Origin of the sequence: Streptococcus sp. CCUG 71758 (assembly GCF_011714815.1) — a bacterium.
In the GTDB taxonomy this organism is placed as follows: Bacteria; Bacillota; Bacilli; order Lactobacillales; family Streptococcaceae; genus Streptococcus; species Streptococcus halitosis.
In genome coordinates this window covers 519,043-576,296 of record NZ_RXXO01000002.1, presented here as the reverse complement: position 1 = coordinate 576,296, position 57,254 = coordinate 519,043, and the positions used below count along the sequence as shown (strand labels likewise).

Sequence of the window (57,254 nt, the reverse complement as noted above, 5' to 3'; positions counted from 1 at the left end):
TAGCTGGTTTTGATTTTTGGATTGTTTCGTTGAAAGCTTTGAAGTTTTCAACCAATTTTTCAGCTTCAAATGATACTTTACCGATGATTGCTTGAACGTTACCTGCACGGTCAGCACGATAAGTGATTTTACCACCTTTAGACTCTTCAACTGCTTTAGCAACATCCATTGTTACAGTACCAGTTTTAGGGTTTGGCATCAAGTTACGTGGTCCAAGGACACGTCCAAGACGTCCAACAAGAGCCATCATATCAGGTGTAGCGATAACTACGTCGAAGTCCAACCAACCGTCGTTGATTTTCGCAACAAGGTCATCTTCACCAACAAAGTCTGCACCAGCAGCTTTTGCTTCTTCAGCTTTTGCACCACGTGCGAAAACAAGAACGCGTGAAGTTTTACCAGTACCGTTTGGCAATACCATTGCGCCACGGATTTGTTGGTCAGCTTTTTTAACGTCAATGTTCAAGTTGTAAGCAACTTCTACAGTTGCGTCAAATTTTGCAAAGTTAGTTTCTTTTGCAAGTGCTACAGCTTCTTCTACACTGTATGCTTTTGTGCTGTCGATTTTCTCAAGAGCAGCACGAAGTTGTTTGCTTTTTTTAGCCATTTTCTATTCTCCTTGTAAGTGGTTCAATCGATTTTCATCTCCCACGTCACTTCTCGAAATGATGAAGTCTTGCGGGTTTTCAGTCTATTATTTTCCTTTTCTACTTCGTTCAGTTCCTTTGCTGTACCCAAGTACAAGCGTCAGTCACTTGCCTAGTATGAAAAGCAACTAATAGACTGCTGTGAGATTTTCTACTGTGTTATTGATTAGTCAACAACAGTGAATCCCATAGAACGAGCAGTACCTTCGATCATACGCATTGCAGACTCAATGTTTGCTGCGTTCAAATCTGGCATCTTAGTTTCTGCAATTTCTTGTACTTGTGCACGAGTAACTGTAGCAACTTTAGTTTTGTTAGGTGTACCTGATCCTTTTTCAACACCTGCAGCTTTTTTCAAAAGAACAGCAGCTGGTGGTGTTTTTGTAACGAAAGTAAATGATTTGTCTTCGTATACTGAGATAACAACTGGAATAATCATACCAGCTTGGTCAGCTGTACGAGCGTTGAACTCTTTTGTGAATCCCATGATGTTGATACCAGCTTGACCAAGAGCAGGTCCAACTGGTGGAGCTGGTGTAGCTTTACCAGCAGGGATTTGCAATTTTACAAGTTTTTCGACTTTTTTAGCCATTTTTAAATCCTCCTTTGTGGTTTTGGCGGTAATTAGAGATTTTTACCTCCCACAAGTACACTTTACGCATACCTTTCTATTATACACTATTTATCTAAAAATGCAAGAGAAAAATTTCTTTTTTAATCGACGTAATCTCCGCCTTCAAAGCCGTAGTACTCTTCCAAACTGAGACCACTTGCAGCAATTTCTTTGGCCTCTTTTCCGACGTAGCGAAGATGCCATTCTTCCGCCATATAGCCAGTCTCTTTCTCCTTGCCTTTGAGATAGCGAACGACAAAACCATAGTCAGCTGCATGATCTAAGAGCCACTGGGCTGCTTTTTCTTCTGTTACCAATTCTCCATTAGTCCCAATCAAATCAAAAGCAAGACCTGTTTGGTGTTCACTGTATCCAGGGCGAGCTGAGTAGCGATCTGCTGCTTCCTTACCGTCTTGATTCACATAGTCTTGATAAAGTTTGGTTTGAGTTTCATAACTTCTAAAACCACTGTAATGATCGCTGATTGGGAATCCCGCCTCTTGCATAGCTTTGATGAGTTTGACCAACTCTGCCTTGGCTGTTGGATTTTCTCCTGGATTATAGTCTTTTGACAAAGGATAGTGCTTATTAGCTACGACGATTTCATCGTATTTCCCTTGTATACTATAGTGGTCTCCCTTATTGACAACTTCTGCCTTCTTCTGACTAGAAGCTTGAGATTTGCTTCCTACAGTTCCTTCAGATTGGCTAGTTTGTTCCGTTTTTTGAGTATTTTCTTCATTTTTAGGTTGTTCTTGAGAACATGCTGCTAGGGTTACTGCTAGCAAACCGGATAAAACGATATATCTTTTTTTCATTTTTTTCTTCCTCTCTTAGGCCAAGTGCTTCTCTAATTCATCGGATACGACTTTAATCATTTGTTCCAACTCACGGGATTGCACTTGGCAATCTTCTGCCGCCATTTCTTCCCAGGGCACCCACCAGACTGGACCACGACCATTCAATCCATGACCCCTCATATCACCTGCTCTTCGCGGAAAAAGATGCCAATGAGCGTGGGCATCGCCATTTCCTAGGAGTTCAATATTCATCTTTTCAGCCTCAAATGCTTTGGCAACAGCTTCTTGGACCAAACTCATTTCCTCTAGAAAACGAAGTTTTACAGAAGTCTCCATATGGTGGAGTTCTGTGACATGCTCCTTTGCTAGAAACAAGGTATAGCCCTTAAAGTATTGATGGTCTCCAATAACGACATAGCCTGTTTCTAGTTCTTTTACAAAGTAGGGATTTTCCCCTGCCTTGATCCATTCAATTCTTTGACAAATCAAGCACATATTAGTCTACCAATGCACTCTTGAGATAGGCATCGACCATACTCTCAGTCGCCATGACCGAATCAATGTGTGTTCGTTCGTAAGAGTGACTGGATTCAATACCAGCTCCAAGGAGTGCATGTTTGACCTCGGCTCCTGCTGACATAGCTGCCGAAGCATCCGAACCGTAAAATGGATAAATGTCGAGCTTAAATGGAATATCTTGCTCCTTTGCCAAAGTCACTAAATGTTGACGGAAGTCGTAGTGATAGGGACCTGAAGCGTCCTTGACACAGATAGACACTGTATATTCGTCTGTTTGCTGGTCATCGCCCATGGCTCCCATATCTACAGCTAGATATTCTACTACCTGAGCTGGAATATTGGAGTTGGCACCATGGCCCACCTCTTCGAAGACTGAAAAAGCAAAATGAGTTGTTACTGGTAATGCTATCCCCTCTTCCTTATAAACACGAAGAAGATTAAGCAAAATCGCTGCGCTGACCTTGTCATCCAAATGACGGGACTTGATAAAACCAGTCTCTGTCACGACAGTTCGCGGGTCAAAACTGATAAAATCGCCGACCTCGATGCCCAAGGCGCGGATTTCTTTTTCATTGGTTACTTTTGCATCCAAACGCACTTCCATATTGTCCTGCGTACGTTCAGCAGTTCCTGCATCTTTGTAGACATGGCAAGAAGTTTGGTGGATGAGGATGGTTCCAGATACCTTTTTACCTGTGCTAGCCACATGAACCGTACAGTTTTCCCCCTCAATCATGTTCCAAGGAAAACCACCGATACGATCTAATTTGAGACGACCATCCGGTTTGACAGCACGGACAATAGCACCCAGCGTATCCACATGGGCTGTCACATAGCGTTGTTGCTCATCATTTTGACCTTTAATGGTCACATTGACACCGCCCTTAGCTGTGCGAACAGGCTGGTAACCAAACTCTTCTAAAGTATGGACCAAGTAGTCTGAAATCTCACGAGTGAAACCCGTTGGTGATGCAATAGCGGTTAGTTCTTTGATATAGTTTATAGTCTGATTCATTTCTTCACCTCTTTCCTACCATTATAACATTTTTCTAGTCAGACTCCTTCTCAAAAGGAGAAAAACTATGTTTAGTTGCTTTCACTATAGATCCATGTTATAATACAAATACTTTGATTATGAAAGGAAATTCTATGGAAACTCTTGTCAAAACTTCACTAGCCCTTGTGGCTTCACTTGTCCTCCTACTCGGATGTTCCAAACAAGCATCAACACCTGCTAGCAGCAGTAGCAAAGAAGACACAACAACTCAGTCAAGCGAGACCAAACAAAGCAGTCAACAATCATCTGAAAAGAAAGATGAGACAGAAACTCACACATTTGTCCACAATAGCAAACCTGGGATTCATTCTACCTTGACTTATACTGTGAAGGGAGATGACGTTGTAAAACAAACTGTTCATAATGTACTTGACCCTGAAAAACTTAATAATACCGCGGAAGGTATTAAGGAAATTGTTGACGATACTTATAAAGGTTATGAAGGGGTCAAAGGGGTTACACAAAAAGTTGAAATTCAAGACGAAAAAGTTATCCAAAACATCGAGGTTGACATGACTGTCGCGAGTCTTGACGAATTGAAAAAAGCAATGCCGAACGAATATTCTGGTATTGGAAACCGTGTAAGCTTTGCTGCCTCGAAAAAAATGCTTAAAGAAGCTGGTTATACTGAACAAACCAACTAATGAGTCGTGCTCATACAAAAAATTCTTGGTCGATGACCAAGAATTTTTTTATTCCATCTCAAAAACATCACTCTCTTGTTTGTTTGGTAGAACCAATGAAAGCAAGATTCCGATAATAGCTGGCACTAGCCATGGAAGAGAGGCAGCTGCAAACGGAAGAGCATTGACGAGATTTGCTAGAAACTCAATCTTAAAAGAACTTCCAAGGACGCTTGCAAGAGCAATCGCTGTAACAAGCCCAATAGTTAACTGCATGCCCGGTTTTGATAGGGCGATAAACTTATTAACAATCACGATCATCACAATGGCGATGGTGATTGGGTACAAGATTACCAGTACTGGCACTGAGTACTTAATGATTGCATCAAGACCAAGATTTGCAATAGCAAACCCAATCAAGGTAAAGGCAGTGGCATAGACCTTGTAGCTGATTTGTGGGAAACGTCCGTTAAAGAACTCTGCTGTCGACACAATCAATCCAACTGTCGTTGTGAAGCAGGTTACAGTTACCATAACAGCAAGGAAGAGTTGAGCTGTTGAACCAAAGATTTCCTGAGTTGCTTGTGACAAGATATAAACACCTGGTGTTCCACCCTTCATCACTTCTGCTGGTACTGGGAAGTGATTTCCAAGGAATCCTAAACCGATGTACAGAGCGCTAAAGGCAAGAGCTACAACGATACCAACCACCCAAATAGTTGAAATGTATTCTTTCTTACTTGAGAATCCAAGTTGTTTCAAGGTTTGAACAGCAATGACACTGAAAGCCACTGAGGCAAGAGCATCCAAGGTATTATACCCTTCTAGGAAACCTGTCCCAAAAGCAGAGGATTGATAGGCTTCTGAGGTCGCTTGAGGACTTGTTCCACCATACTTGAAGGCACCTAGTAGAACCAAGATAACGATCAACAAAGCAAAGACTGGTGTCAAGATACGTCCGATCCGATCCAAAATCTTTGATGGATTGAGTGAAATCAAATAAGCCGCTGCAAAATATAGTACGGTAAAGACAATCAATCCAAGTCCTTTATTCGCATCTGATAAAAGGGGGCTAATCCCGACTTCGTAAGCTGTTGTGGCTGTACGTGGAATGGCAAAGAAGGGACCAATCGATAAATAGAGGACTGCGAGATAAAGCGTCGCAAACCAAGGTGAGATTTTCTTAGAAATCTCATAAATGTATCCCTTAGGATTGAGAGTTCCAATAATGAGAGTCAAAACGGCGATACCGACGCCTGAAAAGACAAAACCTGCAATGGCAGGAATAAAATGTTCTCCAGATAGGGCACCTAGAGAAGGCGGAAAAATCAAGTTCCCCGCACCAAAAAATATTCCAAACAGGAGCAAACCTGTTAGGGCACCTTTTTTAGCCATAAAGAATCTCCTTCATATTTCTAAAATACTGACCTAGTATATCACGAATAAGAGTGTGAAAAAAGCATCACGAAGTAAATATTGAATGTTTTCAATATTTTTAAAAATAAGAATTATCTAAAAACAAAATTCTCCTACCTAGTACACACCAAGTAGGAGAAATGCAAAATTTTAAAGATTTTCAAAGGCCGTCATGCCACCTTGAACATTGATGACCTTATATCCATGCTCCTCTAAGAACTGGCAAGCACGAGCTGATCTCATCCCAGATTTACAAATAACATAATGTAACTGCTCCTTGTCCAACTGCTCATAAGTATCAGCCAGTTGACTAAGTGGTAAGTTGTGTGCACCTTCTAAATGAAGCATCCTGAACTCTTCTATTTCTCTCACGTCCACTAGAGAAAGCTGACCATTTTGGTAAAGCTGGTAAAATTCATCGAAGGCTATTTCTTTCATTCTTTTTCTCCTAATACTCTTCGAAAATCAAATTCAAACCACGTCAGCGTTGCCTTACCGTAGTTATGGTTACTGACTTCGTCAGTTCTATCCACAACCTCAAAACAGTGTTTTGAGCTGACTTCGTCAGTTTTATCTGCAACCTCAAAACAGTGTTTTGAGCTGACTTCGTCAGTTTTATCTGCAACCTCAAAGCTGTACTTTGAGCAGCCTGCGGCTAGCTTCCTAGTTTGCTCTTTGATTTTCATTGACTATAAAATCGTTTTAATTCTTCTTTGCAATTCTGGCACCACTTCTGACTCAAACCAAGGATTTTTAGCCATCCAGATTTGATTTCGTGGTGAGGGATGAACTAGTGGGAAATAGGTCGGCAAGTAGTTCTGGTAATGTTTTACCCTTTCTGTCACCTTGCCACTGATTTTCTCCTGTAAATAATAGGCTTGGGCATATTGTCCAATCAAAAGGGTCAATTCAATATTTGGGCATTCCTTTAGGAGTTGTGGGTGCCATTTTTCGGCAAAGCCTTTACGGGGCGGAAGGTCGCCTGATTTTCCATGTCCTGGGAAATAAAAGTCCATGGGAATAACTGCAAACAACCCTGAATTGTAAAAGGTATCTTCATCAACACCTAGCCACTCACGCAGACGATCACCACTCTTATCCTTCCAATAAATTCCAGCTTCTTGCGTTTTAAAGCCCGGAGCTTGACCGACAATATTGATACGAGCAGTTGTTGGCGCCGCAAAGAGAGGTTCGATTCCGCGTTCTGTATAGCTGGTATTCTGTGGATCCGCCATAATGGCTTGCTTGATTCTTTCGATTTGAGACATCTGTTTTCCCTCCAAAAAGAAGTCTAAGCATAAAATCTCAGACTTCTATCGTTTTATTTGATTAATTCATAGATAGCTTCTGCATAGATTGCTGCTGCTCGGAAGAGATCGTCTAAGGCGATGAATTCATTGGCTTGGTGCATGGTATCAATAGAATCTGGGAACATAGCACCGTAGGCAACACCACGTTCTAGCAAACGGCCGAAGGTTCCACCACCAATGACTTGCTCGTGACCTTTAAGACCAGTTTGTTTTTCATAGACATTCAACAAGGTTTGAACGAGTGGATCTTCCATTGGCACATAGTGAGGTGTATGACCATGGGCAGAGAGGCTAACAGAAGCAACTGGCAAGTTTTCAAGGATTGACTTGATTTGCTCTGGGCTTGTTCCTTTTGGATAACGGAAGTTGAGGGCAATGGTATTGTCAGCACTTGCTTCGTCAAAGCGGAAGACACCCGCATTCATAGAAAGGGCACCCATTTTTTCATCCACATGAGCAACCTTGAGATTTTCACCCTCATGGTCATTCAAGAGAATCTTACCAGCAATGTCGAGGTAGTCTTTGGCTGGTCCAGCAAAGTCAAATTGGCTGAGGAAGAATGCTAGGTAAGTAGCCCCATTGACACCTGAAGCAGGCATAGCACCATGGGCAGATTTACCAATCACAGTCACCTTGTACTGACCGTTTTCTTCTTGGAGTTCTCCTCTAAGTTTGTGCTCTGCAACAAAGGCATCTAGTTTAGCTTGCAAGTCAGCTAAGACACCTGAAACGACTGCTGTTGCTGATTCAGGTACCATGTTTTCACGCAAACCACCTGTAAAGCTGTGAAGACGAGCAGCACCTGCATTTTCACCTGCAAAGTGAAGGTATTCTGTGATATTTCCTTTTTCACCATTGATGATAGGGAATTCAGCGTCTGGAGAGAAGCCAAAGTCTGGTTTTGCAAGTCCTACATGTTCAAAGTAGTAGTCCATATCTGCCCAGCCTGATTCTTCGTCTGTTCCGACAATAAAACGAACTTTCTTAGAAGTTGGAAGACCCAATTCTTTGATGATTTTCAAACCATAGTAACAAGCTGTTGTAGGTCCCTTGTCATCTGAAGCTCCGCGCGCATAAAGGCGACCATCTTTGATAGTTGGTGTATAAGGGTCCGTGTCCCAACCGCTACCAGCTGGCACCACGTCCATGTGAGCAAAGATTCCGAGAACTTCTTCTCCTTCACCAAACTCAAAATGTCCTGCGTAGTTATCAACATTTTTAGTTGGATAGCCATCGCGGTCTGCGATTTCAAGGAATTTCTCCAAAGCTTTTACTGGACCAGGTCCAAAGGGATGCTGCGCATCTGCCTTGCTATCATCACGTTCTGAGTTGATTTCCAAAAGGCTAAACAAGTCAACCAAGAGGTCTTCTTTGCGTTTTTCTACTTCTGCTGTAAAATCAATTGCTGTCATTTTTTCTTCCTTCTATCTTTTCTCTATGATTTCATCTACTGGCAAGCGGTAGCTTGGTTCTAATTTCTCGTCTGTGTAACCCACTGTAATCAAGAGTTCTGGGCGGAAGCGGTCTTCGATGTCCAAAACCTCATTGGCTTTTGATTTGTCAAAACCAAGGATAATATTGGAACCGATTCCCTGGTCTGTCAGAGCCAGAACCAAGTTCATGGCAACCAAACCAGCATTGAGGGCTAGGTAGTCACTAATCTGTTGCTCATTGTAACGTGCATATTCAGCAGGCAAATTCTTCATGAAATATTGAAGTTGCTCTTCTGAGAAGTTCTTTGCTCCACCGACACGGGCAATCTTGCGGGCACGTTTAGCAAGGTCTGTATCTGTAAACAAGGCAATGGTTACAGGTGCTGATGACACCTGCTCAAAGTTCGAACCGTATGCCAATTTTGCCAATTCAGCATTTTTCTCACGAACGACTACAAACTTCCATGGCTGGCTGTTATGGGCACTTGGGGCTAAGGTTGCGATTTCAATAGCCGTACGTACATCTTTGGGATCCACCGGCTTATCAGTGAAATGCTTGGTTGCATGACGTTTTTTATTTAATTCAAGAAATTTCATAATCGATTTCCTTTTCTAATTCTACTGCTTCCATTCTACCATATTTTGAAAGAGCTTGCAGAGATTTTTCATAGAGTTAGTACTTCTTTCAAACTCTCTGCTATTAATTTGGAGCTATTTAAGTAGGTATCGCTTTAGATTTGAGCAAGCAAAAAGCAGGTGATCAAACACCTACTTTCTCATATTATTGACCAGATGTGTATGGAGCAACTGCTTTATAAGCCGCTTCCAGCGCTTTCTTCATTGTGTCACGTCCAGTTTTCAACTGTTGAACAAATAGAGTACGAGTTTGTTCTGGCACTACTGTATCATCAGAACCAATACTTGAAAGGCTTTCGTTAAATGACTCTCTTACAGTCTCCATAGACTTAAGCGCTGGTTCAACTTGGGCGTTATATGCTTCTTTTCCACTCTCTGGAATTTTTTCTCCAATTTCAACTGCATGCTTTTTATAATTGTCAACTAGTTTACCAAAAACTTTCTTCACATCTCCAACAGTTTTAGCATTGTCAATTTCTTCATCAGTGATCAAAACAACCTCATTATTTTCTGTCTTTGAACTAGACGTTGTTGATGAGGTCTCTGAAGAAGTTTGCTCTACAGAACTTGAATTTTTAGTTGAAGAATCAGACGTTGTTTTCCCTGAACATGCTGCTAAAACAACAACAGATAAAAGAGCCATACTGGCTGTAATAATTTTCTTCATAATGTTCTCCTTTTTATTAAGAATTAAGTCCATTCTATAACAAAATAATTTCAATGTCAAACTTTAGCTAAACCATCTTTTCTAAGCAATTCGACTACAAACCTCACTTCCAAATAAGAGCGTCCATTTTATTTCTAACTTTACAAAAAATCAAAATAATCCTTCACATCCTCTACATACCCATGCTTTTCAATTAAACTAGCTAAGAGTTCTAGATTGTGCCCCCGATAGTTGTCATCTCGGCGTAGTTCTTCATACATTTCGATAAAAGGAAGGTCCTTGGACTTGGCCAATTCTAACTCCGCTTCATAATCATAAGAAACTTTTCGGAATAGAATATTTACCAATTCCCCATCTTCTACTTCTATCACGGCATACTGGGCACGGTGATTTTTTAACTTTTCCCAATCAAAATAGGGCATGCCAATCGTACCTGGATTGATGATTTGTTGCCCTTGACTACCGTAACGAAGCAACTGCTTGTGGACATGACCATAGACTGCCACGTCCGTTTCCTCGTCTAGGAGTTGGTCAAATTTATCTGTGTTATTCCCAACAGACAAGTCACCACCATAATTCTTATTTGGCAAATTATGAGAAAGAGAAAAGTGCAGTCCATCAACTTCTTTCTTTTCTAGCATAGGTAAACTTCGTAGCCAGACAATCGTTTCAGGATCCATTCGCTCCATTAAAAACTGGGTCATACGCATGAGCTGGATTTCCTGTGGGTCTTCTAAGCCATATTGCCCATCTAAAGCCTCTAAGACACAATCATCCCAATTGCCTCGAACACTTGCTGTGATAGGAAGTTCCTTTAACAGAGCGACCAAGTCATTTGCACCTGGACCAGGTAGAAAAATATCTCCCAGAAGCCAATATTCACTGGCTCCTTGAGTTTTAGCATCTGCAATCACTGCTTCTAGTGCAGTCACATTGCCATGAATATCTGATAAAATTGCGATTTTATGGTTCATGATGGTTTTCCTTTTTCTATTTCATCTAGCCAATTGTGAAACTCCCAACGAAGAGGAGCTTCCTTGCCTATTCTTTGCCTCAAATGTTCTTGATATTGAAGATAGAAAGCGTAATCTCCCCAACTACTCCACACTTGAGAAGGTTTTGGGATACACAACTGTTTGTTCGCCCTCTCTAACACGATGTTATCTATCGGTACGTGTAAAAAAGGAAAAACGGAGTCTAGGGTTACAGCTTCAAGCATATAGAGATACTTGAAAGTCATATTAATCCACTTTTGAGCATGACCGTAAGTGAATCGAATCCCATTTGAGCGATAGCAATCTATCAAAACATCACAAGTCCTATGATGCCAACTATCAAAATCAGTTTGACACAGCTTGTCCCGATTCAAGAGATTTAAAATCGCTTCTTTGATACACTTAGAAGCTCGATTTCTCATCTCCAAGCGCTGTTCATCTGACATGCCATGAAATCGCAAGGTTCGATTAAAATCTAGATAGGCTCGAGTAGTTGCAGCTAAAAATAAATCTTTTGAATTCCCAAAGTAAGCAAATCGTAAAAAAAGGAGTATATCTCTGTCAATCTCAATCCTATTCATTTCTTCTACTTTCTATCTAGATACTTATTCCAATTCTTTTAATGGTTCTGCCACTTGAGCCAATTCCACTTCTTCCTGAGGGTTCAACTTTCTCTGCACAGCTTCTGCGACTACCCTCGGCACACCAACTTCGACAATTTCATCCACACTGGCTTCCTTGATTTTAGTGAGAGACTTGAAATGCTTCATGAGATTCTGCTTACGTTTAGGTCCCAATCCTTCAATTCCATCCAGTTGTGATGAAAAGGAATTTTTGGAGCGCAGTTGACGGTGGAAGGTGATGGCAAAACGGTGCACCTCATCCTGAATGCGTTGGAGGAGGAAAAATTCCTGAGAATTGCGAGACAACTCCACCACCTCAAGCGGATCTCCAAAGAGTAGCTCATGGGTTTGGTGCTTGTCATTCTTTTGCAGACCTGCAATTGGGATATCCAAACCTAGCTCTTCTTGGATGACTTGCTTTGCGATATTGACTTGACCTTGTCCCCCATCAATGACAATCAAATCAGGAGGAGTCAAACCGTCTCGTTGAACTCGACCATAACGTCTGCGAATAACTTCACGCATACTGGCATAATCGTCTGGACCAACAACCGTTTTTATCTTGTACTTTCGGTAGTCTTTTTTACTTGGTTCGCCATTGACAAAAACCACCATAGCTGAAACAGGACTGGTTCCCATGATATTAGAGTTATCGAAGGACTCGATGCGAACCGGAGTCGGGATTTGGAGCAAGCGTCCCAGATTTTCAATAGCTCCTTGGGTCTTTTCAACAGATTTTTCTAGCAGATTGAACTTCTGCTCCAGACTAACACGGGCATTCTTTATAGCCAAATTGACCAGTTGTTTTTTCTCACCACGTTGGGGCTTGAAAATCTTAGTATCCACCAAGGCCTTGACGGCTTCTTCATCAATATCCTGCGGAATCAGTACCTCATTGGGAACCAGGTGGGATTTTTCTTGATAGAATTGTCCCACATAGGTCAAAAAATCCTCATCCGGATCATTGTAGTAAGGGAAGAGATTGACATCTCGCTCAATGAGCTTGCCTTGACGGACAAAGAAAACCTGAACACACATCCAGCCTTTATCCACATAGTAGCCAAATACATCCCGATTTTGAAGATCCTTGGCCATAACCCGTTGCTTGGTCCGAAGCGTTCCGATAGCCTGAATCAGGTCACGGTATTCCGCCGCACGTTCAAACTCCATACTTTGAGCTGCCTTTGCCATCTTCCCCTTGAGGTCATCAATGATTTTATCATCCTGCCCTTTTAGGAAATCAGAAACCTCCTGAGCCATGGACTGGAAATAAGCCTCATCTTTTTTACAGATGGTATGGGCCACACATTGGCCGATGTGGTAATAAAAACAGACCTTAGACGGCGGATTGGTACACTTACGAAAAGGAAAAATCCGATCCAGCAACCGCTTGATTTCATTGGCTGCCCCTACATCTGGATAGGGGCCAAAGTAGAGTCCTCCGTCCTTTTTGACCTGACGGGTGATAATCAAGCGAGGATAACGCTCATTGGTGATTTTGATGAAAGGATAGGACTTGTCGTCCTTGAGCATGATATTGTATTTAGGCTTATTCTCCTTGATCAGGTTGATTTCTAGGAGAAGCGCCTCAATATTAGACTCAGTGACGATAAATTCAAAATCCACAATTTCAGACACCAAGGCCTCTGTCTTGGTATCGTGACTTCCACGGAAATAGGACCGCACGCGATTGCGCAGATTTTTAGCCTTTCCTACATAGATAATAGTGCCATTTTTATCCTTGTGAATGTAACAACCAGGGCTGGTTGGTAAGATCTCTAGTTTTGATTTGATCAAGTTATTCATAGTTCCATTATAGCAAAAAGGCCGTGACAGGACGAACAAAAAGCCCCACCAACCGCTTAATGGAGGAGCTTTAATTTCTTTTCGGATTGCACCGACTTCATCTAGTCGCTACTGGTATAGAGTTCTTGAACAGCCGTCACATCCCGAGGCTGAATCCCATAGTAGGAACCTGCCGGCTGCATGACAGAAGTCTCGTTGGTGTGATCCAATCCGATGGCATGTCCCAGCTCGTGCTCCGCCGTGTGCACGATTCGTTCATAAGAGTAACCATAGTTTGGATTGGATAGATAATAGTGATTCAGTCGAACCGTTACAGATATAAATTGTTTGGTTAACAAATTGGTTTGACTCTCGGCTTGACCAGCTACAGCGGTCGATCCATCATTCATCTCACTTGCCACAATATCTGCCTGGCTAGGATCCGCAACCACCTCAAAGGTAAAGGATCCCGTTTGATTCCAGTTTTTTATAGCTTCTGCATAGGCACCTTGGAAGGTCTCATCCATTTGAGGTTCAATATAGATGCGAGCTGAGGCCTGAGCCCACTTGCCTTCTGCATGTTGGTGACTGTCTGTCTGAGACAAGACTTCCAGCGTTCCCGTCTCCTTCCATTGATTCCAGCCACCTTGACCTATCTTGCTCATTTTTTCAACCTGATTGACCGCAGAATGAAAATCACCAGTCAGGTACCAAAGCACTCCAAAGGCAATAAGCAGTAGAATGGCCACAGTCCAAACCAGACGCCAGAAGAAACGCCAAATTCCCAAAAGAAATCGGAAGAATAATCGAATAATCCAGAACATGACGCCCCACCTTTCATAAAAATAAGAACCTATCTTGAAATCACATTCTCCTTGATCAAGATAGATTCTCTATTTTACTGAAGAAAGCTGAAAGAAACCTAAAACTAAGATAAACGTTCTTCCAAGACAAAGTCAATTGGTAGAGTAGCTAAAAAACGTTCCAATTGTTTTTCCCAGTAGTACCACTCGTGCTTACCTGGACTATGACTATAGGTCACCTCAAAACCAAGATTTTTGAGGTTTTTCACTGCGAGGTTATTGGCAGAGTAAAGATAGTCTTGTTCCCCACACCAAGCCCATAGTTTGGTCTTTTTATCGGATCTTGCAGCCATGCTTTCAAGCGAATGAGGACTAGCTGTCCAGTCTTTAATCTCTCCAAAAACTCCTCGCCAGTAGGCAAGTGATCCCAAATCCTGACTTTCAGGAGAAAATTCTTGAAAACTGAGTGCACCGGAAAAACTAGCCGCATGAGAAAAACGATCGGTTGCGAGAGCCAGCTTGAAGGAACCATAGCCTCCCATGGAGAGACCTGCAATAAAGGTTTTTTCTCGCTTACTGGTCATATTGGGGAAGAAACGTTTCATGACTTGGGGGAGTTCTTCTGCTAGAGCAGTAAAGTAGTTAAAACCGTACTGGGTATCTGTGTACCAGCCATTGTTTGTATTGGGCATGATGACAATGAGATTGGTCCCACGCAACAAGCGTTCGACATTGGTACGTTTGAGCCAGCTATTTTGATTTCCTGACATTCCGTGCAAAAGGTAAAGCACAGGAATATCTGTGCAATCTGGTTCAGTCACTCGACTAGCATCTGGATAGAGTACGGTAACACCCCACTCCATATCCAAAACTTCAGAGTAATACTCAATATTCATAACTGCCATGATTTTCTCCTTTTACTATTTATAAGAAAAAGCCGAATTTCGACTTTTTCTGTAGGTATTCTGCTTATTATTTTGCTTCCATCACGACTGGCAAGATTGCTGGGCGACGCTTGGTTTGATCAAAGAGGTACTTGGTCAAATTGTCACGAACTTTGCCTTTGAGATCTGCCCAGTCAAAGTCATCCCCTTGAAGATACTCTTCTACCGTTTGGTTAATCAATTCTGAACTTTCACGGAGAATGTCGCGACTTTTCTTAAGGTAGATAAATCCACGCGTATGAACACGAGCCTTAGCCACAATCTTCTTCTCACGACGGTTAACAGTAATCGCCACGATAAAGATTCCATCCTCTGACAAGACCTTACGGTCGCGAAGAACGACATTCCCAACATCACCAATGGCATTTCCATCAATCATGACATCGCCTGCAGAAACTGCGCCAGCTGGGACGAAGTCTCCATGTTCATAGGACATGATTGTTCCCTTTTTAGGGATGAAAATGCGCTCTGGCAACATTCCAACTGCCATGGCAGCCTTGGCATGCGCATCCAACTCACGGTACTCCCCTTGGACAGGGAAAAGATATTTCGGTTGCAAAAGATTGATCATCAACTGCAAATCACGCGCATTCCCGTGTCCTGATACTCGCAAACTCTGGGTAATGAGTTTTACCACACCACCAGCTTGGTAAATCATATTTTCAACGCGAGCCACAACTGCTTCTTTGGCGGTGGATGGAGTTGTTACAATATAAACCAAGTCCCCATCCTTGATTTCTACATAACGGTGGCGCCCAACAGACATCTTGCGAAGTCCATTGATAGGTTCACCCATACGACCTGTCTCTAGGATAATCAACTCATGGTCTTCAAAACGAGACATTTCTTTTGGTTTAATCAAAAGGCTTTCATTGGCTAGGGACAATTTTTTGAGACGAATCGCTGTACGAACGATATTTTCAACATCAAATCCAGTCAAAACGACTCGGCGGCCAGTCTCCGCAGCTGCATCAAAAACCTGCTGGATACGAGAAAGGTTGCTGGCAACTGCTGCAACGATGATACGACCGTCCCAGTCAGCGATGGTTTGGGTAATTTCATCCCCAACTTCACTCTCGCTCGCCACCTGAATATTGCTGTCTGCATTTGCAGAATCACTGAGAAGTGCCAAGACACCGTCACGGCCGATTTCGGCTAAACGCGCAAAATCCGTCGCATAGGATTCACTAGCCGTCTGGTCAAATTTGAAGTCGCCTGTGTAAACAATGTTCCCTTTTGGTGTTTTTAACACAACTCCCAGGCTTTCTGGGATAGAGTGAGTCGTACGGAAGAAGGAAACCACCGTTCCCCCAAAGTCAATCTCCGTGTTTTCATCAATCACATGGAAGTCATTGAATTTCTTAACCGTATCATTTCCTTTGACAAAGAGTTTCGCCAACTCAATGGTCAACTCAGAACCAAACACAGGCACCTTAGCCTCTGCCAAGAGATAAGGCAGGGCACCAATGGCATCCGCATGCCCGTGGGTCAAGAAGACCCCTGCGATACGGTCGCTATTCTCAAAAAGGTAGTCCATGTTTGGAATGACGACATCAACCCCTAGTTGTTCATTTTCAGGGTATTTAAGCCCTGCATCCAAAACAAAAATAGATTCATCGATTTCAGCGATGTACATATTTTTCCCATTTTCTCGTACACCACCTAGTGTTGTTAAACTGATATTACTCATTTTCCCTCCGAAACTTCATTTATCTTGATTATAGGGTAGGTTTACCCTCTTATTCTAAAAGTTCTAAAACTTTCAGCCGAATCTTTTCCTACCATTATACCATTTTTTTGATGATTTTCAAAATGAAGATTTGTTTTCAAAAAAGAGCTGGTTACCCAACTCTTTCCTAACTTCTACTATTTTTCCATTAAAAAATCATACATTTCTTGCACGGTACCCAGCGCCATCATTTCTTGATTTTTTACAGTCTGTTTGAGATTTTGGTAAATCTGACTTTCAGCAATCTCCCTTTTCGGCGCTTCTTTATTGACTGTCATGACCCCATCTTTGATCGTCACAAAGCCTAGCTCCTCAAATACTTGAATCATCTTGACCAGCAAGATTTGTTGGATATTGAGATAAGCCGCCAAATCTTTCAACTTGTAGCGAATATCAAACTCTGGGAACTGGTAAATAGTCCTATACAATTTGGCAAACTGCTCTCTGGTCCCATAACCTGTCAGATAGTAGGCCTTGTCAATGTCATTCTTAAAATAGACAGCTGAGAAATATTGCTCCTGAAAAATGGTCTTCAGCAAGGTAATATTTTCCGGAATATTTTTCACAACAACCGCTTCACTATTCGCCAAATCCGGCAACTCTCCAGAGAAATCCAAAACTGGAACCCCTTCTGGCAAGACTGCATTCTTCCCACGAATGTTAAAGAGTTGAACACCTTCCACACGCGCATCCACCATCATTAACTGGAGGGCAGTTTGGCCATTCCATTGATTGACAGACAGGGTGACTGCCAATTCTAGGTTTTTTGTTTGAGCAAACTCTGTTGCCCATCTACCTTGTCCAAAGGCCACCACTTCAAAGCTCGCCTCACCCTTGGAAATTTTTAGTTTGAGGTGGGCATTGCCTGCTCCCATAGTACGGGCACTTTCGACATGAAAATCCTTGATATAAAAGACAGGTTTCTGATTGTCCATCCCAAAGGGTGCCAAGCGTTCAAAGCTTTTGACCGTTTCTAAACTAAGAGTCTCCAAATCCAGCTCTTCATCTAGATTTAACTTGTTCTTGCCACCAGCATCTGCACCTTTTTCACGGACATAGTCTTCCAAAACCTGAGATAAATCTGAAAGTTTCTCAACTTCCAGCGTCATTCCAGCTGCACCAGCATGGCCGCCAAAGGCGATAAAGAGGTCGCGATGGAGATCCAAGGCTTCAAAAATATCGACTGCTTCCACACTACGAGCGCTACCCTTGGCACGACCATCTTCTATATTAAGAACGATAACTGTCTGCCCTAGTTCTTCCAACAAACGACCAGCAACGATACCCAGAACGCCAGGATTCCAGCCTTCCTTGGCCAAAACCTGGACCTTCTTCGCAGGATCCACCATGGTCTTAGCTTCTTCATAAATTGACTGAACGATTTCCTTGCGCTCTTCGTTTTTCTGATGAATCATGAGGGCAATCTCATGTGCTTCCTCATCGTCAAACCCAGTCAACAAATCAATAGCTGGATTAGGATCATCCAAACGCCCCAAAGCATTTAAACGAGGGGCAATCTGAAAGCCAACCGTTTCTTCTGTCACTTCATTCGTAGCGATCCCAGCCATGTCTAGCATTTCTTGCAGACCGATGCGCTGGGTATGTCCCAACATTTCCAGACCATATTGAACCATGATACGGTTTTCATTCGTCAGGCTTACCATATCGGCAATGGTACCGATAGCAACCAAATCAAGCAATTCCACTTGCACTTCTTCTAAAAGAGCGCAAGCCAGCTTGAAAGCCACTCCACAACCAGCTAAATATTTGAAGGGATAGTCCGCATCAGGATGCTCAGGGTGAACAATCGCATAGGCATCAGGAAGGGTTTCCGGCATGGAATGGTGGTCAGTCACAATAACATCCACTCCCATAGACTGGGCCAATTCAATGGCCTCGTGACCAGCAACTCCATTATCCACTGTCACAATCAAGGAAATTCCCTCTTGCTCGATAAAGTATTTATAGACACTGGCATTGGGACCATAGCCATCGGTAAAACGGTTGGGCAAGTAAACTCGGCACTCGGCGCCAAGCTGTTCCAAACTTTCCTTCACAATCGAAGCTGAAGTCATACCATCCGCATCATAGTCTCCATAGACGAGAATATTCTCCCCTTCTTCAATAGCCTGACGAATCCTTTTCACTGCCTTGTCCATATCATGGAGCAGATAGGGGTCATGCAAGTCCTCTAAAGAAGGTTCTAAAAACTTCTTTAGACTTTCTTCATCCTGAATCCCTCTTTCAAATAATAACCGAGCCACCTCGGGACCCAGTCCAGCCTTCTTGGCTATCTTTGTAAAATCCGCATCTTCAACCTGCGGGGCAAACTGCCATTCATAAGTAGGAGTTATCAAAAAAACATCCACTCTTTCTAAGAATTCTATCGTTTCATTATAACATGATTTAGGCATTTTCTCTATCCAGATTGCTTTTTTATAACATTTTAGTGAATTTTTTTCAGATATGATTTGACAAGAACATTCTTTTGGTGTAGAATCATGTTATAAAATCTAACACAAAGGAGATCTCTCATGGCTTTAGTAGAATTTAAAAACGTCGAAAAATATTACGGAGACTATCACGCACTCCGTGACATCAATCTCCGTTTTGAAAAAGGACAAGTTGTTGTTTTGCTTGGACCTTCTGGTTCTGGTAAGTCCACTCTTATCCGTACGATCAATGGTTTGGAGGCTGTTGACAAAGGAAGTCTCCTAGTCAATGGACACCAAGTCGCAGGTGCTAGCCAGAAAGATTTAGTTCCTCTTCGTAAGGAAGTCGGCATGGTTTTTCAGCATTTTAACCTTTATCCACACAAAACAGTGTTAGAAAACGTGACACTTTCGCCCATTAAAGTTCTAGGAATTGATAAAAAAGAAGCTGAAAAAACAGCCCAAAAATATCTGGAATTTGTAAATATGTGGGACAAGAAAGATTCCTACCCAGCTATGCTGTCTGGTGGACAAAAACAGAGAATTGCCATCGCACGTGGTCTTGCCATGCATCCGGAACTCCTCCTCTTTGATGAACCAACATCTGCTCTTGACCCTGAAACCATCGGTGATGTTCTAGCAGTTATGCAAAAACTGGCGCATGATGGGATGAACATGATCATCGTTACCCACGAAATGGGCTTTGCCCGTGAAGTTGCGGACCGCATCATCTTTATGGCCGACGGAGAAGTTTTGGTGGATACGACAGATGTCGATGACTTTTTCGACAATCCAAGCGAACCTCGTGCCCAACAATTCCTCAGCAAAATTATCAACCACGAAAGTGACAAAGTCAAATAAGGAGGCGCCTATGAAAAAGAAATTCTTTTTATCCGCATTATTGATTAGCCTTTTCAGCCTTGCTGCTGCCAAACCAGTTCAGGCTGATACCAGCGTCGCAGACATTCAAAAAAGAGGCGAATTAGTTGTCGGTGTCAAACAAGACGTTCCGAATTTTGGCTACAAGGATCCCAAGACAGGGACTTATTCTGGTATCGAAACCGACTTGGCCAAGATGATTGCAGATGAACTCAAGGTCAAGATTCGCTACGTTCCGGTTACCGCTCAAACCCGCGGTCCACTACTAGACAATGAACAGGTCGATTTGGATATCGCGACCTTCACTATCACAGACGAGCGTAAAAAATTATACAACTTCACCAGTCCCTACTATACGGATGCTTCTGGTTTTTTGGTCAATAAATCTGCCAACATTAAAAGCATTGAGGACCTAAACGGTAAAACCATTGGGGTTGCTCAAGGCTCCATCACCCAACGCCTGATTACTGAACTGGGTAAAAAGAAAGGTCTAACCTTTAAATTCGTCGAACTTGGTTCCTACCCAGAATTGATTACTTCCCTTCACGCTCACCGTATTGATGCCTTTTCCGTGGACCGCTCTATCCTGTCTGGCTACACCAGTAAACGAACAGAACTACTAGATGATAGTTTCAAGCCATCTGACTACGGTATCGTCACCAAGAAATCAAATACCGAGCTACACAACTATCTTGATACCTTGGTCACTAAATGGACCAAGGACGGTAGTTTGCAGAAACTCTATGACCGTTACAAGCTCAAACCATCTAGCCATACCGCAGATTAAGGAGGACACCCCATGACAAATTTATCATCTTGGACAGCCTATTTTCAGGATTTTGGACAATTTTTCAATGGTTTCCTCTTCACCCTTGCCCTAGCAATCGGATCCTTTATCCTCGCCATGCTTTTGGGCATCTTCTTTGGGGCCATGTCAACCAGCAAACGCCCATTCTTACGTGTTTTGGCTCGTATCTTTGTCGAATTTTACCAAAATACTCCCCTCTTGGTGCAGTTTGTCATCGTCTTCTATGGTTTGCCTCTTATCAGTGACCATACCATCATGATTCCCATTTATTGGACAGCTGTACTTTGTGTGGGACTCTATCACGGCGCTTATATCGCTGAGGTTATTCGTTCAGGGATTCAGTCTATTCCTAGTGGTCAGATGGAGGCCGCCCTGTCGCAAGGTTTTACTTATATCAATGCCATGCGCTTGATTATCTTGCCTCAGGCCTTCCGCATCATTCTCCCACCTTTGACTAACCAAATCGTTAACCTCATCAAGAACACTTCAACCGTTGCTATCATCTCTGGAGTGGACTTGATGTTTGTGACCAAGTCTTGGTCAGCTCTCAACGGCAACTATATCCCAGCCTTTTTAGGTGCTGCTCTTCTCTACTTTGCCCTATGCTTCCCTGTTGCCCAGTTTGGTCGCAAAATGGAGCAAGCCAACAAAAAAGCCTATTCACTTTAGGAGGTTACTATGGAATCTATTTTAGAAGTTTTGACCCCAGATAACCTAGTCTTTATCTTTAAAGGATTCGGCTTAACTCTCTACATTTCTCTGATTGCTATCGTCCTCTCGACCCTTATCGGAACAGTGCTAGCCGTCATGAGAAATGGGAAAAATCCTGTCTTACGGATCATCTCCAGCATTTATATCGAGTTTGTACGTAACGTTCCCAACCTCCTCTGGATTTTCACCATCTTTTTGGTGTTTAAGATGAAGTCCACACCAGCAGGTATCACTGCCTTTACCCTCTTTACCTCAGCAGCCCTGGCTGAGATTATCCGAGGTGGTCTCAATGCCGTGGACAAGGGCCAGTACGAAGCAGGAATGTCGCAAGGATTCACCTCTGCGCAAATCCTCTACTACATCATTCTCCCACAAGCGATCCGAAAAATGCTGCCAGCCATCATTTCTCAGTTTGTAACTGTGATTAAGGATACCAGCCTTCTCTACTCTGTTATCGCTCTACAAGAACTCTTTGGCGCCAGCCAAATTCTCATGGGCCGTTATTTCGAACCAGAGCAGGTCTTCAGTCTTTATATCCTGATTGCCTTGATTTACTTTATCTTTAACTTTGCCATTTCTAGCCTGTCTCATAAGCTAGCAAAACGTTGGCAACAAGCTGCAGAATAAAAAAAAGAAATGTGAACGTCTATTTTTCGTTCACATTTTTATATTTTCATTCAGGCGGATTGTCCCAATAATCGTCAACATCATAGCCAATCATAATAAATCCAACAGGAATTTCACCATCATAGGTACCAAACGGAAATAAAAATTTATTTTGCTACTCTGATACCTATAATTTTGGTATTTCCCATACATTTTTTCCATATGAAACACTGTTCTAACAGCTCCACAACTTTTAATTCTTTATCAGTACCATTTTCTATTGGATTTTCTCCGACAAAATACGGTCACTTAATGTATTCAATTTTATAAATCAATTCTTTCGAAGTCTTTTATAGCTTTCTGATAAGAAAACCAGGTGCATAAGTTAAATATGGCAACACCAAAAAGTAATATTACTATCTGTGGTACGTTCAAATTTGAAGAATCATTCAAACTTTCTAATCCAGGAATATGGTGTAATATCTCTCCCATGAATATTATGACAGTTGTGACTGCGCAGAATAGGATAAAAGGCTTCCCAATCTTATAAGCTGTTTTAAAAAAGCCTCCAAGAAAAACACTGTTAAAGTTTGCAAATACAAGCATTATATAGCCAAGATATGCAGCATTTGCATTCATCAACGGATTTGTCACATACGGTGTGGCATCTCCTAAGAGTCTCATCCGAATAATCGTCAGAAAAAGACATAATATGAAAGCTATGCACTCGATAGATAAAACAAATAAATATTTAGCCGTAACCACATCTTGTTTTCTAACTGGCAACATGACCGTGTAGGTGATGTCATCACATTCTCGGACTTGTTGATAAGTATAAAAAATACCAAGACAGATAAAAAAGGAACTGACAAGAATGGGATACCTTGGAATCATCGTAATAGCTGAAAAAGTTATAAACCAATAACTCAAAGGATTTGCTGTTAGTTTCATTTCTTTATAGAGAAGTTTTCTCATCACAAATTCACCTCTTCCCTTTCAATATGCACCATAATATCTTCAAGTGTGGATTTCTGCCCCATTTCTTTCGTGTAATGACTGATAAAATCCTCTTTTCTCTCAGATAAAAGCAATTCACCATTTTTTATATAAGTAATAGTATCTGCACACTTCTCTAAATCACTAGTAATATGAGTAGAAAACAAGATTGCTACCCCTTTTTCTGCTAGTTTTCGAAAGATTTCATTCATCTCATCTCTAGATACTGGATCAAGTCCACTAGTTGGCTCATCTAAAATCAAAAGCTTAGCATGATGAGAAAGAGCTAAAGTAAGATAAAATTTTACTTTCATCCCCTCAGACAGTTCCATAATTTTCTTATTTTCATCAAGCTTAAATGCATCAAGATAATGACGATACGATTCATCATCCCAGTTATCATAAAAAATACGAGTAATGGCGACAATATCCTTTAATTTTTTTCTTTTATAATAATTGGTTCCTCCCACTGCATAACCAATTCGTTGTTTGATTTCATCTTCATTATCCAGATAATCCATTCCAAGAATACGGACATTCCCTGCATCTGGATGAACAAGATTTAGAATGGATTTAATCGCTGTAGTCTTACCTGCTCCATTCCTACCGATAAATCCCATAACCTCACCTGATTTAATATGAAAACTTATAGGTTTCAATTCAAATGCTGAATATTTTTTTGTAATATCATTTACCTCTAAAACATACTTCATTTTATTCATCCTCCTTCTCTTCAAAAGCAATTTCCATCAAGTGTGCAAAGGCTCCCTTCGGCGGTATGGCAATTCCACGCTTTTCATCACCAAGAAGTAGAATCGTATCCCCAGGTTTGATATTAAAGACATCGCGCGCCTGTTTTGGTATTACTATTTGACCTTTTTCTCCAACTGTAGCTGTCCAAGCATATTTACCTTTTGGTGCTTTCATAACTATTACCTCCTTTGTGGTATGATTTGTATAACAAATTATACCACTTATCCTAAATAATACAAGTGCAAACTACATCCAGTTGCCATCATAATAAAATGCTCGTTAAAATCTGTACCACTCATCCCAAAACTAAGAATCTTAGACACCTTAACCCTAACTTTTTGTAAGTGGTGCTTATTCATTAACTACTCTCTCTAGAAAATATGTGACTACAAACAAAATTGAGGATTAAAAAAATTCATAAGCACATTGATGCCATGAATCAAAAACAGCATTATTCTCTCCTATAAGAGAGGACACTCCTAGAATCAGGAAAGCGAAACTAAGATTTTTAAAAATATCTTATTGCAAACAAAAATATAATATACTACAACGCTTTTTACAAAACGTGTCGAAAGGTAGAAAGATGGCAAAAATAATTGATTTAAGGCAAGAAAATATTCACAAAGTACGATCCTGCTTTTATCAAGGAGGAACATGGACCAAGAATCAGTTATCCTGTCAAACAGGGATTTCTCTGGCAGGAACTACCAATATCTTACAAATATTAGAGAATGATGTTAATGTTGCTTCTCTTGGTTATTGTAGTATTCACCCAGAATTTAGAACACTGGCCCTTCTCTACCAGCTAGATACAGATTTTGCCGGTTCTGATATTATCATCAATAAAAGATTGTATCGTGGAAGAAATGGTTTTGCAGGGGAAGTCGGCTATCTCATTAATGGATATAAACTCCAATCACGTTCAAATGACTTCACATTTCTTTTGTTAAATCAAATAACAGCACTAACATCAGTCATTGCTCCGGATGCTATTGCATATTATTGTCCATCTTTAAAAGAAAATATAAAAATTTCCGACACCTATCCTCCTAAAGAATTCCACCCAATCCTTGAAAGATTGACTGAAATAGCCCCATTCATACTGAACGGAGTTCAATCAATTGGAAAAAACAAGATTCTAGAAATCAAAAGAAGAACAATCTGAAAAGGAGAATTAAATGATTTCGTTATTGTTGGCAGTCATCTATCTGGCCTTTATTAGTTTAGGCTTACCTGATGCTATTTTAGGAAGCGCTTGACCAAATATGTATCGTGGCTTAAATTCAACTATTACCGGGGCAGGCTCCATCTTTCTGATTACCATAAAATACCTCTGTAAGAGAAAATCAGAGCTAAAATCAACAAAACATAGAGGGCGATAAAAAGCCATCTCATCTTCACACATAGAGCAATATATTCTCTGATAAAGGCCGATGGGATATAGTAGGCGGCTGTACGGCAACCAAGGCCATCTCCCTTCATCCCAATACGGCGAGCATAGGTACTGGTACGAAAAACATGGTAATCATTGGTCACAAAGAGAAAACGTGGACTGGTCACCAGCTTCTCTCCCATTTCTTTTGAGAAGAGAAGATTCTCATAGGTCGTCGTTGAGTCTTCCTCTAGGAGAATCGCTTCTCTCGGAATATCTGTCTCTTCCAACAAATAATTACAAATCGCCTGAGCTTCGGATATCTTTTCATCTCCACCTTGACCACCACTCGCGATGATTTTAACATTGGGATTAAGAGACTGGCGATAGGCTTCTACTGCCTTATCAATGCGACTCTTTAGTAAGGGAGTCACTTTTTCTCCATTCAACAAACCTGCTCCGTGAATGATGATAAAATCATAATATTTTTTCTTAGGAATAAAAAGATACAGGATAGAATAAAGCAGAAATCCTGCAAAGGCAAAACCAAAAATCAAATACGAATAAATCAAAAAGAAAAAGATAATATTCACTAGATGATTGGTGTAAAATAAGCCCTTGGTATCGCTCACTCGAATCGCCATGATCACAAAAAAGAATAGAATCACACAACCTAATCCTAGAGACAAATAATTTGCCTTGGATTTTCCTTCTTTTTTCAATAACACGAATCCATTATAAATAAGGAAAAAACCACTTAGAAAAACTAAAAGAGGCAGCAGGAGAAAAATCCCTGCAAAGAAAACCATGTGCACTTCTTTCTGCCCAGCTTCGTAAAAAAGATTGGCAATGGACATATAAGAAAAGAGCAGAGACAAAAGCAAGAGAGCTGGATTCCAGAGACTGCGATTGTCCCTTAAAAACGAAACGAGAAAAAGTAGGACAAAAAATCCTGTGATAAAGTACATAGTCTCCTCCTTTAATGTCTACATTGTACCATAATTATGGCAATAGAAAAAGAGGAGCCTAGCCCTCTTATTTTGCTATTCTTGCTTCTGCATCTGCCACAACCTGAGCCAGACTCATCTGACGAAGTTGATTTTCCATAGCTACTTGGATATCCAGCAATTTCTGATCCAAGACCTTATGAATATTAGCCCCTACTGGACAGTTAGGATTGGGATTGTCATGGAAACTAAAGAGTTTACCAGATTTTCCTAGACATTCGACAGCCTGATACACATCAAAAAGGCTAATATCTTGGAGGTCCTTTATAATCTCGGTACCGCCCGTCCCACGCGCAACTGAAATCAATCCTGCTTTTTTGAGTTGCGACAAAGTCTTACGGATAATGACTGGATTAACTCCAACGCTAGCTGCGAGAAAATCACTGGTCACCTTACTTTCCTGGCCCTTTATAGCAATGATAATTAGCATATGGGTCGCAATGGTAAATCGACTTGAAATTTGCATTTTGTTCCCCTTTCACCTGAGATTCTCATCATCTCTCTTCTCATACTCATTATACCCCTTTTTGATGTCATGTCAATCATTACTACTATCTAACCATTCATACAACTCAATATCATGCCCCTGTTTTTGAGCAATCTCATACAGAAGTTCCTGGTTATGAGTGTGGTGAATCCCATTTACCAAACTTTCATAATAGACCTGGAAATAGGGGAGATTTAAATCTTTAGCCAACTGCAATTCAGCTTCTACATCATAATCCACTCGACGAAAATCAACATCAGCCAAACCTGCTTCATCAAACTCTAAGATCATATACTGGGCCCGCAGGTCCTTACGCAACTTCGCATCTAGAAAGAAGGGTTGTCCAATGGACCCTGGATTAAGAATCAACTGTCCATCACTTCCATAACGAAGCAACTGTTGGTGGATATGACCATAAACTGCGATGGAGGCGTGTGGATTCGTCACTAATCTATCAAAATCTTCTTGTTTTCCCGTATGGATTAATTCTCTACCCCAGTTTTTATCAGGGAGATGGTGAGTGATTCCTACCGTCAGATCACCAAACTGACGATGAACTTGCATGGGTTGATTGTGGAGGTCTTCGATTTCTTCAGGGCTGATTTCTTCTAATATATACTGACATTGACGTAGGAGGTAGCGATGACTAGCTTTTGTTAAATCTAGCTTACGATGCAAGCCTCTCCAGAGACTATTCTCCCAATTACCAAGAACTCTTACAGTAATAGGCAAAGCCGCTAAAAGATTCAATATCCTTTCACGTCCTGTTCCTGGCATAAGAATATCCCCCAAAAGCCAGTACTCATCTACATTTGCCTTTTTAGCATCAGTCAGTACAGCTTCCAGGGCTGTCGTATTCCCATGTATGTCTGAAAGAACTGCTATTTTGGTCATTCTTTCTCCTCTTTTCCTCTTACTTCTTTTGTTAGTATTATAGCAGAAAACACTCAAAAAGAGCACTATCGATACTCACTGGATTAACTTGTAAAGGCTTCCAATACGTGCTATAATATAAATAGAGAGTTCCCCTTCATTTAGGATTATGTGGTCTTCAACATCTCTCAATTTTTGTAGATTGGAGGACTATTGCCATGCGGAAATATCTTAAGTATATTCCATACTACTTTGTCATTTTCATCTTTTACTGGCCCCTCTATGAGTTGCTTTTACTGCTGATATCTGATTCTTATACGCTGAAGGGACTTTACATTTATAACATTCTCCTCTTTTCTCCCCTAGTAACCTTTATCGTATCGCTACTTTATAGCTATCGATTTCATTTCTCACTTTGGTGGCTACTCGGTATTGGTCTGGTCTTTTGCTTTACCATCATCACCTTTGGTGAGTTCATCCTGCTTTACTTCCTAGCCTATGAACTCTTTGCCCTACTTGGATTGACTGCTGGCATGGGGATCAAGCATGTCTTCCAAAGAGAGAAAAACAAAAAAATTATACAAAAACCTTGAAAATTCTCGCAATCATGCTATAATAATGCATAGAGACAAGTCACTTAGTCCCTTTCTACTAGAGAGTGCGTGGTTGCTGGAAACGCATAGAAAGCCTAAACTGATACTACTCTACTGATTTTTATGCAAACATAAAACGGTGGCTACGTTAAAGCCAATCTGAGGTGTCCCTCTTTTTGAGGAACATAAATGAAGGTGGAACCACGTTGCGACGTCCTTTTAGGATGTCGCTTTTTGATTTGTCAGAAGGAGGAAGAACGATGCTTTATATGATTGGCGGATCGCCTTGTAGTGGAAAGTCAACAATTGTCTCTCTTCTTGCAAGGCAGTATCAACTACTTCATATCAAATTGGATGATTTAGTAGACGAGATGGTGAGTCAAGCAAGTGCAGACTCACAGCCAATTTGCCTTCTTAGGCAGGATAGAAATCCGGAACAAATCTGGATGAGACATCCAGAAGAGATGGCAGATGAAGAATGGCGCTTTTATCAAGTAAGATTTTTCCTTATGTAAAATCTTACTTGATAAAAAATCAAAACAGACCTATCTTGGTGGAGGGAGCAGGACTTTTGCCTCACTTGGTAAAGAAGCTTGAATGTCCAGCGTCTTCCTATCTATGCTTGACTCCGACAGCTGATTTTCAAAAAAAGCATTATAGACAGAGAGAATGGGTTCCTTATGTCTTAGAGGGTACAACCAACCCTGAGCAAGCTTTTGAAAACTGGATGCAACGAGACATTCTTTTTGCTCAAATGGTTCGTAAGGAAGCGATGAAATTAGGTTATTCTAGTCTCGTAACAGATGGTAGTCAACCAGAAAATCAGACTGCGGAAGAAGTTGCTCGGCTCTTAAAATTGTCCAACAAAAATAGAATAAATATTTAAGGAGAAAACCATGATTAAGATTACTTTCCCAGATGGCGCTGTTCGTGAATTCGAATCTGGCGTCACAACTTTTGAAATTGCCCAATCTATCAGCAATTCCCTAGCTAAAAAAGCTCTCGCTGGTAAATTTAACGGCAAACTCATCGACACGACTCGTGCTATCACTGAAGATGGGAGCATCGAAATCGTGACACCTGATCACGAAGATGCCCTTCCAATCTTGCGCCACTCAGCGGCTCACTTGTTCGCCCAAGCAGCTCGTCGCCTTTTCCCAGACATTCATTTGGGTGTCGGTCCAGCTATCGAAGACGGCTTCTACTACGATACAGACAATACTGCTGGTCAAATCTCTAACGAGGACCTTCCTCGTATCGAAGAAGAAATGAAGAAAATCGTCAAAGAAAACTTCCCGTCAATCCGTGAAGAAGTAACTAAAGACGAGGCCCGTGAAATCTTCAAGAACGACCCTTACAAATTAGAATTGATTGAAGAACACTCAGAAGACGAAGGTGGTTTGACTATCTACCGTCAGGGCGAATACGTAGACCTCTGCCGTGGTCCTCACGTCCCATCAACAGGTCGTATCCAAATCTTCCACCTGCTCAACGTAGCTGGTGCCTACTGGCGTGGAAATAGCGACAACGCGATGATGCAACGAATCTACGGTACAGCTTGGTTTGACAAAAAAGACTTGAAGAACTACCTTCAAATGCGTGAAGAAGCCAAGGAACGTGACCACCGTAAACTCGGTAAAGAGCTTGACCTCTTCATGATTTCACAAGAAGTCGGACAAGGTTTACCATTCTGGTTACCAAACGGAGCGACCATCCGTCGTGAATTGGAACGCTACATTGTCGACAAGGAAATCGCTGCAGGCTACCAACACGTCTACACTCCACCAATTGCCTCAGTGGAACTCTATAAAACTTCTGGTCACTGGGATCACTACCGTGAAGATATGTTCCCAACTATGGACATGGGAGACGGTGAAGAGTTTGTCCTCCGCCCAATGAACTGTCCTCACCATATCGAAGTTTATAAACACCATGTACACTCATACCGTGAATTACCAATCCGTATCGCTGAGATTGGCATGATGCACCGATATGAAAAATCTGGCGCCCTTACTGGCCTTCAACGTGTACGTGAAATGTCCCTAAATGATGGTCATACTTTTGTAGCTCCAGAACAAATTGAGGAAGAATTCAAGAAAATTCTTCAATTGATTATCGACGTGTATGAAGACTTTAATTTGACAGATTACCGTTTCCGCTTGTCTTACCGTGATCCTGAAGATAAACACAAATACTTTGACAACGATGAGATGTGGGAAAATGCACAACGCATGTTGAAAGCAGCTATGGATGATATGGAACTGGACTACTTTGAAGCTGAAGGTGAAGCAGCCTTCTACGGACCAAAATTGGATATCCAGGTTAAAACTGCCCTCGGTAAAGAAGAAACCCTTTCTACTATCCAGCTTGACTTCTTGCTTCCAGAACGCTTCGACCTCAAATACATCGGAGCTGATGGTGAAGAGCACCGTCCAGTTATGATCCACCGTGGGGTTATCTCAACTATGGAACGCTTCACAGCTATCTTGATTGAAAACTACAAGGGTGCCTTCCCAACATGGCTGGCACCACACCAAGTAACCCTCATCCCAGTTTCCAACGAAAAACACGTGGACTACGCTTGGGAAGTTGCTAAGAAACTCCGTGACCGTGGTGTCCGTGCAGACGTAGATGAGCGCAATGAAAAAATGCAGTTCAAGATTCGTGCTTCACAAACTAGCAAGATTCCTTACCAATTGATCGTTGGTGATAAGGAAATGGAAGACGTAACTGTCAACGTTCGTCGCTATGGCCAAAAAGAAACACAAACTGTCCCAGTAGATGAGTTTGTAGCAGCAATCCTTGCTGATATCGCCAACAAATCTCGTGTTGAGAAATAAAAACCTAGCATAAAAGCCTCCAATCGGAGGCTTTTTCTCATTTATTCTTACTCAATAACAAGCTTCACTTCAGTGAATTTAATCCGTACGGTTGTTCCTATCCCAACCTCAGACTCGATACGAATCTGGTGGCCCAGTTCCTCAGAAATTTTCTTGGATAGATAGAGGCCAAGTCCAGATGATTGCTGGGTCAAACGGCCATTGTAGCCTGAAAAACCACGTTCAAAGACTCGGAGCACATCACTGTTTTTAATCCCAATCCCCGTATCCTTGATACAGAGCTCCTGACCCTCCATAGAAATCTCTAGCCCACCTTCCTTGGTGTACTTGAGACTGTTTGAGAGGATTTGTTCAATGACGACCAACAGCCACTTCTTATCGGTCACGATAGTTTTGTCGAGATCATGTAGATTGACTGTTAGTCCCTTCTGGATAAAGAAAAGTGCGTACTTACGAACCATATCCTTGACCAAGTCCTCCACTTGAACCTTTTCAAAGACCAAATCATCGTGGAAGCTCTCTAAACGTAGGTACTGCAAAACCAGGTTGGTATAGGAGTCAATCTTAAAGATTTCCTGTTCCAGCTGCTGCTTAACCTCACGATCAGAGACCTCTGCTACCAAGAGACGGCTTGCCGCAATGGGCGTCTTGATCTGGTGAACCCATAAGGTGTAGTAATCAAGCAAATCCGTCAGCTTGCTCTGCGCTTCCGACTTCTTTTGATACAATTCAGACTCACGCTCTTCGAGTTTTTCAACTAGCGCACATTCCAGAGGAGACTTGGGATCTCTCTCAGCATAGAGAACTTCCTGTCGGTAAGCCTGAGCTTCCGCGAACATGTCCCAAGCCAAAAATAAGAAGGTCAAAAAACTACTGAGCAGAAAGAAATAAAGAAAATAAGTTCCTAAACTAGCAAATAAAAACTGAAAGAGAAGGACGAGAAAGCCTAATGAAAAAATATAGGTAAAAACGCGACTGCGAGAACGCAGATAGGCTAGAAAAAATGGTTTCCAATCAAGCATGTTTCAGTCCATACCCTATCCCTTTCTTGGTTTCAATAAAACCAATCAAACCTTCTTCCTCCAGTTTCTTGCGCAAGCGAGCGACATTAACAGATAAGGTATTGTCGTCGATAAAAAAGTCACTGTTCCAGAGTTCTCGCATCAAATCATCACGCGCTACGATATTTCCTGCATGCTCGAATAAAACTCGTAAAATCTGAAATTCATTTTTGGTTAGGCTGATAGCTTTGCCATTGACATGCACATCCATAGACTTGGTATTGAGGATTACACCCGCATATTCCAACAGACTTTCATCTCGCCCAAACTCATAGGAACGGCGCAACAAGCCCTGAACCTTGGCAAGGAGCACCTGCTGGTCAAAAGGCTTGGTCACAAAGTCATCCGCTCCCATATTGATTGCCATGACGATATCCATAGCCTGATCTCTCGAAGACAGAAACATGATAGGCACCTTAGAAATCTTGCGAATCTCCTGACACCAGTGGTAACCATTAAAAAGAGGTAAGCCAATATCCATGAGGACCAAATGAGGCTCTGACTGAACAAAAAGACTCAATACCTCCATAAAATCCTCTACCAAAACGACCTCAAAGCCCCATTCAGAGAGCAGTTTCCCCACTTGTTGCCGAATAACTTGGTCGTCTTCTACTAGTAAAATCTTGTGCATGCGCTCCTCCTTTGTTCTTATTATAACAGATTTTCCCTATGGATAAAACGCAAACCTGTATTTAAACCATCTCGCTAGCAGTATAGCAAAATCTAGTAAGCCTACTAGCTAATTCTAGATAAATGTGATAGGATAAATATAGAGAAAGGAGCTTTTATGGCCAATATTTTTGACTACCTCAATGATGTAGCATACGATTCCTTTTATGACCTCTCCGTGAACGAGTTAGATGTTCTTGCCTTGACTGAATTAACCTACCTTGCTTTTGATGATGTAGTCACCCAAGAACCAAAGCGCCTCATAGATCTTGCACCTCAAATTCCTAGAGACACGACGATGCTGACCAATAAAAACCGTCTCCAGTTATTGGATCAACTCGCTCAACACAAACGATTTAAAAATTGCAAGCTCTCAGAATTTATCAACGATATTGATCCTGAATTGCAGAAACAGTTTGCAGCCATGACTTATCGTATCAGTCTCGATACCTATTTGCTTGTTTTTCGTGGAACGGATGACAGCATCATTGGTTGGAAAGAAGATTTCCATATGACCTATATGAAGGAAATCCCAGCTCAAAAACATGCCCTCCAGTATTTAGAGGACTTTTTTGCCCAACATCCTAACCAAAAGGTTATCCTAGCAGGACACTCAAAAGGGGGCAATCTAGCTGTCTATGCTGCCAGTCAACTTGATCCAAACTTGCAGAAAAACATTATCGCTGTCTATACTTTTGATGCACCTGGGCTTCACAAGGAACTAACCGAAACACTAGGCTATCAAAACATGATAGACAGAACAAAAGTATTTATCCCACAAGGTTCTATCATCGGGATGATGCTGGAAATTCCGGATAAAAAAATCGTTGTTCGAAGTACTGCCTTGGGTGGCATCGCCCAGCACGATACCTTTAGTTGGCAGGTTGAAGACAAACACTTTGTCCAACTGGACGAGACCAATAGTGATAGTCAGCAAGTCGATACAACCTTCAAGGAATGGGTTGAAACAGTCCCTGACGAGGAACTACAACTCTATTTCGACCTCTTTTTCGGAATCATTCTCGATGCAGGCATCTCCTCTATCAACGATCTTTCTTCCTTCAAGGTCATTGAACACATTCATCAACTCTTTGTCCAAGCTCAATCCCTCACTCCCGAAGAAAGAGAAACCATGGGGCGCTTAACCCAACTCTTGATTGACACCCGATACCAGGCTTGGAAAAATCGTCAAGACACGAAAAAGACTTTCTGATACCCTAAGTATCCTCTTCTATGCTATACTTAGTTTAGTACATTCTTTGAGATTGGAGCCAGTATGAAAATCCATAAAACCGTGAATCCCGTTGCCTATGAAAATACTTATTATCTAGAAGGGGATCAACACTTAATTGTGGTTGACCCAGGTAGCCATTGGGAAGCTATTCGCAAGACTATTGAGAAAATCAACAAACCAGTTTGTGCGATTCTCCTGACCCACACCCACTACGACCACATTATGAGTCTGGACTTGGTCAGAGATACTTTTGGAAATCCCCCTGTTTATGTAGCAGAGAGTGAAGCTTCTTGGCTTTATACACCTGTAGATAATCTCTCTGGTCTCCCTCGTCACGATGATATGGCAGATGTGGTCGCAAAACCAGCAGAACACACCTTTGTCTTTCACGAGGAATACCAGCTTGAGGAATTTCGTTTTACAGTTCTACCAACCCCAGGGCACTCTATCGGAGGTGTTTCCCTCGTTTTTCCTGAGGCCCATCTAGTCTTGACGGGTGATGCTCTTTTCCGAGAAACCATCGGACGGACCGATCTTCCTACAGGTAGCACGGAACAACTCCTCCATAGTATCCAAACTCAACTCTTCACCCTTCCTAACTACGATGTCTACCCTGGGCATGGTCCAGCTACGACTATCGCTCACGAAAAGACTTTTAATCCCTTTTTCTAGCAAGCAAAAAACCAAGGATAATTTCCTTGGTTTTTATCTTACCAAATAATCACACGATCCTCTGGTGAACGCCACATACCATCGCCTTCTTTGACATCGTAAGTTGTAAAGAAGTCATCGAAGTTTGGCACTTGCACATTGACACGGAGTTTGGCAGGCGCGTGCACGTCGACACTGGCCATGAGTTTCATCAACTCAGGACGACCTTTCATGCGCCAGATACGAGCAAAGTTGTGGAAGAATTCTTCAGCAGAGAAGTCTGGTTCTCTCTTAGCAGCTTCAAGGGCTGCAGCAATTCCTCCTAGGTCGGCAACATTTTCTGATACAGTTAGTTTTCCGTTGATTCTTGCACCGTAAGATTCTTGCCCATCAAACTGGTCGATAACTTTCTGCGTTTTTTCTTTAAAGGCAGCATAGTCACTCTCTGTCCACCAATCCTTGAGACTACCATTTTCATCAAAGGACGCACCATTTGTGTCAAAGGCGTGAGAAATCTCGTGAGCAATAACAGCACCAATACCACCGTAGTTGGCAGAAGACGACTGATGCAAGTCATAGAATGGAGCCTGTAAAATGGCAGCTGGGAAGACAATCAAGTTCTTCTGAGGATTGTAGTAGGCGTTGACCATATGAGCTGGCATACCCCACTCCTTGTAGTCAACCGGTTGGTTCCACTTGCTCCAGCTGTGCTTGATTTCCACACGCGCAAAGGCTAGGGCATTCTCAAAGAGACTGGCAGTTTCATCCACTACTTTGTCCTTGTAGCGTTCTGGCAATTCCTCTGGATAACCGATATAAGGCTTGATGACATTGAGTTTGACAACGGCCTTATCTCGCGTTTCAGGCGTGAGCCAGTCGTTCTTGGCCAAGCGTTCCTTATAAACGTCAATCATAGTCGCTACTTTTTTCTCTACGTCAGCCTTAGCTTCTGGGGAGAATTTTTCATGCGCATACCAGAGACCAAGAGCCTGCTTGAAAGGACCTTGGGCTAAGTGATAAGCTGCCTTGACCTTGTCCTGTGCTTCTGGCACACCTGAAAGGGCACGTCCGTAAGCACCTGATAAGACACGAATCTCGTCTGTGAGGTAGCTGGTTGAGAGATTGACCACACCCAAAATCAAGGTTGCTTTGAGTAAAGGCCACGCTTCTTCACTATAAAATTGATCTGCTGCTTGCCAGAAACGTTCCTCGTCTACGATAACCTTATCTGGAGTTTGTCCAAGAACTGTTTGGAAGAAATCATCCAATGGAAGTGCAGGGGCAAATTTCTTGAAATCTTCATAAGCGTATGGATGGTAGAGTTTGGCATATTCTGAACTTTCTTCGTTAGAAAGCACTACAGCCGCAGTGCGACGGTCCAATTCCAATCGTTTCTCTAGTAAATCTGCGATTTCCTCATCTGAAAAATCATAGGCTTTGAGAAGATTCGTAGTACTTTCCTTCCACAAACCTAACAACTCCTCACGCTGAGGATGGTCTTCAGCGTAGTAGGTTGTATCTGGCAAGATAGTTCCTGGAGCACTGGCCCAGAGAACATTGGTTCTGGCATCCATAAAGTCTGGTGATATTCCAAATGGAAGGAAGTTTGGCTTCCCTGCTAGTTCAAACTCTGTCAGTTTGCTGGTGAAATCTGCAAAGCTCTCCAAATCTTGGTATTCCTTGAGCATTGGCAAAACAGGATTAATCCCATCTGCTTCTCTCTTGTCAAAATCACGTACCATACGATGGTACTTAACAAAGTTTGCGAGGATGGCATCCTCTGGGACTTTTTCACCTGCCAACCACTTGTCCGTATTCGCCAGCATCAACTCTTCAATTTCCTCATCAAGGTCAATAAAACCACCTGTTCGAGATTTGTCAGCTGGAATAACAGCTGTTTTTTCCCACTCGCCATTGATTGCATCATAAAAATCGTCTTGATAACGTGTCATCTTGTTCTCGCTTTCATTTTTTCACTTATTCCTAGCTTAGCAAAAAAATCTAGGGAATGCAATCAAAAATAAATTTCTTGTATCTTTCATTTTATTGTTATTTTATTAAATTTTTTAAAAATTAACTTGACTTAATTTTTTTTTTAAGGTATATTAAAAGATAGGAGGAATACAACTGTATGATACGTATCGAAAACCTCAGTGTCTCCTACAAAGAAACGCTGGCACTAAAGGATATTTCACTAGTGCTCCACGGACCAACTATTACCGGAATTATTGGTCCAAATGGTGCTGGAAAATCAACTTTATTAAAAGGTATGTTGGGAATTATCCCACATGAAGGTCAGGCCTTTCTCGACGATAAAGAAGTCAAGAAATCTTTAAATCGAGTTGCCTATGTCGAGCAAAAAATCCATATCGACTACAATTTCCCTATCAAGGTCAAGGAATGCGTCTCTCTGGGACTCTATCCATCCATCCCACTCTTTCACACCTTAAAAGCCAGCCACTGGAAAAAAGTGGCAGATGCACTTGAAATCGTTGGACTTTCAGACTATGCTGATCGCCAAATCAGCCAGCTCTCAGGAGGACAATTCCAACGTGTGTTGATTGCCCGTTGCTTAGTGCAGGAGGCAGACTACATCTTTCTAGATGAGCCATTTGTCGGGATTGACTCGGTTAGTGAAGAGATTATCATGAATACGCTGAGAGACCTTAAAAAAGCTGGTAAAACAGTTCTCATCGTCCATCATGACCTCAGCAAAGTCCCCCATTATTTCGACCAAGTTTTGCTTCTCAATCGAGAATTAATAGACCTTGGCCCAACTAAAGAAACCTTTACCGAAGCCAATCTTAAGAAGGCCTACGGTAGCAAACTCTTTTTCAATGGAGGTGACCTATGATAGCAGAATTTATCGATGGATTGCAACATTTCCATTTCCTACAAAACGCCTTGATAACAGCTATAGTCATCGGAGTGGTTGCTGGAGCTGTGGGATGTTTTATCATCCTACGTGGGATGTCTCTCATGGGAGATGCTATCTCTCACGCAGTTTTGCCCGGCGTAGCCCTTTCCTTTATCCTGGGAATTGATTTCTTTATTGGAGCCATTATCTTTGGCTTGATGGCCTCCATCATCATTACCTATATCAAGGGAAACTCTATCATCAAGAGTGACACTGCCATTGGTATTACCTTTTCATCTTTCTTAGCCCTAGGTGTCATCTTGATTAGTGTTGCCAAGAGTTCGACAGACCTCTTCCATATCCTTTTCGGGAATATCCTCGCTGTCCAAGACATGGATATGTGGATTACCATTGGTGTGGGGGCAATCATTCTCTTGATTATCGGGATTTTCTTTAAACAACTATTGATTACATCCTTTGACGAGCTCCTGGCTAAAGCCATGGGAATGCCTGTCAATTTCTACCACTATCTGCTCATGGTGCTCTTGACCCTTGTGTCCGTCACCGCCATGCAAAGTGTTGGAACCATTCTTATCGTGGCTATGCTAATCACCCCAGCTGCGACGGCTTATCTTTACGCTAATAGCCTAAAGAGCATGATTTTCCTTTCATCAAGTCTAGGAGCTCTAGCTTCTGTTGTGGGACTCTTTATCGGCTATAGCTTCAATCTCGCAGCAGGATCGAGCATCGTGCTCACATCTGCCAGTTTCTTTCTCATTAGCTTCTTTATCGCTCCAAAACAACGATATTTGAAACTGAAACATAAAAAAATCAATAAATAAGGGGAGACCCTTTCTGGAGGAATCTAATGAAAAAATTAGGTACATTGCTTGTACTCTTTCTTTCCGTTATTGCACTTGTAGCATGTGCTAGCGGAAAAAAAGATGCTACTTCTGGTCAAAAACTAAAAGTTGTTGCTACAAACTCAATTATCGCTGATATTACCAAAAATATCGCTGGTGACAAGATTGATCTTCACAGTATCGTTCCTGTTGGTCAAGACCCACACGAATACGAACCACTTCCTGAAGACGTTAAGAAAACTTCTCAAGCTGACTTGATTTTCTATAACGGTATCAACCTTGAAACAGGTGGCAATGCTTGGTTTACCAAATTGGTCGAAAATGCCAAGAAAACTGAAAACAAAGACTACTTTGCAGTTAGCGACGGTGTAGACATCATCTACCTTGAAGGCCAAAACGAGAAAGGCAAAGAAGACCCACACGCTTGGCTCAACCTTGAAAATGGGATGATTTATGCTAAAAATATTGCTAAACAGCTCATTGCCAAGGACCCTAGCAACAAGGAATTCTACGAAAAAAATCTCAAAGACTATACTGAAAAACTAGACAAACTGGACAAGGAAGCCAAAGAGAAATTTAACAATATCCCTGCTGAAAAGAAACTCATCGTAACCAGCGAAGGATGCTTCAAATACTTCTCTAAAGCCTACGGTGTTCCAAGTGCCTACATCTGGGAAATCAACACGGAAGAAGAAGGTACTCCTGAACAAATCAAAACCTTGGTTGAAAAACTTCGCCAAACAAAAGTTCCATCACTCTTTGTTGAATCAAGTGTCGATGACCGTCCAATGAAGACTGTTTCACAAGACACAAACATCCCAATCTACGCACAAATCTTTACTGACTCAATCGCTGAAGAAGGCAAAGAAGGCGACAGCTACTACAGCATGATGAAATACAACCTTGACAAGATTGCTGAAGGTTTGTCTAAGTAATCCACTAAAAAACGTCGTTCTCACGTGAATGGGCGTTTTTTTATCACTTAATTTCCGGTCAAATCATTGGAAAAATCTGACAATTCTCGGTAAAATAAAAGAAAAAAGAATGGAGTAGTTTCATGACCACTTTTCTCGGAAATCCTGTAACTTTTACAGGTAAACAACTGCAAGTCGGAGACAAGGCACTTGACTTTTCTCTTACAACAACCGATCTCTCTAAAAAAACGCTAGCTGACTTTGATGGAAAGAAAAAAGTCTTGAGTGTTGTCCCTTCTATCGATACTGGTGTCTGCTCAACGCAAACACGTCGATTCAACCAAGAACTTGCCAACCTTGACAACACCGTCGTTCTTACCGTTTCTATGGACCTACCATTTGCCCAAGGACGCTGGTGTGGGGCTGAAGGTCTTGACAATGCCATCATGCTATCAGACTACTTTGACCATTCTTTCGGGCGCGATTATGCCCTTTTGATTAACGAGTGGCATCTCCTTGCACGTGCCGTCTTTGTTCTCGATACTGACAATGTCATCCGTTACGTAGAATACGTTGACAACATCAACACGGAACCAGATTTTGAAGCTGCTATTGCTGCAGTGAAAGAACTGGACTAAAATCAAAGCCATTAGGGCAGAAGGCTAGAGAAATCTAGCTTTTTTTGATATACTAGATGGAGAGAAAAGACAAGAGGAAACGAATGACGCCAAATAAAGAAGACTATCTAAAATGTATTTATGAAATCGGTACGGAGATGCAGAAAATCACCAATAAGGAAATTGCTACCCGTATGCAAGTCTCTCCACCTGCCGTAACAGAGATGATCAAACGCATGAAAAGTGAAAATCTCATCCTCAAGGACAAGGAGAATGGCTATCTATTGACAGATATTGGGCTCAAACTAGTCTCCGAGCTCTATCGCAAACACCGGTTGATTGAGGTCTTTCTAGTTCACCATCTCGACTATACCAGCGATCAAATCCACGAGGAAGCTGAAGTCCTAGAGCACACTGTATCCGACCTCTTCGTAGAGAGACTGGATAAACTGCTTGGCTTCCCTAAAACCTGCCCCCACGGAGGAACCATCCCAGCTAAGGGAGAGCTCTTGGTTGAAATCAACAACCTACCTCTAGCAGATGCCAAAGAAGCCGGCACCTATCTCCTGACTCGCGTTCATGATAGCTTTGATCTACTCAAATATCTAGAAAAGCATGAAATTCATATCGATGACCAAGTCCAGGTCAAGCAATTTGATAATTTTTCCAATACCTTTACACTGGTCAACAGAGGTGAAGATCTCCAAGTTAGCATCGATATCGCCAAACAACTCTATGTCGAAAAAATCAACTAAGCCCTTATTCCTGAAAGAAACTTCTTTCAGGGATTTTTTATTATTTTGCTTGTAAGTCCCATTTGTTTGGTGTAGAATGAAGCTAGATAAAAGAGGGAGGTCTTCCTATGAAAAAACTCTTTAGAATCCATTTTGCAGCCATTGCACTCTGCGATTTGCTACTATTAGCATTTTTTATCACAAGACATGAGACAGCTTTGGGCTGGCTCATGCTCTCTGGTTTTATTTTCATCCTTGCTCAGGGACTACTGCTATCTCGCTTGGTCTTCCGACTCAAAAAACATTTCTCTGAGATTTATCCTCAGATGAACAAAAAAATTCGCCTCTACTATTTAGGGGTGCTCATCAGCGATTTTCTATTATTTGTCCTTTTAACCTTCGCTAGTTCTCAGCGACTTTCCTCTCTTATGCCAATCGTCACTGGTTGTCATTCTACTTTATATTATATAACGGCTAGCCACCTAAGAGAAAACTATCCCGACTTTTACAACAAACATACCTCTTTATGGGAGTGTCTATAAACAAAAACCAAGCCAGCTGGCTTGGTTTTCTTATCTATTTTTAGTATCAAGAATGATGGTGACTGGTCCATCATTAACCAGCTCCACCTGCATATCCGCTCCAAAGATACCTGTCTGAACAGGTACTTCCTGAGCTAGCTTGTGGTTGAAAGTATCATAGAAGGAAGTTGCCATATCCGGCTTGGCAGCACCTGTAAAAGCTGGACGATTGCCTTTCTTGGTATCTGCAAAGAGGGTAAACTGGGAAATAGAAAGGATTTCTCCTTCAATATCCTTGACAGACAGATTCATCTTGCCTTCTGCATCAGAAAAAATCCGCATGTTGACGAGCTTTCTCACAGCATAGTCCAGATCTTCCTCTTGGTCCTCTGGGCCAACACCGACCAGTAATAAAAGTCCCTGATTGATTTTCCCATGAACCTGACCTTCGATAATCACTTGGGCTTTCTTGACTCGTTGAATGATGATTTTCATAATAGCCTTTCTAGTAAGAGCTAGGAGAATTAGCCGTTGGTCCGTTTGACAGAGTAAACCTCTGGCACACTCTTAATCTTGTCCACGACTGTGGTCAGTGTAGAGAGGTTGGAAATACCAAAGGAGACATGGATATTAGCAAATTTCATATCCTTGGTTGGTTGAGCATTAACGGTTGAAATATTCTTAGTTGTGTTGGAGAGAACTTGCAGAACATCATTTAAGAGCCCTGTACGGTTAAGACCATAGATATCGATGTGGGCGGTGTATTCCTTGCTTGAGAATTGATCTTCCCACTCCACATCAAGGAGACGTTGCTCATAGTTTTCTTGGGCACGGAGATTCATACAGTCCACACGGTGAATAGCTACACCTCGTCCCTTAGTAATGTAGCCGACAATGTCGTCACCCGGAACTGGATTACAACACTTGGCAATACGAACGAGGAGTCCTGAAGCACCTTCAATGACCACACCACCCTCATGCTTAACCTTGAGGGTTTCTTTGTTCTCGACTTTAACTTCGCCACCTTTGACAAGCTCTTCTGCTTCCGCCTTGGCCTTGGCACGCTCTTCCTCACGGCGTTCCTTTTCGGTCAAACGGTTAAAGACGGTAATAGCGCCAATTTCTCCAAAACCAATGGCTGCGTAGAGAGCCTCCTCTGTCTTGTAGCTGGTCTTTTGAAGAACCTCGTCCATATGACGCTTGTCCATAAACTTATTGGCTACATAGCCGTTTTCTTGGAACTGGGCCATCAACATTTCACGGCCCTTGTTAACGGATAATTCCTTGTCTTGATTTTTAAAGAACTGACGAATCTTGTTGCGTGCCTTGCTAGTCTTGACCATGTTGAGCCAGTCACGACTCGGACCAAAGGAGTTGGGGTTGGTGATAATTTCAACCTGATCCCCTGTCTTGAGTTTGGTTGTCAGTGGAACCATACGGCCATTGACCTTGGCACCAGTCGCTTTTTCACCGACTTTGGTGTGGATTTCATAGGCAAAGTCAATCGGTCCTGAATCTTTTGGAAGGGAGCGAACCGCACCATCAGGAGTAAAGACGTAAATCTCCTCTGCCAGATAGTTTTCTTTAACAGAGTCCACAAATTCCTTGGCATCATCAGCCTGGTCTTGGAGCTCCATCATCTCCTTGATCCAGTTCATCCCAATAGCAGATTCCTTGCTGTTGACCTGCCCTTTAATGCCTTTCTTATATGCCCAGTGAGCTGCTACCCCGTACTCAGCCACTTCGTGCATTTCCTTGGTCCGAATCTGGAATTCAATCGGCCCTTTTGGTCCATAAACAGTTGTATGGATAGACTGGTAACCGTTGGCCTTGCGATTGGCGATATAGTCTTTGAAGCGGCCTGGCATAGGTTTCCAAAGTTCATGCACATAACCCAGCATGGCATATACATCACTCTGAGTATCTAAGATACAGCGGATGGCAATTAGGTCATAAATTTCCTCAAAGCGTTTCTTCTTATCCTGCATCTTGCGGTAGATCGAATAGATATGCTTAGGACGACCATAGATTTTCCCTTTGAGATTGCGTTCGGAAGTGTACTCCTCTAACTTTGTCACGACTTCATCGACCAAAGCCTCTCGCTCTCTGCGTTTTTCCTTCATCATGTGAGTGATCTTGTAAAACTCAGTTGGATTGAGGTAACGGAAAGATAGATCTTCCAACTCCCACTTGACACTGGAAATCCCTAGACGATGAGCAAGTGGTGCATAAATTTCCATGGTTTCTCTGGAGATACGCTCTTGCTTGTCCTTTCGCAGGTGTTTGAGAGTCCGCATATTGTGCAAACGGTCCGATAATTTAACCAAGATAACACGGATATCCTCAGACATGGCCATAAGCATCTTGCGGTGATTTTCCGCCAATTGTTCCTCGAGTGATTTGTACTCAACCTTACCAAGCTTGGTCACCCCGTCAACGATAATCCGAACATCATGACCGAACTCTCTCTCCAGATCATCCAGTGTCGCATCTGTGTCTTCAACCACGTCATGCAAAAAACCACAGGCAACCGTTACGGCATCCAGCTTGAGCTTAGCCAGAATGCCTGCTACCTGAATAGGATGGATAATATAGGGCTCACCTGATTTCCGAAACTGCCCACTATGACAATCAACTGCGTAAATCAATGCTTTTTGTACAAAAGCAACGTCTTCCTTTGTTAAATATTCTCTCGTTAAAGCGACTACCTGATCGCCCGTCAAATTCACTTCTTTCGGCATCTATACTCTCCAATTCTTCCTACCATTTTATCACTTTTTTAAGGATATGAAAACTAGAAAAGCCTGTTTTTATGCCAATACCAATCATTAAAAAAACACTGCCAGTTTTCTCGAGCAGTGTTTTGACATTTCATTTGCTTAGTAGACTGTTTTTTCAGTTTCTACGTCAAAGAAGTGTGCTTTGTTCAAGTCAAATCCAAGTTCAACTGTTGCGCCTGTTTGCAAGTAGTCACGAGCATCCACTTTGGCAACAAATTCGTCTTTACCAACTTGGCAGTAAAGGTGAGATTCTGAACCAAGCAATTCTGATACAGAGATAGTAGCTTTGACAACTGATTCTGGGAATGTTTCAAGGAAAGCAGGTTCTGCATTCACATCTTCTGGACGAATACCGAAGATCAATTCTTTTCCTTCATAGCCTTTGTCACGAAGAACTTTCAATGCTCCTTCTGGAACTTTCAAGCGGAAACCGTCAGAAACAATGTCGCTACCAACCAATTTCACGTTGATGAAGTTCATAGCTGGGCTTCCAATGAATCCTGCAACGAACTTGTTAACTGGATTTTTGTAAACTTCTTGAGGGGTACCGATTTGTTCTACACGTCCGATAGTACCTGTACCAGCAGGGTTCTTAGTTGCTGACATGATAACGATACGGTCAGCAAGTGTCATCGCTTCTGTTTGGTCGTGCGTTACGTAGATGGTTGTAGCACCGATACGACGGTGGATCTTCGCAATTTCAGCACGCATAGATACACGAAGTTTGGCATCCAAGTTTGACAAAGGTTCGTCCATCAAGAATACTTTTGCATCACGGACAATCGCACGACCCATGGCAACACGTTGACGTTGACCACCAGAAAGGTCAGCAGGTTTACGATCCAAGAACTCTTTCAAGCCAAGGATTGCTGCTGCTTCTTGAACACGTTTGTCGATGTCTTCCTTGCTGTATTTACGCAATTTCAAACCGAAAGCCATGTTGTCATATACAGTCATGTGTGGGTAAAGAGCGTAGTTTTGGAATACCATGGCGATGTCACGGTCTTTTGGAGCTACGTCGTTGACAACCACGCCATCGATAGATGCCGTACCTTCTGTAATGTCTTCAAGACCAGCAATCATACGAAGAGTTGTTGATTTACCACATCCTGAAGGACCTACGAAAACGATAAATTCTTTGTCTTTGATGTCCAAGTTGAAATCTTCAACTGAGTAGTGTTCGCTGTTTGGATATTTTTTGTAAATGTTTTTAAGATTTAATTCTACCATGGAAGGTGAACTCCTTTTATTTTTTGATAGTTTCATTATAAATGAAAACGCTTTACATTTCTATGGCAAGGTGACCAAAAAAATAAAAAAGTTCTGTGCAACTTGCACAAAACTTTAGAGAATATCTGGTAAAATCAACTGATAACACAAGGTAAGATCCGTTAACTCCTTCAACTGAAGTCCTGTTAACTCTTCCCATTTATCAATCTTATATTGGAGAGAATTGCGGTGCAGATAGAGTTGCTGGGCTGTTTTAGTCAGAACAGCACTGTTTTCCCAAAGAGAAAGAATGATTTCCTGAATCTGATCCTGATCCAAAATCATCTGGTGCAGGCATTCTTTAATGACTCTCGAGTCCACTAGCCTTTCTCCCATACTCCACAGATAGAGCTGTGAAAAGGTGTGTACACCTTGGTGACCTTGGCGCCACCAAGTCTTAAACAAATCTCGCTCCGCTTTGATCAAGTCTGATAGGGCTTGAGAGCCTGTCTGAAACCACACCTGCCCCAACATGATAGACAGACGAAGGTCAAAGTCATACTCAACCGCTTCAATCGTATCAGATAAGATTGAGCGAACAGAGGTGTACTTATCTTGTTGAAGCACAAATACATAATCCTGAGCCCCGACCTGCAATACTGTCTGGCAGTTGGGAAAAAGAGTCCGCATCATGTCTAGCCAAGAGGATAGATTTTCCTGTTGGAAATAGGAAAGATGGCAATAAACCAGCTGAATCTTTTTGAAAGTTTGTGGTGCCTGCCCCTTCCCCTCAATCAGATAGGGATACCAAGGATTGAGCGAACGAGCCTGCTCTTGCTGGGTCAAAAGGGCAACCAGCTGCTTTTCACGCTCGCTGAGCCCAGCTTCCTCCAGTAAAATCCACTGCTTAGAAGCTAAAGGGAGAGTGAGATAGCCCGGTTTCTCTACTGGCTGATCTGAAATCTGAGCTTCAGGAAACCAGTCTTGTAATTCCTTTGCAATCATATTCTAGCCCTCCACTTTTTGGATGCACCAAGAAATTATGGTCTCTAGACGCTCCAGATTTTCAGTCAGATGGAGATAGCCCATGACTGCTTCAAAACCTGTAGACATGCGGTAAGTCACCACATCAGCATTTTTAGCCTTTGTGTGGCTATTGGTATTGCGACCACGTTTATAGATTTCTTCTTCTTTTTCCGTCAGGACTTGCTCCTCCAACATGAGGGCAATCAAGCGAGCCTGAGCCTTGGCTGAGACATACTTAGTCGCCTCTTGGTGGAGTTTGTTGGGTTTGGTCATGCCTTTACGGATGAGATGGCGACGGATATACATGGAGTAAACTGCATCTCCTTCAAAAGCTAGCGCAATCCCGTTAATGAGATTGACATCAATCACGAGTCCACCTCACTCCATCCTTGGTATCAAGGAGCTTAATTCCTTGAGTCGCTAATTGGTCACGGATTTGGTCTGCTGTCGCAAAGTCACGATTGGCACGCGCTTCTTGACGTTTTTGGATCAAAGCTTCAATCTCTGCATCCAAAACTTCCTCAACAAAGACAATCCCAAAGACCTCCAACATATCCGCAAGAGCTTCCTTAACACTTGCATCATAGTTTCCTGAGTTGATCCATTTGGCCATTTCAAAGACAACTGTGATACCGTTGGCGGAGTTGAAATCCTCATCCATAGCGGCAACAAACTTGTCTTTAAAAGCTTGTAACTCTTGGGTATCCACGTTTCCTGTAAATGGTTGTTCGTAAGTGTTCTTCAGATATTTGAGATTAGTTTCGGCGTCTCGCACTGCTTTTTCGGTAAAGTTGATAGGCTTACGGTAATGCTGAGTCGCAAAGAAGAAACGCAACACTTGCCCATCGAGGGTTTTGAGGGCATCGTGTACGGTTATAAAGTTGCCCAAGGACTTAGACATCTTAACATTGTCGATATTGACAAAGCCATTGTGCATCCAGTAGTTAGCAAAAGTCTTGCCTGTTTTTGCTTCTGACTGGGCAATTTCGTTGGTATGGTGAGGAAACTCCAAATCAGCTCCACCACCGTGGATATCAATGGTATCTCCCAAAATCTCTGTCGACATGACTGAACATTCAATATGCCAACCCGGACGACCAGGTCCCCAAGGGCTATCCCAGGAAATCTCGCCTGGCTTTGCAGCTTTCCAAAGGGCAAAGTCTACAGGATTTTCCTTGCGAGCCGTTTCTTCATCGGTACGACCTGAAGCACCCAGCTCCAAATCTTCCAAGGTTTTATTGGCCAATTTAGCATAGTTGTGAGATTTTTCCACGCGGAAGTAAACATCTCCTTGACTCTCGTAAGCATAACCTTTTTCAATCAAGACTTCCACAAAACGAATGATGTCCGCCATAAACTCCACCACACGCGGATGGCGAGTCGCAGGTTTCACGCCCAAAGCTGTCACATCCTCACGAAAGGCAGCGATGTACTTGTCCGCAACCTCCAGAGGCGTGATACCTTCTTCCTTGGCACGGTTGATAATCTTATCGTCTACATCTGTAAAGTTGGAAATATAGGCAACTTCGTAGCCACGGTATTCGAAATAACGACGAATGGTATCAAAAGCCACCGTCGAACGGGCATTCCCTACGTGAATATAGTTGTATACCGTTGGCCCACAGACATACATGCGAACCTTTCCTTCTTCGATTGGGACAAATTCTCGCAAATCACGAGACATGGTGTCGTAAATTTTAATCATGCGGTCCACTCCCTTCTCTATTTCTGACTTTTTCGGCTGAAAACCAGCTCTGCAAAAGGGCCAAATTGTCTGAGGCTATCCAGTTGGTAAAAGCGCTGCCCTTCCTCTTGGGTAAAGAGGGGAACCCCCTTTCCTAGGATAAGGGGCGCTATCTGAATAATGAGGTGATCGAAAAGATCCGCATCCAAAAGCGGTCCCACCAAGGAATTACCACCAATCACAAAGACATTTTTGCCTTTGTCAATCTGGCGAACAAAGTCCACCACATCCCCAGCTACTGGCTGGTAATTGCTGACAGGCAGATGCCTATCATGCGTAAAGACATAATTTTCCGTAGCTTGATAAAAACTTTCTACATCTTGTAAATCTTGGATTTCCTCAAAGGTCCGCTTGCCCATGATGGTGATATCCATTTGTCTGTAAAAGTCATCATAGCCTGTATCCTCTACAGAACCAAGCTGATGCAGCCAGTCTATCCTGTGCTGGCTGTCTGCCAAGTAGCCATCCATGGTGATACAGCCGTAAAAATATACTGCCATTCTTGTAGTTACCTTTCTAGTTCCTTTGCTATTGTCAAAGCAATAGTAAAAAAAGTCATGGCATCAGCTGTCCGCTCTTCATGGCGGGCATCCCAGGTTCGGTTATGATGATCCACATAGTCAGCTGTGTAGAAGAACTGATAGACTTTACTCTTGCGAAATTGACTCCAAGCCATGATAGCTGAAGCTTCCATGTCTACCACTTTGGCTCCAGCAGCCAAGCGACGCTTGACCTTATCAGGCGTTTCTCGATAAAAGGCATCAGTCGTCCAAGACTTGGTGCGGATATGCTCGATATTGTGCTTGTCAAAGATGGCTTCCAGCTCGACCAGTAGAGACTCGTCATAGGCTACTTCATCACCCGGTGGGGCATAGTGATAGCTAGTCCCTTCATCTCGCAATGCGGCCGCAGGTAGGATGATCTTATCAGCCTGAATAGACTGATCTAGAACTCCGCAAGAACCAAAAACAATAAAGTTCTTAAATCCTCTTGCTTTGAGTTCTTCTAAGAGTCCAACAACCATTGGGGCTCCAATCGTAGCTATAGCAACGGCTACCTTACTCCCATCTTTTTCATAGATATACCATGGAAATCTACCATTTAGATTGGTTAGATAGCCACCTTCGTAAACATCTACAAACTGCTTTACTCGTTCAACGATTTCTCCATTAAAAGATAAAATAATCGTGTCACAGATTTCTCCACCATCACGAATACTTCGATCAGTTGGTTCGATAACAGCAGGTACATTTTCGAATTCTTCTAATAGCATTTTTCTACTCTTTCTCATTCAAATAAACTACCTGTGTCTGTTTGACAAAGCCGATTTTTTCATACAAGCGCTTGGCACCTACGTTGCTGTCCTCTACTGCAATCTGAAATTCCTTATCATTTTGCTCAATCAGTTGGTTGACTAGGGATTTTGCTAAATAGCTTCCGTAGCCTTTGCCACGTTCAAGTTCTGATATTGCTAAACCGTAGAAGTAATTCGTATTAGTTGATAAATCTACCGTGCAAGTCCCAATAACCTGACCGTCTTTTAATAAAATATATAGGCGACTTTCTGAATCCTTCAGAGCTTCAGCGACATATCTATCCACAACTTCTCTCGATTCATGTTCCTCTGAAAATGCCTGAAATTTTAACTGGCTAATTTGCTCCTGATACGAACTATCTGCTAACAAAACTTCAAGATTAGAAACAGTTACTAACTGATAAGGTCTTCTATCCTTACCTAACCAGGTTTCTGTCTCTTCATCCTCGACCAATCCCCAGTTGCTGACAAAATCAGGATGACCCTCTAGAAAAATACGTTCTGTCTGAAAAGTAACTGAACGAATAGGGAAAGAAGCCGTTTCTTTCTCAAAACTAGTAAACAATGCACGCGCAATTCCCTGACGGCGATGATTGGGATGAACCAGTATCGTCACTTCCACATCTTGGTCATCAGCATAGACAGTTAATAAACCAACAAGTTCGCCTTTTTCATAATAAAGGAAAAAGGCGGGCATGTTTGGGTCAAAATTAAGCATGTTAGAGAGATAGGGATCACGGTAGGTACCGTCATAGTTTTGGCAACAGTTAATTAGTTTTTTCGCCTCAGATAACTCCTCTTGGCTTAACTTGTTTCTTGCTTGAATCATATAGGAATCCTCTACAAACCAGACGACCTGTGACTGGCTTCTTTAGCCTGCTCGAGTTTATTGACGTAGTACTCCCGTTTTTCTTCGACTTCGTGGATAGTCGGCTCATCCTTCTGTCCATGAACTCGGACAATTTTAGCAGGAATTCCGACAACCGTCACATCACTAGGAACATCTGCCACAACAACTGCTGCAGCACCGACCTTAGCATTTTCGCCGATTTCCACTGGTCCAATAACTTGGGCATGAGCCGATATGAGGGCTCCCTTGCGAACGGTCGGATGGCGTTTCCCACAGTCTTTTCCAGTTCCCCCAAGAGTTACTCCGTGATAGAGAAGAACGCCCTTCTCAACAATCGCTGTCTCTCCAATCACCAAGCCAGAACCATGGTCGATAAAGACACCTGATTCTATCTGAGCACCTGGATGGATCTCAATCTGAGTCCAAAAGCGCCAAAACTGACTGTGCATACGAGCTAGAAGTTTAAAGCCGTGCTTCCAGAGAAAATGTGAGAGACGGTGGGCAGCCAAGGCCTTGACACCTGGATAGGTCAGTAGAACCTCCAAAGTGGTGCGCGCCGCTGGATCATTTTCTTTTACGATATCAATGGTTTCGCGCCACCATCCCATACATTTCTCCTTTCTTATTCTGAATCTTTTGGTTTATGTGTAAATTCTTTCTTCGGTTTGTGGTCCTTGTGATGACGTGGACGGTGAGGACGTTCAGACTTTTCACCTTTTTCATCACGCTCAGGTTTTGGTGGACGAGGAAGAAGAGCTTTCATAGAAGCATCAACACGTCCTTTTTCATCAATCTTGATAACTTTGACATCGACTTCGTCTCCAATAGCCACCAAGTCTTCGACATTATTAGTACGCGTCCAAGCCATTTCCGAAATGTGAACGAGGGCATCTGTCTTGTCAAAGAGGTTAACAAAGGCACCGAATTTCTCGATACGAACAACCTTGGCATGGTAAACTTCATCTACTTTAGCCTCACGAACCAAGCCAGCAATGATTTCTTTGGCACGGTTAATGGCATCTTGGTCACTAGAGTAGATAGATACATTTCCTTCTTCGTCGATATCAATCTTAACGCCTGTTTCAGCGATAATCTTGTCAATCGTTTCTCCACCTTTACCGATGACAATCTTGATCTTATCCACATCAATCTTGATGGTATCAATCTTCGGAGCAGTTGGAGCCAATTCTGGACGAACTTCTGGAATCGTTTCTTCAATCACATCAAGGATTTCAAAACGCGCTTTCTTAGCTTGAGCAAGAGCTTCTGTCAAGATTTCTGCAGTAATCCCTTGGATCTTGATATCCATTTGAAGGGCTGTAATCCCCTCACGAGTACCTGCTACCTTAAAGTCCATGTCTCCAAAGTGGTCTTCCAAACCTTGGATATCTGTCAATACAGTGTAGTTATTTCCATCAGAGATGAGACCCATGGCAATACCAGCTACTGGCGCCTTGATTGGCACACCACCAGCCATAAGGGCAAGAGTTCCCGCACAGATAGAAGCCTGAGATGAAGAACCATTTGATTCCAAGACTTCTGCTACCAGACGGATAGCGTATGGGAATTCTTCCAAACTTGGCAAGACTTGAGCAAGGGCACGCTCACCAAGAGCACCGTGACCGATTTCACGACGACCTGGTGCACCGTAACGACCTGTTTCCCCTACAGAGTATTGAGGGAAGTTATAATGGTGCATAAAGCGTTTCTTGTACTCTGGAGCCAAACCATCGATGATTTGAGTTTCCCCCATTGGGGCTAAGGTCAAGACTGAAAGGGCTTGAGTTTGCCCACGAGTGAAGAGACCTGAACCGTGTACGCGAGGAAGGAAGTCAACAACCGCATCCAATGGACGGATTTCATCGACCTTACGGCCGTCAGGACGAACCTTGTCTTCTGTAATCAAACGACGCACTTCTGCGTGTTCCATTTGTTCCAAGATTTCAGCCACATCACGCATGATACGATCAAATTCTTCGTGGTCTGCATATTTTTCTTCGTAAACAGCAGTCACTTGGTCTTTAACTGCTTGAGTAGCAGCTTCACGAGCCAATTTTTCTTCTACTTGAACCGCTTTTTGGAGGTCACTATTGTAGGCTGCGATGATTTCAGCTTGCAAGTCCGCATCCACATGAAGCAATTCCACTTCTGCTTTTTCCTTACCAACAGCAGCAACGATTTCTTCTTGGAAGGCAATCAATTCTTTAACAGCTTCGTGCCCTTTGAGAAGGGCTTCCAACATGATTTCTTCTGACAATTCTTTGGCACCAGACTCAACCATGTTGATGGCGTGCTTGGTACCAGCTACTGTCAATTCAAGAAGCGAACGCTCTGCCTGTTCTTGAGTAGGGTTGATGATGATTTGGCCGTCGACATAACCCACTTGTACCCCAGCGATTGGTCCGTCAAATGGAATATCTGAAATAGACAAGGCCAATGATGAACCAAACATGGCTGCCATTGGTGCAGATGCATTTTCATCATAAGAAAGAACTGTGTTGATGACTTGCACTTCGTTACGGAAACCTTCCGCAAACATCGGACGGATTGGACGGTCGATCAAACGCGCTGTCAAGGTCGCATCAGTAGAAGGACGTCCTTCACGTTTCATAAAGCCACCAGGAAACTTCCCAGCCGCATACATTTTTTCTTCGTAGTTAACTTGAAGTGGGAAGAAATCCCCAGTTGCCATTTTCTTAGACATAACGGCCGCAGTCAAGACAGTTGACTCACCGTAACGCACGACAACAGAGCCATTTGCTTGCTTAGCAACCTGGCCAGTCTCTACGATTAACTCACGACCCGCAAAAGTCGTTTGAAATACTTGTTTTGTCATTTTAATCCCCTTTGGATTGATGAAATTATACGCCTTGCCTACAAAGATCAAGATACTAAGCCGTTAAGCAACTCAAAGGAAAATAGGAAATCGAACGACGGAGCGACTGCTCCTAGGTAGATTTATCTTTTTCCACAGAGTTGTAGGCGTGTTCAATTAATCAAGATATTTTGGACGGTTCGGTTTGCCGAACATTTCTATAGAAAAATAGGAAGGTGACGCCACACTCGATGAGTGCTAGGAAGCTTATCTTTTTTCCTAAGAAATGAGACCAAAATTCATTTAAGTAGTTTTTTGATATTTCACTGAAACAGTGCAGACGGGAGGTAAAATTATCCAGTGGATGATTTTAGAAATCCGGTGGAATTTCATCCCTTATTTTTTAGCCTGAAGTCTAAAAAATTCCGTCCTAGAAAATAACAGAGTTATTCTCTAGGATACTACTATAGCTTGAAATATCTTTTAAATACTCACTCCGTTCGTGTTTTTTGAGACACCTATTATCATATTTTGTTTAAAAAATAATCCACTTTAAACAAACTTCTACAACCTAAATACCCTCATCTTTGTATCAAGTACGTACAGAGTCTATTTTATCATATTTTTCTTAAAAAGTGCGGGCTTTTCTATTAAAAAGGAACCATTCCCCTCACCTGAGAAGAATGGTTTGCTTTTTATTATCCTAAAGACTGATGATTAAACAAGGCATGGGTTGCTTGGTGGATGTATTTTGCTGTTTCAGCATTGTTCATGGTGTAGAGATGCACACCTGCGACATCCTGCGTTACCAAGTCCACGATCTGATCCACGGCATAGGCAAGTCCTGCTGCTCTGAGCGACTCAGGGTCATGCTCATACTTGTCTAAGATGGCCTTAAATTTACGTGGAAGATGGATATTCTCACAAGTCTTCAAGAGACGAAGTGCTTGATTACGGTTCAGAATGGGCATGATACCTGCATGAATAGGAACATCAATCCCTGCCAAGGTACACTTATCTTGGAAATCGTAGAAGCGCTCATTGTCAAAGAAAAGTTGCGTTACAAGGCTTGAACAACCTGCATCCACTTTCTTCTTGAGATTTTGAATATCCGAGATTTGGTTTGGAGAGTCAGGATGCCCCTCTGGGTAGCAAGCGCCAATAATATCAAAGTGAGGGGCTTGTTCCTTGATGAACTCGATCAAATCCGTTGCGTAGCGGAAATCCTTTTGTGGTTCCACATCAGGGATAATATCCCCACGCAAGGCCAAGATTTTCTGTACCCCAACCTTATCCAAGTCTGCAATGGTTTCAGCAACCTTTTCCTTGGTCAGATAGATAGCTGGCAAGTGGGCAATGGTTGGAATCGTCAAGTCATTCTGGATAAAGTCAGCCAAACGAACCGTTGTTTCCTTGATATTAAATTTATTATTGCTAGCGGTCACACTGATAAAGTGCGGTGTCAGCTCCCGCATATCCTGCAAGGCTGAAATAATATTATCATTACCCACAGCTGGGTTTGGAGGGAACACTTCAAATGAAAGTGACGGCGTTTGGCGTGACATATTCATTATCCTTTTCTTTTTGATTTCATGATTGCTAAGCCGGCTTGGGCCAAGCAGTTCCTTGATCAGTCAGGGTCAAGAGAGAAATCTTATCTTATAATTTCTCACGCGCAGCTTTTGCTGCTTCGACAAGGCGGATCAAGCTTTCTTTTGTTTCTGGAATACCACGTGTTTTCAAACCACAGTCAGGGTTGATCCAAACTTTCTTGCTTGGTACTTTGGCAAGAATAGCATCGATTGTGTGGTCGATTTCGCCTTCATTTGGCACACGAGGAGAGTGGATATCGTAAACCCCAGGTCCCACTTCTGTTTGGAAGTTTTTCGCTTTGAGTTCGTCCAAGATTTCAAGGTTTGAACGGCTTGCTTCAAAGGAAATAACGTCCGCATCCATATTGTCGATAGCTGGGATAATATCTGTAAATTCTGAGTAACACATGTGAGTGTGGATTTGTGTGTCTGGCGCTACTGTAGAGTGTACCAAGCGGAAGGCTGGAATAGCCCAGTCAAGGTAGTCTTCGTACCAGTCGCTACGACGGAGTGGCAATTTCTCACGGAGAGCAGCCTCGTCGATTTGGATGATTTTCACACCTGCAGCTTCAAGGTCAAGAACTTCATCCTTGATGGCAAGAGCGATTTGAAGAGTAGAATCCTTGATAGAGATGTCTTCACGTGGGAATGACCAGTTAAGGATGGTAACCGGTCCAGTCAACATACCCTTAACAGGTTTGTCAGTACGACTTTGTGCGTAGCTAGACCATTTCACAGTGATTGGGTTGAGACGAGTGACATCACCCCAGATGATTGGTGGTTTCACCCCACGCATACCGTAAGATTGTACCCAACCATTCTTAGAGAAGAGGTAACCTGATAAGTTTTGACCGAAGTACTCAACCATGTCGTTACGCTCAAACTCACCGTGTACAAGCACGTCAAATCCAACTTCTTCTTGCCATTTGATCCATTCGTCGATAGTTTCAGCAAGGAAAGCGTCGTACTCTTCTTGTGACAATTCACCCTTACGGAAGGCCAAACGTTTCGCACGAACTTCTTTTGTTTGAGGGAATGAACCGATGGTTGTTGTTGGAAGAGCTGGAAGTTTAAAGGCTTTTTCTTGGATAGCTTCACGCTCTGCAAAGGCTGGCAAACGAGTGTAGTCTGCGTCAGTCAACCCAGCGATGCGCGCACGAAGTTCTGCATTTTCACCCACACGCTCAGCCGCAAAGAGTTCTTTGTTAGCTTCCAGTGCTTCTGCACCTTGACCGTTGCGGATAGCATCCAAGTCACGGATTTCATCCAATTTTTCAACTGCAAATGCAAAGTGGTTCAAGATAGCTGGTTCAAATTCTTCATTAGCAGTTGTAAATGGCACATGAAGAAGTGAGCATGAGCTAGTCAAAACGATGTTTTCAGCTGGGATTTGTTCAAGAATCGCCAAGCTCTTTTCATAGTTGTTACGCCAGATGTTTTTACCATTGACAATACCTGCATAGAGAGTCTTGTCAGCTGGGAAGCCACCTTTAACGAGTTCAAGAGTTTTCTTACCTTCAACGAAGTCAAGACCGATGGCATCTACTGGCAATTTCACAAGGTCAGCATAAACGTCACGAACGTCTCCGAAGTAAGTTTGAAGCAAGACTTCAAGACCTTTTTTGTCAGCCAAAAGCTTGTTGTAGAGGTTCAAGAAGAGAGCTTTTTCTTCAGCTGTCAAGTCTTTGACAAGAGCCGCTTCGTCGAGTTGGATGCGAGTTGCACCAAGCTCCGCCAATTTAGCAAAAACTTCTTGGTAAGCAGCTACTAAGCTGTCTACGAAGTCTTCTGCTTTCACGCCTTCTTCAAAGTCTGACAATTGAAGGAAAGTGAATGGACCTACAAGAACAGGACGAGTGTTCAATCCAAGTTCTTTGGCTTCTTGGAACTCATCAAAAATCTTGTGACCAGCCAATTTTACTTGAGTGTCTTTTTCAAATTTAGGCACGATGTAGTGGTAGTTGGTGTTGAACCATTTCTTCATCGGAAGGGCACGAACATCCCCTTTTTCACCTTGGTAACCACGCGCCAAAGCAAAGTAACGCTCAAGGTCTGACAATTCCAAGTTTTGAACAGAAGCTGGCACCACGTTGAAGAGGAAAGCCGCGTCTAGGAAGTTGTCATAGTGAGAAAAGTCGTTTGATGGGATTTCAGTGATGCCTTTTTCTTTGACAATGTTCCAGTGTTTAGCACGCAATTCTTTAGCCACAGCCAAGAGTTCTTCTTCTGAGATTTCTTTTCTAAAGTATTTTTCAGTTGTAAATTTTAATTCGCGGAATTCGCCCAAACGAGGGAAACCGATGATCGTAGTTGACATGATGTGTCCTCCAAAATTTGTTGTTGAAACTATCTTAACAGAAAAGAAACTGTCTGTATAATTGTAAATAATTAGGCTTTGATATAGTTTGAAACTATATCACTTTTTTGAACAAGAGAAAAAGACTTGAGACCAGTGTCTCAAATCCTTTGTATTGCTTGTTTTATTGCTGTATTTTAGTTAGAATGCTCAAACGAGCTATTGACGATTCTCATCAGTGACTATGGCATGCTATTAGAAAAGACTATAGGTTGATCCCCTTCTCTCGGAGATTAGCCAGGCACTCCTCATAGTATCCTGCATCATGCTCACTGTAGACGGGATTGTCCAACTTCTCCTCAGGCAAGTCTTCATAGGGAGGGCAAATTTTGCCACGGTAGTCCTTATCCAGCCACTCTGGACTGACATTGTAGCCACGGTCAGCCATCTCCTTCATGATCAAGCGATGATAGGCATAGAGATGATAGGGCGAGTGGGTAAAGACATAGTTAACCGTCGCATGCTTTCTCCCCCAGCCATTGCCACGCA

General features: G+C 42.4%; 58 protein-coding genes and 1 pseudogene (2 of these 59 only partly in view). 17 read left to right on the top strand and 42 right to left on the bottom strand.

The window, feature by feature from the left end:
- From rplA to EKB01_RS06195, 5 genes are all read right to left on the bottom strand, one after another.
- On the bottom strand, positions 1-607 hold the 5' portion of the coding sequence (gene rplA / locus EKB01_RS06215; protein WP_001085676.1) for a 50S ribosomal protein L1. It extends 83 nt beyond the left edge of the window; only the first 607 of its 690 coding nucleotides appear in the window; it begins with the start codon at positions 605-607; its stop codon lies off the left edge, out of view.
- Positions 608-813: 206 nt separating this feature from the next.
- Positions 814-1,239 carry a 50S ribosomal protein L11 gene (gene rplK / locus EKB01_RS06210; protein WP_001085808.1) on the bottom strand — a complete coding sequence of 142 codons (426 nt, stop codon included), beginning with the start codon at positions 1,237-1,239 and terminating at the stop codon, positions 814-816.
- A gap of 122 nt (positions 1,240-1,361) precedes the next feature.
- The gene (ldcB, locus tag EKB01_RS06205; protein ID WP_167266131.1) at positions 1,362-2,078 is read right to left on the bottom strand and encodes an LD-carboxypeptidase LdcB/DacB; all 717 of its coding nucleotides are present in this window, start codon (positions 2,076-2,078) and stop codon (positions 1,362-1,364) included.
- A 15-nt stretch (positions 2,079-2,093) separates the two neighbouring features.
- Complete coding sequence (locus EKB01_RS06200) at positions 2,094-2,555, bottom strand: HIT family protein (RefSeq protein WP_167266128.1); 462 nt, start codon at positions 2,553-2,555, stop codon at positions 2,094-2,096.
- A gap of 1 nt (position 2,556) precedes the next feature.
- A complete protein-coding gene (locus EKB01_RS06195) occupies positions 2,557-3,594 on the bottom strand; it encodes a M42 family metallopeptidase (RefSeq protein WP_167266124.1) in 1,038 nt (345 codons plus the stop codon).
- A gap of 134 nt (positions 3,595-3,728) precedes the next feature.
- On the opposite strand from EKB01_RS06195, the gene EKB01_RS06190 reads away from it, so the two are divergent.
- Positions 3,729-4,280: a DUF1307 domain-containing protein gene (locus tag EKB01_RS06190; RefSeq protein ID WP_084853715.1), complete on the top strand. Its 552-nt coding sequence runs from the start codon at positions 3,729-3,731 to the stop codon at positions 4,278-4,280.
- Between the two features lie 48 nt (positions 4,281-4,328).
- Here EKB01_RS06190 and brnQ read toward each other — a convergent pair whose 3' ends face one another.
- The 14 genes from brnQ to recJ form a co-directional block, all read right to left on the bottom strand.
- On the bottom strand, positions 4,329-5,654 hold the full coding sequence (gene brnQ / locus EKB01_RS06185; protein WP_167266122.1) for a branched-chain amino acid transport system II carrier protein: 1,326 nt from the start codon (positions 5,652-5,654) through the stop codon (positions 4,329-4,331).
- Between the two features lie 171 nt (positions 5,655-5,825).
- Positions 5,826-6,113: a rhodanese-like domain-containing protein gene (locus EKB01_RS06180; protein ID WP_061597904.1), complete on the bottom strand. Its 288-nt coding sequence runs from the start codon at positions 6,111-6,113 to the stop codon at positions 5,826-5,828.
- Positions 6,110-6,361, bottom strand: coding sequence for a hypothetical protein (locus EKB01_RS09295; RefSeq protein ID WP_243830654.1), 252 nt, complete (start codon positions 6,359-6,361; stop codon positions 6,110-6,112). The genes EKB01_RS06180 and EKB01_RS09295 overlap by 4 nt, the downstream gene beginning before the upstream one ends.
- Positions 6,362-6,364: 3 nt before the next feature.
- Positions 6,365-6,943: a uracil-DNA glycosylase family protein gene (locus EKB01_RS06170; RefSeq protein WP_061597905.1), complete on the bottom strand. Its 579-nt coding sequence runs from the start codon at positions 6,941-6,943 to the stop codon at positions 6,365-6,367.
- A 53-nt stretch (positions 6,944-6,996) separates the two neighbouring features.
- A complete protein-coding gene (gene pepV, locus EKB01_RS06165; protein ID WP_167266119.1) occupies positions 6,997-8,397 on the bottom strand; it encodes a dipeptidase PepV in 1,401 nt (466 codons plus the stop codon).
- Between the two features lie 12 nt (positions 8,398-8,409).
- Positions 8,410-9,015, bottom strand: a complete 606-nt coding sequence (locus EKB01_RS06160; protein WP_061588358.1) for a nitroreductase family protein — start codon at positions 9,013-9,015, stop codon at positions 8,410-8,412.
- 184 nt (positions 9,016-9,199) lie between these two features.
- Positions 9,200-9,721, bottom strand: a complete 522-nt coding sequence (locus tag EKB01_RS06155; protein WP_167266116.1) for a hypothetical protein — start codon at positions 9,719-9,721, stop codon at positions 9,200-9,202.
- A 140-nt stretch (positions 9,722-9,861) separates the two neighbouring features.
- Positions 9,862-10,695 carry a metallophosphoesterase family protein gene (locus EKB01_RS06150; protein ID WP_033583476.1) on the bottom strand — a complete coding sequence of 278 codons (834 nt, stop codon included), beginning with the start codon at positions 10,693-10,695 and terminating at the stop codon, positions 9,862-9,864.
- Positions 10,692-11,297, bottom strand: a complete 606-nt coding sequence (locus EKB01_RS06145; protein ID WP_167266114.1) for a hypothetical protein — start codon at positions 11,295-11,297, stop codon at positions 10,692-10,694. Before EKB01_RS06145 ends, EKB01_RS06150 begins: the two co-directional genes overlap by 4 nt.
- Before the next feature lie 24 nt (positions 11,298-11,321).
- Positions 11,322-13,145: an excinuclease ABC subunit UvrC gene (uvrC, locus tag EKB01_RS06140; protein ID WP_167266111.1), complete on the bottom strand. Its 1,824-nt coding sequence runs from the start codon at positions 13,143-13,145 to the stop codon at positions 11,322-11,324.
- 101 nt (positions 13,146-13,246) lie between these two features.
- Positions 13,247-13,948 carry a M57 family metalloprotease gene (locus tag EKB01_RS06135; protein WP_033583472.1) on the bottom strand — a complete coding sequence of 234 codons (702 nt, stop codon included), beginning with the start codon at positions 13,946-13,948 and terminating at the stop codon, positions 13,247-13,249.
- A 104-nt stretch (positions 13,949-14,052) separates the two neighbouring features.
- On the bottom strand, positions 14,053-14,832 hold the full coding sequence (locus EKB01_RS06130; protein ID WP_033583471.1) for an alpha/beta hydrolase family protein: 780 nt from the start codon (positions 14,830-14,832) through the stop codon (positions 14,053-14,055).
- A gap of 67 nt (positions 14,833-14,899) precedes the next feature.
- The gene (locus EKB01_RS06125) at positions 14,900-16,561 is read right to left on the bottom strand and encodes a ribonuclease J (RefSeq protein WP_033583469.1); all 1,662 of its coding nucleotides are present in this window, start codon (positions 16,559-16,561) and stop codon (positions 14,900-14,902) included.
- A 176-nt stretch (positions 16,562-16,737) separates the two neighbouring features.
- Positions 16,738-18,957, bottom strand: coding sequence for a single-stranded-DNA-specific exonuclease RecJ (gene recJ / locus EKB01_RS06120; RefSeq protein ID WP_167266186.1), 2,220 nt, complete (start codon positions 18,955-18,957; stop codon positions 16,738-16,740).
- Between the two features lie 177 nt (positions 18,958-19,134).
- Between recJ and EKB01_RS06115 the strand changes: the two genes are divergently transcribed.
- The 4 genes from EKB01_RS06115 to EKB01_RS06100 are packed head-to-tail and all read left to right on the top strand — an operon-like array spanning position 19,135 to position 22,057.
- On the top strand, positions 19,135-19,893 hold the full coding sequence (locus EKB01_RS06115) for an amino acid ABC transporter ATP-binding protein (RefSeq protein ID WP_033583468.1): 759 nt from the start codon (positions 19,135-19,137) through the stop codon (positions 19,891-19,893).
- Positions 19,894-19,903: 10 nt separating this feature from the next.
- Positions 19,904-20,698 carry a transporter substrate-binding domain-containing protein gene (locus EKB01_RS06110; protein ID WP_081021110.1) on the top strand — a complete coding sequence of 265 codons (795 nt, stop codon included), beginning with the start codon at positions 19,904-19,906 and terminating at the stop codon, positions 20,696-20,698.
- A 12-nt stretch (positions 20,699-20,710) separates the two neighbouring features.
- Positions 20,711-21,388, top strand: coding sequence for an amino acid ABC transporter permease (locus EKB01_RS06105; RefSeq protein WP_084852595.1), 678 nt, complete (start codon positions 20,711-20,713; stop codon positions 21,386-21,388).
- A 9-nt stretch (positions 21,389-21,397) separates the two neighbouring features.
- Positions 21,398-22,057 (top strand): amino acid ABC transporter permease, encoded by a 660-nt coding sequence (locus EKB01_RS06100; RefSeq protein ID WP_000443890.1) that lies wholly within the window; start codon positions 21,398-21,400, stop codon positions 22,055-22,057.
- 303 nt (positions 22,058-22,360) lie between these two features.
- Here EKB01_RS06100 and EKB01_RS06095 read toward each other — a convergent pair whose 3' ends face one another.
- The 3 genes from EKB01_RS06095 to EKB01_RS06085 are packed head-to-tail and all read right to left on the bottom strand — an operon-like array spanning position 22,361 to position 23,959.
- Positions 22,361-23,011, bottom strand: coding sequence for an ABC-2 transporter permease (locus EKB01_RS06095; protein ID WP_033605969.1), 651 nt, complete (start codon positions 23,009-23,011; stop codon positions 22,361-22,363).
- Positions 23,011-23,745 carry an ABC transporter ATP-binding protein gene (locus EKB01_RS06090; RefSeq protein WP_033605970.1) on the bottom strand — a complete coding sequence of 245 codons (735 nt, stop codon included), beginning with the start codon at positions 23,743-23,745 and terminating at the stop codon, positions 23,011-23,013. Before EKB01_RS06090 ends, EKB01_RS06095 begins: the two co-directional genes overlap by 1 nt.
- Position 23,746: 1 nt before the next feature.
- A complete protein-coding gene (locus EKB01_RS06085; RefSeq protein WP_000646903.1) occupies positions 23,747-23,959 on the bottom strand; it encodes an AbrB/MazE/SpoVT family DNA-binding domain-containing protein in 213 nt (70 codons plus the stop codon).
- A gap of 409 nt (positions 23,960-24,368) precedes the next feature.
- On the opposite strand from EKB01_RS06085, the gene EKB01_RS06080 reads away from it, so the two are divergent.
- Positions 24,369-24,950, top strand: a complete 582-nt coding sequence (locus tag EKB01_RS06080; RefSeq protein WP_167266108.1) for an ROK family protein — start codon at positions 24,369-24,371, stop codon at positions 24,948-24,950.
- Between the two features lie 152 nt (positions 24,951-25,102).
- Here the strand turns inward: EKB01_RS06080 and EKB01_RS06075 are convergent, their stop codons facing one another.
- The 3 genes from EKB01_RS06075 to EKB01_RS06065 all read right to left on the bottom strand — a co-directional run bounded on the left by EKB01_RS06075 (position 25,103) and on the right by EKB01_RS06065 (position 27,545).
- Positions 25,103-26,125, bottom strand: a complete 1,023-nt coding sequence (locus EKB01_RS06075) for a YdcF family protein (protein WP_000273637.1) — start codon at positions 26,123-26,125, stop codon at positions 25,103-25,105.
- Between the two features lie 67 nt (positions 26,126-26,192).
- The gene (locus EKB01_RS06070; RefSeq protein ID WP_007517712.1) at positions 26,193-26,630 is read right to left on the bottom strand and encodes an Rrf2 family transcriptional regulator; all 438 of its coding nucleotides are present in this window, start codon (positions 26,628-26,630) and stop codon (positions 26,193-26,195) included.
- A gap of 72 nt (positions 26,631-26,702) precedes the next feature.
- Entirely contained in the window at positions 26,703-27,545 is an 843-nt protein-coding gene (locus tag EKB01_RS06065; RefSeq protein ID WP_167266106.1) for a metallophosphoesterase family protein, read from the bottom strand.
- A 197-nt stretch (positions 27,546-27,742) separates the two neighbouring features.
- Here EKB01_RS06065 and EKB01_RS06060 point away from each other — a divergent pair, with 197 nt between their 5' ends.
- From EKB01_RS06060 to thrS, 3 genes and pseudogenes are all read left to right on the top strand, one after another.
- Complete coding sequence (locus tag EKB01_RS06060; RefSeq protein WP_167266103.1) at positions 27,743-28,117, top strand: hypothetical protein; 375 nt, start codon at positions 27,743-27,745, stop codon at positions 28,115-28,117.
- Between the two features lie 260 nt (positions 28,118-28,377).
- A pseudogene (locus EKB01_RS06055) lies at positions 28,378-29,003 on the top strand (AAA family ATPase).
- A gap of 10 nt (positions 29,004-29,013) precedes the next feature.
- Positions 29,014-30,957, top strand: a complete 1,944-nt coding sequence (gene thrS, locus EKB01_RS06050) for a threonine--tRNA ligase (protein WP_045617546.1) — start codon at positions 29,014-29,016, stop codon at positions 30,955-30,957.
- Between the two features lie 47 nt (positions 30,958-31,004).
- On the opposite strand, the gene EKB01_RS06045 is transcribed toward thrS, so the two are convergent.
- Both EKB01_RS06045 and EKB01_RS06040 read right to left on the bottom strand, forming a co-directional pair.
- Positions 31,005-31,979 (bottom strand): sensor histidine kinase, encoded by a 975-nt coding sequence (locus EKB01_RS06045; protein WP_167266100.1) that lies wholly within the window; start codon positions 31,977-31,979, stop codon positions 31,005-31,007.
- Positions 31,972-32,649, bottom strand: a complete 678-nt coding sequence (locus tag EKB01_RS06040; RefSeq protein ID WP_167266097.1) for a response regulator transcription factor — start codon at positions 32,647-32,649, stop codon at positions 31,972-31,974. The genes EKB01_RS06045 and EKB01_RS06040 overlap by 8 nt, the downstream gene beginning before the upstream one ends.
- Before the next feature lie 156 nt (positions 32,650-32,805).
- Between EKB01_RS06040 and EKB01_RS06035 the strand changes: the two genes are divergently transcribed.
- Entirely contained in the window at positions 32,806-33,900 is a 1,095-nt protein-coding gene (locus tag EKB01_RS06035) for a DUF2974 domain-containing protein (RefSeq protein WP_167266095.1), read from the top strand.
- A 63-nt stretch (positions 33,901-33,963) separates the two neighbouring features.
- Positions 33,964-34,593 carry an MBL fold metallo-hydrolase gene (locus tag EKB01_RS06030; protein WP_109289713.1) on the top strand — a complete coding sequence of 210 codons (630 nt, stop codon included), beginning with the start codon at positions 33,964-33,966 and terminating at the stop codon, positions 34,591-34,593.
- 38 nt (positions 34,594-34,631) lie between these two features.
- Here EKB01_RS06030 and EKB01_RS06025 read toward each other — a convergent pair whose 3' ends face one another.
- A complete protein-coding gene (locus EKB01_RS06025) occupies positions 34,632-36,524 on the bottom strand; it encodes a M13 family metallopeptidase (RefSeq protein ID WP_167266092.1) in 1,893 nt (630 codons plus the stop codon).
- Between the two features lie 179 nt (positions 36,525-36,703).
- Here EKB01_RS06025 and EKB01_RS06020 point away from each other — a divergent pair, with 179 nt between their 5' ends.
- The 6 genes from EKB01_RS06020 to EKB01_RS05995 all read left to right on the top strand — a co-directional run bounded on the left by EKB01_RS06020 (position 36,704) and on the right by EKB01_RS05995 (position 41,099).
- Complete coding sequence (locus EKB01_RS06020) at positions 36,704-37,426, top strand: metal ABC transporter ATP-binding protein (RefSeq protein WP_167266089.1); 723 nt, start codon at positions 36,704-36,706, stop codon at positions 37,424-37,426.
- Positions 37,423-38,271, top strand: a complete 849-nt coding sequence (locus EKB01_RS06015; protein WP_084937391.1) for a metal ABC transporter permease — start codon at positions 37,423-37,425, stop codon at positions 38,269-38,271. Before EKB01_RS06020 ends, EKB01_RS06015 begins: the two co-directional genes overlap by 4 nt.
- 26 nt (positions 38,272-38,297) lie before the next feature.
- A complete protein-coding gene (locus EKB01_RS06010) occupies positions 38,298-39,227 on the top strand; it encodes a metal ABC transporter substrate-binding protein (RefSeq protein WP_000733081.1) in 930 nt (309 codons plus the stop codon).
- 122 nt (positions 39,228-39,349) lie between these two features.
- Complete coding sequence (gene tpx / locus EKB01_RS06005; protein ID WP_000206541.1) at positions 39,350-39,844, top strand: thiol peroxidase; 495 nt, start codon at positions 39,350-39,352, stop codon at positions 39,842-39,844.
- Between the two features lie 83 nt (positions 39,845-39,927).
- Positions 39,928-40,578: a metal-dependent transcriptional regulator gene (locus EKB01_RS06000; RefSeq protein WP_167266086.1), complete on the top strand. Its 651-nt coding sequence runs from the start codon at positions 39,928-39,930 to the stop codon at positions 40,576-40,578.
- A gap of 107 nt (positions 40,579-40,685) precedes the next feature.
- The gene (locus EKB01_RS05995) at positions 40,686-41,099 is read left to right on the top strand and encodes a hypothetical protein (protein ID WP_167266084.1); all 414 of its coding nucleotides are present in this window, start codon (positions 40,686-40,688) and stop codon (positions 41,097-41,099) included.
- A 30-nt stretch (positions 41,100-41,129) separates the two neighbouring features.
- On the opposite strand, the gene dtd is transcribed toward EKB01_RS05995, so the two are convergent.
- The 14 genes from dtd to EKB01_RS05925 form a co-directional block, all read right to left on the bottom strand.
- On the bottom strand, positions 41,130-41,573 hold the full coding sequence (gene dtd / locus EKB01_RS05990; protein ID WP_167266081.1) for a D-aminoacyl-tRNA deacylase: 444 nt from the start codon (positions 41,571-41,573) through the stop codon (positions 41,130-41,132).
- A gap of 29 nt (positions 41,574-41,602) precedes the next feature.
- Positions 41,603-43,819 (bottom strand): bifunctional (p)ppGpp synthetase/guanosine-3',5'-bis(diphosphate) 3'-pyrophosphohydrolase, encoded by a 2,217-nt coding sequence (locus tag EKB01_RS05985; RefSeq protein ID WP_061426858.1) that lies wholly within the window; start codon positions 43,817-43,819, stop codon positions 41,603-41,605.
- Positions 43,820-43,957: 138 nt separating this feature from the next.
- Complete coding sequence (ugpC, locus tag EKB01_RS05980) at positions 43,958-45,088, bottom strand: sn-glycerol-3-phosphate ABC transporter ATP-binding protein UgpC (RefSeq protein ID WP_084945372.1); 1,131 nt, start codon at positions 45,086-45,088, stop codon at positions 43,958-43,960.
- A gap of 114 nt (positions 45,089-45,202) precedes the next feature.
- Positions 45,203-46,072 (bottom strand): PucR family transcriptional regulator, encoded by an 870-nt coding sequence (locus EKB01_RS05975; RefSeq protein WP_084917805.1) that lies wholly within the window; start codon positions 46,070-46,072, stop codon positions 45,203-45,205.
- Between the two features lie 3 nt (positions 46,073-46,075).
- A complete protein-coding gene (locus EKB01_RS05970) occupies positions 46,076-46,462 on the bottom strand; it encodes a Mini-ribonuclease 3 (protein ID WP_070535742.1) in 387 nt (128 codons plus the stop codon).
- Entirely contained in the window at positions 46,455-47,798 is a 1,344-nt protein-coding gene (gene cysS, locus EKB01_RS05965) for a cysteine--tRNA ligase (protein ID WP_070535745.1), read from the bottom strand. The genes EKB01_RS05970 and cysS overlap by 8 nt, the downstream gene beginning before the upstream one ends.
- Before the next feature lie 17 nt (positions 47,799-47,815).
- Positions 47,816-48,337, bottom strand: coding sequence for a dihydrofolate reductase family protein (locus tag EKB01_RS05960; protein WP_000301981.1), 522 nt, complete (start codon positions 48,335-48,337; stop codon positions 47,816-47,818).
- Between the two features lie 8 nt (positions 48,338-48,345).
- Complete coding sequence (locus tag EKB01_RS05955) at positions 48,346-49,110, bottom strand: nucleoside phosphorylase (protein ID WP_167266079.1); 765 nt, start codon at positions 49,108-49,110, stop codon at positions 48,346-48,348.
- A 4-nt stretch (positions 49,111-49,114) separates the two neighbouring features.
- Positions 49,115-49,981 carry a GNAT family N-acetyltransferase gene (locus tag EKB01_RS05950; RefSeq protein ID WP_167266076.1) on the bottom strand — a complete coding sequence of 289 codons (867 nt, stop codon included), beginning with the start codon at positions 49,979-49,981 and terminating at the stop codon, positions 49,115-49,117.
- 11 nt (positions 49,982-49,992) lie between these two features.
- A complete protein-coding gene (cysE, locus tag EKB01_RS05945) occupies positions 49,993-50,610 on the bottom strand; it encodes a serine O-acetyltransferase (protein ID WP_167266073.1) in 618 nt (205 codons plus the stop codon).
- Positions 50,611-50,624: 14 nt separating this feature from the next.
- Positions 50,625-52,838, bottom strand: coding sequence for a polyribonucleotide nucleotidyltransferase (pnp, locus tag EKB01_RS05940; RefSeq protein ID WP_167266071.1), 2,214 nt, complete (start codon positions 52,836-52,838; stop codon positions 50,625-50,627).
- A 677-nt stretch (positions 52,839-53,515) separates the two neighbouring features.
- Positions 53,516-54,382 carry a methylenetetrahydrofolate reductase [NAD(P)H] gene (gene metF, locus EKB01_RS05935; protein ID WP_167266068.1) on the bottom strand — a complete coding sequence of 289 codons (867 nt, stop codon included), beginning with the start codon at positions 54,380-54,382 and terminating at the stop codon, positions 53,516-53,518.
- Positions 54,383-54,476: 94 nt separating this feature from the next.
- A complete protein-coding gene (gene metE, locus EKB01_RS05930; protein ID WP_042902786.1) occupies positions 54,477-56,726 on the bottom strand; it encodes a 5-methyltetrahydropteroyltriglutamate--homocysteine S-methyltransferase in 2,250 nt (749 codons plus the stop codon).
- A 244-nt stretch (positions 56,727-56,970) separates the two neighbouring features.
- Positions 56,971-57,254, bottom strand: partial view of a TIGR02328 family protein gene (locus EKB01_RS05925; RefSeq protein ID WP_109289703.1) — the 3' portion only. It continues 79 nt past the right edge of the window; the window shows 284 of its 363 coding nt (coding positions 80-363); its start codon lies beyond the right edge, outside the window; the stop codon is at positions 56,971-56,973.

Coding starts and splice junctions, on each gene's coding strand:
- EKB01_RS06115 (WP_033583468.1), top strand. CDS start 19,135: ATGGCTTTAGTAGAATTTAAAAACGTCGAAAAATATTACGGAGACTAT.
- EKB01_RS06090 (WP_033605970.1), bottom strand. CDS start 23,745: ATGAAGTATGTTTTAGAGGTAAATGATATTACAAAAAAATATTCAGCA.
- EKB01_RS06200 (WP_167266128.1), bottom strand. CDS start 2,555: ATGTGCTTGATTTGTCAAAGAATTGAATGGATCAAGGCAGGGGAAAAT.
- EKB01_RS05975 (WP_084917805.1), bottom strand. CDS start 46,072: ATGATTGCAAAGGAATTACAAGACTGGTTTCCTGAAGCTCAGATTTCA.
- EKB01_RS06170 (WP_061597905.1), bottom strand. CDS start 6,943: ATGTCTCAAATCGAAAGAATCAAGCAAGCCATTATGGCGGATCCACAG.
- EKB01_RS06110 (WP_081021110.1), top strand. CDS start 19,904: ATGAAAAAGAAATTCTTTTTATCCGCATTATTGATTAGCCTTTTCAGC.
- EKB01_RS06085 (WP_000646903.1), bottom strand. CDS start 23,959: ATGAAAGCACCAAAAGGTAAATATGCTTGGACAGCTACAGTTGGAGAA.
- EKB01_RS06015 (WP_084937391.1), top strand. CDS start 37,423: ATGATAGCAGAATTTATCGATGGATTGCAACATTTCCATTTCCTACAA.
- EKB01_RS06100 (WP_000443890.1), top strand. CDS start 21,398: ATGGAATCTATTTTAGAAGTTTTGACCCCAGATAACCTAGTCTTTATC.
- EKB01_RS05950 (WP_167266076.1), bottom strand. CDS start 49,981: ATGATTCAAGCAAGAAACAAGTTAAGCCAAGAGGAGTTATCTGAGGCG.
- EKB01_RS06000 (WP_167266086.1), top strand. CDS start 39,928: ATGACGCCAAATAAAGAAGACTATCTAAAATGTATTTATGAAATCGGT.
- metE (WP_042902786.1), bottom strand. CDS start 56,726: ATGTCAACTACGATCATCGGTTTCCCTCGTTTGGGCGAATTCCGCGAA.
- metF (WP_167266068.1), bottom strand. CDS start 54,382: ATGTCACGCCAAACGCCGTCACTTTCATTTGAAGTGTTCCCTCCAAAC.
- EKB01_RS06130 (WP_033583471.1), bottom strand. CDS start 14,832: ATGGCAGTTATGAATATTGAGTATTACTCTGAAGTTTTGGATATGGAG.
- EKB01_RS06070 (WP_007517712.1), bottom strand. CDS start 26,630: ATGCAAATTTCAAGTCGATTTACCATTGCGACCCATATGCTAATTATC.
- EKB01_RS06035 (WP_167266095.1), top strand. CDS start 32,806: ATGGCCAATATTTTTGACTACCTCAATGATGTAGCATACGATTCCTTT.
- EKB01_RS06155 (WP_167266116.1), bottom strand. CDS start 9,721: ATGAAGAAAATTATTACAGCCAGTATGGCTCTTTTATCTGTTGTTGTT.
- EKB01_RS06010 (WP_000733081.1), top strand. CDS start 38,298: ATGAAAAAATTAGGTACATTGCTTGTACTCTTTCTTTCCGTTATTGCA.
- uvrC (WP_167266111.1), bottom strand. CDS start 13,145: ATGAATAACTTGATCAAATCAAAACTAGAGATCTTACCAACCAGCCCT.
- EKB01_RS06080 (WP_167266108.1), top strand. CDS start 24,369: ATGGCAAAAATAATTGATTTAAGGCAAGAAAATATTCACAAAGTACGA.
- ugpC (WP_084945372.1), bottom strand. CDS start 45,088: ATGGTAGAATTAAATCTTAAAAACATTTACAAAAAATATCCAAACAGC.
- EKB01_RS05985 (WP_061426858.1), bottom strand. CDS start 43,819: ATGCCGAAAGAAGTGAATTTGACGGGCGATCAGGTAGTCGCTTTAACG.
- dtd (WP_167266081.1), bottom strand. CDS start 41,573: ATGAAAATCATCATTCAACGAGTCAAGAAAGCCCAAGTGATTATCGAA.
- EKB01_RS05955 (WP_167266079.1), bottom strand. CDS start 49,110: ATGCTATTAGAAGAATTCGAAAATGTACCTGCTGTTATCGAACCAACT.
- cysS (WP_070535745.1), bottom strand. CDS start 47,798: ATGATTAAAATTTACGACACCATGTCTCGTGATTTGCGAGAATTTGTC.
- EKB01_RS05995 (WP_167266084.1), top strand. CDS start 40,686: ATGAAAAAACTCTTTAGAATCCATTTTGCAGCCATTGCACTCTGCGAT.
- brnQ (WP_167266122.1), bottom strand. CDS start 5,654: ATGGCTAAAAAAGGTGCCCTAACAGGTTTGCTCCTGTTTGGAATATTT.
- cysE (WP_167266073.1), bottom strand. CDS start 50,610: ATGGGATGGTGGCGCGAAACCATTGATATCGTAAAAGAAAATGATCCA.
- EKB01_RS06095 (WP_033605969.1), bottom strand. CDS start 23,011: ATGAGAAAACTTCTCTATAAAGAAATGAAACTAACAGCAAATCCTTTG.
- EKB01_RS06045 (WP_167266100.1), bottom strand. CDS start 31,979: ATGCTTGATTGGAAACCATTTTTTCTAGCCTATCTGCGTTCTCGCAGT.
- pepV (WP_167266119.1), bottom strand. CDS start 8,397: ATGACAGCAATTGATTTTACAGCAGAAGTAGAAAAACGCAAAGAAGAC.
- EKB01_RS06075 (WP_000273637.1), bottom strand. CDS start 26,125: ATGTACTTTATCACAGGATTTTTTGTCCTACTTTTTCTCGTTTCGTTT.
- EKB01_RS05960 (WP_000301981.1), bottom strand. CDS start 48,337: ATGGCAGTATATTTTTACGGCTGTATCACCATGGATGGCTACTTGGCA.
- EKB01_RS06030 (WP_109289713.1), top strand. CDS start 33,964: ATGAAAATCCATAAAACCGTGAATCCCGTTGCCTATGAAAATACTTAT.
- EKB01_RS06105 (WP_084852595.1), top strand. CDS start 20,711: ATGACAAATTTATCATCTTGGACAGCCTATTTTCAGGATTTTGGACAA.
- pnp (WP_167266071.1), bottom strand. CDS start 52,838: ATGACAAAACAAGTATTTCAAACGACTTTTGCGGGTCGTGAGTTAATC.
- EKB01_RS06125 (WP_033583469.1), bottom strand. CDS start 16,561: ATGAGTAATATCAGTTTAACAACACTAGGTGGTGTACGAGAAAATGGG.
- EKB01_RS09295 (WP_243830654.1), bottom strand. CDS start 6,361: ATGAAAATCAAAGAGCAAACTAGGAAGCTAGCCGCAGGCTGCTCAAAG.
- EKB01_RS06145 (WP_167266114.1), bottom strand. CDS start 11,297: ATGAATAGGATTGAGATTGACAGAGATATACTCCTTTTTTTACGATTT.
- EKB01_RS06025 (WP_167266092.1), bottom strand. CDS start 36,524: ATGACACGTTATCAAGACGATTTTTATGATGCAATCAATGGCGAGTGG.
- EKB01_RS06040 (WP_167266097.1), bottom strand. CDS start 32,649: ATGCACAAGATTTTACTAGTAGAAGACGACCAAGTTATTCGGCAACAA.
- thrS (WP_045617546.1), top strand. CDS start 29,014: ATGATTAAGATTACTTTCCCAGATGGCGCTGTTCGTGAATTCGAATCT.
- rplK (WP_001085808.1), bottom strand. CDS start 1,239: ATGGCTAAAAAAGTCGAAAAACTTGTAAAATTGCAAATCCCTGCTGGT.
- EKB01_RS06020 (WP_167266089.1), top strand. CDS start 36,704: ATGATACGTATCGAAAACCTCAGTGTCTCCTACAAAGAAACGCTGGCA.
- EKB01_RS06160 (WP_061588358.1), bottom strand. CDS start 9,015: ATGAAATTTCTTGAATTAAATAAAAAACGTCATGCAACCAAGCATTTC.
- ldcB (WP_167266131.1), bottom strand. CDS start 2,078: ATGAAAAAAAGATATATCGTTTTATCCGGTTTGCTAGCAGTAACCCTA.
- tpx (WP_000206541.1), top strand. CDS start 39,350: ATGACCACTTTTCTCGGAAATCCTGTAACTTTTACAGGTAAACAACTG.
- EKB01_RS06060 (WP_167266103.1), top strand. CDS start 27,743: ATGCGGAAATATCTTAAGTATATTCCATACTACTTTGTCATTTTCATC.
- EKB01_RS06190 (WP_084853715.1), top strand. CDS start 3,729: ATGGAAACTCTTGTCAAAACTTCACTAGCCCTTGTGGCTTCACTTGTC.
- EKB01_RS06150 (WP_033583476.1), bottom strand. CDS start 10,695: ATGAACCATAAAATCGCAATTTTATCAGATATTCATGGCAATGTGACT.
- EKB01_RS06065 (WP_167266106.1), bottom strand. CDS start 27,545: ATGACCAAAATAGCAGTTCTTTCAGACATACATGGGAATACGACAGCC.
- EKB01_RS06135 (WP_033583472.1), bottom strand. CDS start 13,948: ATGTTCTGGATTATTCGATTATTCTTCCGATTTCTTTTGGGAATTTGG.
- EKB01_RS06180 (WP_061597904.1), bottom strand. CDS start 6,113: ATGAAAGAAATAGCCTTCGATGAATTTTACCAGCTTTACCAAAATGGT.
- EKB01_RS06195 (WP_167266124.1), bottom strand. CDS start 3,594: ATGAATCAGACTATAAACTATATCAAAGAACTAACCGCTATTGCATCA.